The sequence below is a fragment of the Tautonia marina genome, assembly GCF_009177065.1.
Taxonomy (GTDB): Bacteria; Planctomycetota; Planctomycetia; order Isosphaerales; family Isosphaeraceae; genus Tautonia; species Tautonia marina.
On the sequence record NZ_WEZF01000004.1, the window covers coordinates 1 to 57671 of the forward strand.

Here is a 57671-nt window from a genome sequence, read left to right on the forward strand (position 1 = left end):
AACAGACATCCTGCAGAGAGGAACTAAACTCGGGACTGCTTGAACCTGGGTGCTCGATGGTGTCCAATTGAGATACTACACAACGAGTTGCGTTCACCCTCCAGAACGATGCTTGGGGCGAGGCCCTCAATACCACTGGTTGGCAGGCCCTATGACTCGCCTTGCCTCGTCCAGTGACGAAGACGAGGAAGATGTCCGAATGAAACCCTTCATCAATTGGCTGCATGTATTTCTCTTGATTGGTCAAATGTCAGGATTCGCGTCGGGGAACAGCACCGATGGTGAGGGGGTCCAATTCTTTGAGACAAAGATCAGGCCGGTCCTCATCGAGAAGTGTTATCGGTGCCACTCGGTCGAGGCCGATCAAGCAGGAAAACTGAAGGGAGGGCTCCTGCTCGATCATCGGGAAGGGTTGCTGCTGGGAGGGGCAAGTGGTCCGGCAGTGGTGCCCGGAAACGTGGACGAAAGCCTTCTGATCGATGCGTTGCGCTACGATCTGCTTCAGATGCCGCCGGAAGGGAAGCTTCCCGAGACCATCGTCAACGATTTTGTAACGTGGATCGAACAGGGGGCACCCGATCCTCGAACGGGGGATGGAGCGGTTCCCCGAAGCGCTGAGATGGACATTGAGGCGGGTCGAGACCATTGGGCCTATCAGCCCCCTCGGATCGCTCCTGTTCCGGATGTGAACGACTCCACATGGCCTCGGAATGACATCGATCGTTTCATCCTTGCTCGATTGGAAGCCGAAGGATTGCGACCGGTTTCTGATGCCGACCGGATCACGCTGATCCGTCGCCTTTCGTACGACCTGGTTGGCTTGCCACCGTCGCCGGAAGAGATCCAACGCTTTGTTCTGGACCGCTCGCCGACCGCGTATGAAGACCTCGTTGACCGATTCTTGGCGTCTCCTCATTTCGGCGAACGATGGGGACGACACTGGCTTGATGTGGCACGCTTTGGGGAATCCCTCACGCTGAGGGGCCTTGTGTTCAAGGAAGCATGGCGCTATCGGGATTATGTGATCGATGCCTTCAATGAGGATATGCCATTCGATCAGTTCGTTCGAGAGCAAATTGCCGGCGATCTTCTTGACGGAGAAACGATTGAAGATCGTCGCCGTCAAATTGTAGCCACCTCGTTTCTTGTCCTCGGGAATACCAACCTGGAAGAACAGGACAAAGAACAGCTTCGAATGGACATGGTGGACGAGCAGATCGAGACCATCGGAAAAGCACTTCTGGCGCAAACAATTTCCTGCGCGCGATGTCATGATCATAAATTTGATCCCATTCCCACCAGCGACTACTATGCACTCGCAGGAATTTTGAGCAATGCCAAGGCGATGCGCCACGCAAATGTCTCGGCATGGATCGAAGTTCCCTTGCCCATGGAAGCGGATCGGGAAGCAGTCATCGTGGCTCATGAAAAGTCCGTTTCCGCTCTGGAAGCACAGATCAAGGAACTTCGAGCATCGCTTAAGAATTCGGAAGCGGGGAAAGGAATTCTAGAGCCAGAGGATGTCCCGGGAATTGTCGTGGACGACGAACAGGCGGATCGCGTCGGCGAATGGAAATCGTCTACTTACTCAGGGAACTTCATCGGGTCCGGGTATCTGCACGACGACAATCAGGGCAAAGGTGAGAAGACACTGACGTTCCAGCCAGATCTCTCAAAGGCGGGGTTATTCGAGGTCTGGATCGCTTACTCTCCGGGTGCGAGTCGAGCTTCAGCCGTACCCATCACGATTTTGAGTGCGGAGGGGGAGTCGGACCATACCATCGACATGCGGCAGCAGCCACCGATTGAGGGGCGTTATCTCAGGATAGGTGAATTTCGATTCGAAGCAAATGGTCAGGCATATCTTCAGATCTCGAACGAGGGAACTCGGGGGCATGTGACCGCTGATGCCGTGGTCTGGATTCCTGCAGAACAGGTGGCTTCTTCGGCACCATCGAGTTTGACTGAGCAGAATGAGCTGGCGAGGCTTGAATCGGAACTCAAAGCGCTGAGCCAGAATGCTCCACAACGAGACATGGCCATGTCTGTTGTCGAAGAGGATAGCATTCGCGATCTCAAGATTCACATCCGCGGTAGCGTTCACAACCTTGGCCAGGAAGTCCCTCGCGGATTTCTCCGGGTTGCGACCCAGTCAGACAAGGGGCCCCGGTTGCCGGAAGATGAAAGCGGGCGTCGGCAGTTGGCGGATTGGGTTGCTTCGCCACAGAATCCACTCACGGCACGCGTCCTGGTTAACCGAGTCTGGCACTGGCTCATGGGAGAGGGTCTGGTACCGTCCGTGGACAATTTCGGTACGACCGGCGATTCTGCGTCACACCCGGAATTACTGGATACGCTCGCTGTAAGGTTCGTGAACGAAGGCTGGTCGATCAAAACACTCATTCGGAAGATCGTGGTGTCAAGAACATACCAACTTTCGACGGAGCGCGATCCCAGTGCAGAACGCATCGATCCCGAGAATGTGCTGCGATGGCGCATGGATCGGAGGCGGCTGGATGCTGAAAGCATTCGGGATACCATGCTCTGGGCTTCCGGGCAGCTTGACCTTGAAATGAGCGGCCCCTCATTTCCGGAAACCCTTGCTGCGGATTATGGGTTTAAATCAAAACGCACACGACGATCGGTGTATGAACCCGTCTTTAGGAATGCCCTTCCCGAGGTGTTCGAGGCCTTCGATTTTGCGGATCCGAGCCTGGTTGTTGGACGACGAAATACCAGTACCGTTGCCACTCAGGCGCTTTTCCTGATGAATCACCCCTTTGTGATTCAACAGGCGCAGGAAACGGCAGCGCGACTGCTGGAGATGGATTTCAACGCTGTGGACGATCGCATTTCCTACGCGTATCAACTGATTCTGGGTCGTTCACCCACGGAGGAAGAACTCTCGATCGCGTCGCGGTTCGTCAACGACCCCACGCATCCGGAAGAAGGGTCATGGTCGCTCCTGGTGCAATCGATCTTTGCGACGATTGACTTTCGCTCTATTCAGTGAACGTAAAGGCGTTTCCTGCCCTATATTAATCCCCTCAATTGGCTCCACCGTCCGCAGAGTCCCTCATCGCCCCGATCAATCGTGGAGGATACCGTGCCGATTCCTTTGAATCGTCGAGACTTGCTCAGGTCAACTGCATGTGGCTTCGGATCGATCGCTCTGGCTGGGCTCTCGGCATCGCGCTCAAGGGCGGAGTCTCCGGCCAATCGACTCGCGGCACAAGCTCCTCACTTCGCTCCCAGAGCCAAGCGTGTGATCTTTCTGTTCATGCAGGGAGGTGTGAGCCAGGTTGATTCGTTTGACTACAAGCCCCTTTTGTATTCCCAGGATGGCAAGGACATGCCCTTTGACGATGCTCGTGTCATTGCCAATAGCGGGATGAAGGGCTCGGAACAACGAATCATGCGCCCGCTTTGGGATTTCGCCCGCCATGGGGAGTCGGGCCGTTGGGGGTCAGCGTTGTTCCCGGAACTGAATCGGCACGTAGACGATCTTTGCTTTATTCATTCGATGCATACCGAGGGAGTGGCCCACGGTCCGGCAACGCTCTTTCTCCACTGTGGAGCGACGGTGGGGATCCGGCCGTCGATGGGCGCCTGGGTTCAATATGGCCTTGGCACCGAAAATGAAGATCTGCCCGGGTTTGTCACGATTGGACCCTCGGCCGGGAATGGTGGTGCCAGAAATTACGGCCATGCCTTCCTTCCTGCCGTGTATCAAGGGACCGCCATCGGGAAAGCGGGGGCACCTGCTTCTGAAGCAACGATCCGAAACCTCTCGAATCCGTTGCTTTCTCCTGAGGATCAAGCTCGCCAGTTCGAGGTCCTTCGCCGATTGAATTCGGAACAACTTGCGTCGGACACCGACTCGGAGCTGGAGGCAGTGATCTCTTCGTTCGAGTTGGCCTGGCGGATGCAGATGAACGCGCCAGATGTCCTCGATATCTCTGGTGAAAGCCCGGAAACACGGGAGCTTTACGGAATTGACCAGGAACCAACAGACAATTTCGGCCGCCAATGTTTACTGGCTCGACGTCTTTGCGAACGAGGTGTCCGCTTCGTTCAGGTGACCTACGGCGACAGCACCGCGAACCCGGCATGGGACCAGCATTCGAATATGCCTGCGCATGAGCAACATGCTCGTCGGGTGGATCGGCCGATCGCGGGCCTTCTCGCTGATTTAAAACGACGAGGGTTACTTGAGGATACGCTGGTGTGGTGGGGAAGTGAATTTGGCCGAACTCCCTACGCGCAACAAAAAGGAACCGGGCGGGATCATAACCCCGACGGGTTCACCGTTTGGCTTGCTGGAGGAGGGACCAAGGCCGGCCATGCCATTGGGACCACTGATGAGTTCGGTCACAAGGCGGTTGAGAACAAGGTTCACATGCATGACCTGCATGCGACGATCCTTTATCTCCTCGGCCTCGATCATGAACGTCTCACCTATCGGTACAGCGGACGGGACTTCCGATTGACCGATGTCCACGGAAGTGTGATCAAGGATGTTCTCGCCTAAACATTAGCAGAAAGTTTGCCGAGCACTTTACAAGATCATGAAAATGTTCGAAAGTGGAACTTTCGAGCGAGCATGACTCTTGTGAATGCTTCTGGTTCGGGAATTATTCGATCATTGAAAAGTTTGTGCATGCTCAAGACAATAGATTTGTTCGGTTAGTAAAAAAATTCGATCGTTTCTTTCATGAGCTTGTTCGTGAATTGTGTCGGAGTCACTCTTCGGGACATCGTCTTCTTCGAGTGACTCCAAGTACTTCGATTCCTACGGAAGACCGTTGCTGTGAATTCAACTCCCCGCCACAATGTCGAGATGGGGCTCAGCCTACTGATCGCTGCCCAGAGAAATTCTCTAACTGGCCTCCCGGAACCAGTGTTTGTTGGCCTTCCAGGATCCAGAAAGTTTACTTCTCTGCGCAGCGATCAGTAGGCCTGAGGCTCTACCGGGTTTTCTTCTCCTCTTGTCCGTTCGAGATCAAGGTCTTCCCATGTCCAGAACGTCACCGTGGTTGCTCCTTGCAGTGGTGCTCCTGGGGGTGAACAGTCAGGCACGTGGTGTCCAGACTGCCGAGATTATTTATATCAATGGAAATCTCATTACCGTGGATTCTGACTTCGCGCTCGCGACGGGGATGGCCGTCGCGGATGGGCGAATCCTTCGAGTGGGGAGCACAGACGAGGTTCTTGAGACTCAAGGGCCTGAGACTCAGGTGATCGACCTGCGGGGCACCACGGTTGTGCCAGGGCTGATCGATTCGCATACGCACCCCACAGGTGCTTCAATGCACGAGTTCGATCATCCGATTGCGGAAATGGAGACGATTGAAGATGTTTTGAGATACATCAAAGAGCGAGCCGAGCTGCTAGGGGAGGGAAAATGGGTTATCGTACGCCAAGTCTTTATTACGAGGCTTAAGGAACAACGTTATCCCACGAAAGAAGAACTTGATCGAGCCGCGCCCAGGAATCCGGTTCTGTTTGCAACTGGCCCTGACGCTTCGCTGAATTCGCTCGCACTGGACTTGAGTGGAATTGACGAGACATTCGAGCCCGAAGGCCCTGGAAAGGTGGAACGGGATCCGAAGACAGGAATACCTACGGGAATCCTTCGCAACCTGACCCGCTACGTGAAGACCGAATCCCCTGGACGAACGCCCACGAGAGACGAAGAGGACGAACAGTTAACCGAACTTTTTTATGATTACAATTCGGTTGGAATTACTTCGATCATTGATCGAAATGCAAGTTCTTCAGCCGTGGAGCAGTATGCTCGACTCCATGATGCAAACGCATTGACCGTCCGCATCGGGCTCTCGCATGCCGTTGGTTCTTCTGGTCCCTTGGAGGAGATCGAGGCCAACATCCGACAGGTTGCCGAGAAGGCCATCCGCACCAACGATTCCATGCTACGCACGGTTGGAATCAAAATGTTTTTGGATGGGGGTATGCTAACCGGAAGCGCGTACATGCGGGAACCATGGGGTGTGAGCGAAATTTATTCGATTGACGATCCGAAGTATCGAGGAGTCCTCTTCATCCCACCGGAACGACTTCAGCCGTTGGTGCGTGCCACCGTTCGGGCCGGTTTGCAATTCACGGCACACAGCGTTGGAGATGGTGCGGTTCACGCATTGCTTGACGCCTACGAGGCAGTCAACAACGAGTTGCCCGTTGCTCCGACTCGGCCGTGTCTGACGCACTCCAATTTCATGAGCCGAGAATCGATCGAGCAGGCGGCCCGCCTCGGAGTCGTGGTGGACATTCAGCCTGCCTGGCTTTACCTTGATACTCGTACTCTCGTGGCCCAATTCGGCTACGATCGCCTCCGCTATTTTCAACCGCTGCAGAGTCTGTTTCAGGCCGGTGTGACGGTGGGAGGCGGGTCTGATCACATGCAGAAGATCGGTTCGTTCCGATCCATTAATCCTTACAACCCATTTCTGGGAATGTGGGTCGCGACCACGCGACAGGCCAAAGGATACGAAGGATCACTCCATCCCGAAGAGGCGCTGACTCGCGAGCAGGTGATCCAGTTCTACACCATTAATAACGCCAAACTTATGTTTCTTGAGGATGAAATCGGTTCACTGGAAGCCGGCAAACGTGCCGATTTCGTTCTTCTAGATCGAGACATCCTCACATGCTCGGGCGAAGAACTGATCGAGACGAAAGTGCTCGCGACCTATCTTGGCGGAAAACTCATCCATGAACATCAGGATTGAGATTTCGAGTGATTCGGTCCGTGATCTTGCAAGAAAGTCATCAGGGCGGACACACGGCAGTGTGAGTCCGCCCTGGTTTGCTTCAGGATTCGAGATTTTCAGGAAAACGCCCCACGATTATAGACCTGCGGTCGCGTAGGCGTCGCGATACTTCCGGCGAACGAAGCGATTGGCTTCCTCGACGTTAGTCACGCGCATTTCCTCCGCATCCCAGGCGAGTGATGTGGCCGGGAAACGGGTGGCGAGGCAACCAAGAAGGACCATTTCTGTGAGCGGTCCGGCATACGAGAATGGGGTCGACGTCGATCCATTGCCGCGGCATGCCTCCACAAACTGAAGGTAGTGATTGTCGCCAGCGGGTTCAGGCCGCTCATAATCGGCAAAGTCCTCGGCGGGAAGAAGCACCGGAGGAGCGATGTAAGGGGAGTACAGGACACCTTTGGTGCCGATGTAGAGTGAGCCTTGATCGCTGAGCGGGCGATCTCCAATCAGTCTTGCCACGTCTTCAGGAGGACGACGGTCGCCATCGTACCAGGTGAGGGTCAGGGTTTCGGCGGTTTGAGGCGTGGCCGGGAAGGTGTATCGGACCACGGAGTCGAGCCCCCAGCTGTGGTCGTTGGGCGCACCACCTTCCGATCGTACTTCAGTCGGTGCGGTCAGTTCGAGGGCGGCGAAAACCGGGTCGAGGATGTGACATCCCATATCGCCAAACGTTCCGGTACCAAAATCAAGCCGTTTTCGCCAGTTTCCTGGGTGGTACCAGCCAGCGATATACGGGCGCTCGGCGGCGACCCCCAGCCATCCGTTCCAGTCCAGACCGTCGGGGACCGGGTCGGTCCTGTCGGGACGCGGTGATCGATCACCCCACTGCTTCCCGCTCCAGCTGTGAACTTCCTTAACCTTGCCGATCGCTCCATCGTGAATCGTGGCCACGACCGACTTGTGAACCGGATGGGAATGGATCTGGATCCCCATCTGACTCACAATCCCCTTTTCGGCGGCGACCCGAGAAAGCTGACGGGCTTCGTAAATCGTTTGCGTCAGAGGCTTTTGCGTGTACACGTGCAAGCCTTGCTGCATGGCCTGCATGGTGATTGGGGCATGCATGTGGTCAGGGGTCGAAACATTGACCGAGTCGAGATCCTTCTCCTGATCCAGTAATTCGCGGTAGTCCTGATAAACACGGACCTCGGGGAACAGTTTCTTCACTTCGGCCGTGCGGTTGAGGTCAACATCGGCGACGGCGACGAGGCGAAGATGAGGACTGGCGGTCAGCGATCGGATATCCGCCAGTGCCATCCCTGAGGCTCCGAAGCTGGCGTGATTGAGCGTCTCGTTCGGAGATTTGGCGTAACCTCGGGAGACAAACGGGAAGGCAACCGCGCTTCCAATAACCTTGAGCGCGTTGCGGCGGTTCATCTGGGGCATCGACATCTGAGGCGTCCTCAAGGGAGGAAAGGTTCTCTCTGTGGCGAGGCTAACCCCTTCCGGTTGGCAACGCAACCGTCTCCCTTGAATCCGCCGTTGTCGGCCCTGGTTTCCCAGGTTCTCCGCATCAGGAATGGGTCAGGTCTCTTTGAACCGGATGAAGTTGGCGAGAGATCGTTCCTCACGATCCTTCCGCGTGATGGCCGGTGGATTGAATTCGTTCAATCAGAAGGCCGATCGAAGCAAGTGGAATCCTGATCCAGGAAGGGCGATTGTTGAGCTCATATTGAAGTTCATACAGCGATTTATCCAGCATGTAACAGTCGATCAGAAGTGAAAGTTGCTGACGATCACTCGGGACCAGGCCTGCGGGTTCGGCGACTTCCAGATAAGCCCCCAGAAACGATGCTGAGGACCATTGTTCCCAGGTGATCGCCCAGGGGAGCAACCGATCAAAATCAGATGATCGGTCCTGGCTCGCTTCGAACAGCCCTGCGAACGCGGCATAGCTGTAAGAGCGAAGCATGCCGACGACATCTTTGATGGCAGAGTGCTTCGCGCGACGCTGTTCAATCGATTTTGCGGGCTCACCCTCAAAGTCGAGCAGCACATAATCATTTAGCGACCAGAGAACCTGGCCGAGGTGATAATCGCCGTGAACGCGGATGCGCGGTGCGTCGATCTGCGTCTGGGGAAGTGATTCAAGCGGCGAGGTAATGGCATGCTCGGCATCGAGAACACGGCGAGCGAGTGACAGGATCTCAGGCGGAAGTGTCTCGAATCGATCCTTCAGGAGTGTCAGCGCGGATTCGACCTGCGCGCGGATCTCCTGGGCGAGTTGAAGCCGATCGTTCGGCTGCATGGGTTCCGGGGCAAAGTCGGGCTCGCTCGTAAGGCTGGCGAGTGCTCGGTGAAGTTCAGCGGTTCGTTTGCCCAGGGTGGCCGCTGCGGATTGGTAGACCCCCACCGTTTCTCGAACGACTTCCGGAGATTCAGTCCCGACGAGCCCGAGGGGACCGAAAGTCCCGATCGAGGGTGGTTCGAGTTCGGGGCGACTCAAGATCAATTCGTAATAACGTGAGAGTTCGTCGAGCGCGTGTTCCCATCCCACCGATTGGAACGAAACCAACTCCTGGAACACGGCGATCGTTGTCGGGTCCGTATCAGGACGGCGATATTCGATCGATCCGGCGAGTCTCGGGAAATTTTCGAACGACGTTTTTTCCGTCAAGGCTCGGCCGATTTCAAGCTCAGGATTGGTCCCCGACTCAATGCGTCGAAAGAGCTTCATAATCAGGCGCTGACCGAAGATGATACTCGTATTGCTTTGCTCTCCTGTCGTCCGCTTGGGTTTCAGATCGGCGTCAGGACCTCCGAGAGTTTCGGCGAGTGCTGAGGTCGGCTCGGCACGAAATCGGCCGGCGGAGGAACTGAATTCCTTTCGATGCCGGACGGCATCGAGCAGTGCCAGGCAAAAGGAATCATCGGCAATAGCGTCGTGAAGAACGGCCTGACCTTCAGCTCCTTCGAGCATGGCGAGGACGAACTTCGGGACTTGTGCAACCAGATCAAACCCTCCAGCACCGGTCGCGATCCCAAGAGGAAGAGCATACATCTCGACATGACCGTCGTCATACCGGACTTCGACGGTCACAATGGTTGTTCGTTCGGGAAGGTTCCTTGGATGAGTTGCGTCGAGGATCTCCACCGATCGGAATTTTCGTGCCTTCCCGGCGAACCATCGCTGTCGGCGAAGAAAGGCAGGAATCACCTCCGTTTGGAGTCGTTTCCGGGATCGCCCCTTGAGCAATGTGTCCCATCCGCCTTCAAGCTCGATGGTCGGAACAGCGGTTTCCTCGGGGCCGGTCGGAGTCAGATCGAGAATGGTTGGCTCGTTTGAGCGGTGAAGTGTGAACCAGTAGAAGGCATGTGGACCGAGCGTGAGGAAGTACGGAAGTTCGCCGATTTTGGGGAACTCGGTATTGCCGAGCATCTCCATCGGTCGCATTCCCTGAAACTGGGAAAGGTCCAGTTCGCAAGGTTGCACAAATCGAGATAGGTTGGCGATACAGAGAATGATGTCATCCTTGTAGCGCCGGACATACGCGAGTACTTTGCGATTTTCTGGTTTGAGAAATTCCATCGTTCCCCGCCCAAACGCCCGATAGCGTTTGCGCAGGGCGATCATTCGTTTCATCCAGTTGAGCAAGCTGGAAGGGTCGCGTTGCTGAGCCTCAACGTTGATGGCCTGATAGCCGGTGATTGGGTCCATGATTGGCGGAGCAAAGAGCCGGGCAAAGTCGGCGCGAGAGAACCCTGCATTCCGGTCGCCGCTCCATTGCATCGGGGTTCGAACACCGTTGCGATCACCGAGGTAAATGTTATCGCCCATGCCGATCTCGTCACCATAATAGATGACGGGGGTTCCAGGGAATGAGAGCAGAAGGCTGTTCAGCAATTCCAGACGCCTGCGACTGTAATTCACCAGTGGGGCCAGCCGACGCCGAATTCCAAGATTAATACGTGCTTGCGGGTCAGCGGCATATTCGTTGTACATGTAGTCGCGTTCTTCATCGGTCACCATCTCAAGCGTGAGTTCATCATGGTTGCGGAGGAACATTGCCCACTGACAATTCTCGGGAATGTCGGGGGTTCGCTCCATGATCTCGACGATGGGTGTGCGGTCTTCCTGGCGGACGGCCATGAAGATTCGGGGCATGACGGGAAAATGGAAGGCCATGTGGCATTCATCCCCGTCGCCGAAATAGGGGCGAACGTCATCGGGCCACTGGTTCGCCTCGGCCAGGAACATCTTGTCCCGATAATTCGCATCAAGGGCGGCGCGGAGTTTTTTGAGGATTTGATGCGTCTCGGGCAGATTTTCGCAATTCGTGCCGTCTCGTTCGATCAGGTAAGGGATTGCGTCGAGCCGCATCCCATCAACCCCCATATCAAACCAGAATCGCATGATTCGGATGACCGCTTGCAGCACATGGGGATTATCAAAGTTCAGGTCGGGTTGATGGCTGAAGAATCGGTGCCAGTAGTACTGCTGAGCAACCGGATCCCAGGTCCAGTTTGACTTTTCGGTGTCGGTGAAGATGATCCGAGCGTCCTGATAACGCTCGTCCGTATCACTCCAGACGTAGAAGTCGCGCTTCTTCGATCCCTTGGGGGCCTGCCGGGCCGCCTGAAACCAGGAATGCTGGTCGGAGGTGTGGTTGATGACCAGCTCGTTGATGACTCGGAGGCCTCGACGATGCGCCTCCCGAACGAATACCTTGAAGTCTCGCCGCGAGCCATACGACGGATTGATACTGCGATAATTGGCAATATCATAGCCGTCATCCCGGAGCGGAGAGGGGTAGAACGGCAGGATCCAGAGCGAGGTGACTCCCAGATCCTGGAGATAGTCAAGTTTCTCGGTCAGACCCGGAAAATCGCCGATCCCGTCGTGGTTACTGTCGAAAAACGATCGAACATGAAGTTCATAAATGATCGCATCTTTGTACCAGAAGGGGTCGGACGGAATCGCAGAAGCCATGGGGATACCTGGGTGTGCCGAGCCGGAAGATTGAGTCGATGAGGCGTGAATCAGCGGGTCACATGGAAGACATGAGCCGGCATGCGGTGCGGATCCAGCATGACGAAATTTCGAGCCCCGCGCCATTGATACCGAGTGTCGCTAAGCAGGTCATGGACGGTGAGCGTGTCCCCATCAAAGACTCCAAGTTCATCGAGCGAGAGATCGACCCAGCCGGACTGGGTATTGTAGGGGTCGAGGTTGACCACCACCAGGATGACGTCTGATCGGTCGGGGGTCGCCTTGCTGTAGACCAGTAACGATTCGTTATCGACAGGGTGGAATCTGAGATTCCCGTCGGATTGGAGCGCGACGTGGTCCTTCCGGATCCGATTGACGTTCCCGATCAGTTCGCTGAGATTGCCAGGGGCGTTCAGATTCCAGTGCCGTACCTGGAATTTCTCCGAATCCAGGTATTCCTCGGAACCTGGACGTAACGGAGTGCCGAGACACTGCTCGAAGGGAGGACCGTAAATCCCGTAGGCCGAAGTGAGGGTGGCGGCCAGGATGAGCCGGGTTTTGAAGGCGGCAGGCCCCCCCGTTTGCAGGTACTCGTGAAGGATGTCCGGGGTGTTGGCAAAAAAATTGGGTCGCATGTACTCGCGACACTCGGTCGTCGTCAGCTCGGTCAGGTACTCAGTCAAGTCGTCCTTGGAGTTTCGCCAGGTGAAGTAGGTGTAACTCTGCGTGAACCCACCCTTGGCCAACCGTTTCATCATCTTCGGCCGGGTGAAGGCTTCGGACAGAAAGACGGCTTCCGGGCACCGCTCCTTGACCTCGGCGATGCACCAGTCCCAGAAGCGAAACGGCTTGGTGTGCGGGTTGTCCACTCGGAAGATGGTGACTCCATGTTCAACCCAGTAGAGAAAAACATTCCGTAATTCTTCCCAGAGACGCTGCCACTCGGGACCATCAAATTCTAAGGGGTAAATGTCCTGGTACTTTTTCGGTGGGTTTTCCGCGTACTTGATCGTTCCATCCGGGCGATGGCGGAACCATTCGGGATGGTCCCGAACATACGGATGGTCCGGAGAACATTGGAACGCAATGTCGAGCGCGATTTTGATGCCGCGGGCCTCTGCCGCAGCCACGAGGCGATCGAAGTCCTCGATCGTTCCCAGTTCAGGATGAATTGATGTATGGCCACCCTCCGGCGACCCAATCGCCCAGGGACTTCCAGGATCGTCGGGTCCGGCGGTCAGGGTGTTGTTGGGCCCCTTGCGGAAACTGTGGCCAATGGGATGGATGGGAGGAAGATATAAGACGTCAAATCCCATGGATGCCACGTAGGGCAGCCGTGCCTCGACGTCGCGGAAGGTGCCATGGTGCCCAGGTTCCTGGGAGGCAGACCGTGGGAACATCTCGTACCAGGCACCGAACCGGGCGATGGGCGGATCAACCACGACTCCCAGCGTTTTCTCGAAACTCGCACCCCCACTTCGATCGTCGTACCGTTCCATCAACTCGGCAAGCTGAGGATCGAGCGCGAGGGAAGTTCGAGGGACCTGATCACCGGGGGATCGAATGGCCTCGGCCCGTTCCGAGAGCCACTGAATCGCATGCCCCTCGGCGCGTTCGGAGGCGAGCCGGATCAGTTCGGCACCTTCGAGCAATTCACTTCCGATATCCTGACCTGCCGCACTTTTCTTGGAGATCTCATCGCGCCAGGTCGAGAAACGATCAACCCATGCCTCGATCGAATATTCGTATCGGCCAAGCCGATCCACATTGAAGTGGGCTTCCCATCGATCGTTTCCCAGAGCCGTCATGGGACGCTCGGACCACGGCTCTCCTTCGAATCGAAACCGAAGGACGACACGAAGGATGTCGTGTCCCTCGGCGAAGACATCGGCCCCCACGACCACCGATTCCCCTACGGTTCGCTTGATCGGGAACCGTCCGGCATCGATTTGCGGTGTCACGCCTTCGATGATGAGTCTCGAAGGGGCTCGTGTCCGAGAAGCACCGACTGGGGAACTCTGGAGGGTCGCTGTCATCAGTCTCGTGGCTCGAAGGTGAGGGTTTGTCGAAGGAGTCAGGGCACAGCGGAACCGTGACGAAGATTGAGTCGCTATGGAGCGTTGACGTCACGGGTGACGGGCTACGGCACCCGGGCTGGTCTGCGGATCAACGATCGAGCGTTCGACGTCTTCCCGCAGACGCAACAAGGCCACTCGACCACCAATCGAATCTCTATGGCTCAGGAGCCCCTGAACCGAGCAGGCTCGTGCCCTATGTTGAGATCCTCTCGGAGGGTGGTCAATGTCTCTCCTGCCTGATTCGCTGACGGACCTCAACGATCGGTCTCGGGTTTCCCCTGAGATCCCATCGCGAAAGGCCGACAGGATGACATGCTGCCGGTTTCCGCAAGATTCGTGCCACAACACGAGGTATTGGAGAATGCAATCATGGAGTTTTTGGGTGTGTCATGGCGTTTGGAGAGGCCCAGTCCAGGTCCTGGACCGATTCGATGGCCGACGGAAGGTCGTCGGCTTCCACGAACGCAATGACCCCTCGGGCCGTGACGGTTTGGCCTGGAAGGCAGTCGGGAAAGACCGGGTCGGAATGAATGCAGGGACACTCCGGGTTGGCCCAGGCGCGGTGACAATCATCCCAGGCTGTCACAAGCCACTGATTCGGAGTGGTTTGCGATCGACGAGCTGCGTAGGGCGGTTGCAGTGTGGTCCGGTCGTTCGATTGCTCTTGGAATTCCGAGAGCCCGCGAAGCAGGACGCACACCTGAGCCCTCAGCTTGCGCAGGGGCACCTCACCTTCATTGGAGAGGCTCAGCTCCATGAGTACCCCGTGGCGAATGGGACGAATTTTCGAGTCAATCGTGACACCATTGGGCAGGTGCCTCCGATTGCTGAGCGATCCGTCAGAATCGGTGACCCAGGGAACGGGTTCCAACTCGATGCCGGCCCTGGTCCAGAGAGTGGGAATGTGGGTATGGGCCAGGAACAGAAGTTCATCCTCCCACCAGATCGCCTCGGGAAGATCGACCACGGCATATTCCTGCGGAGCCCAGGGGGAGACTAGCGACACCTTGGTATCGGCCCTGGGATCAATCGCCCCGTCAAGGAACCCAAGTCTCGGATGTCGCCCACCGGGGTAGGGAAGGATCAGGAGCGGCCCGTTGTCTGGAGCATTGGGGCGGTCCTCCATCGAAATGCTGAAGTGGTCGAGTGCTCGTTGTACGAAGTCGGTCGAGCGTCCCGTAGCCTTGGCCATTTCTGATTGCGAAAACCCATGATAGAGGAGCATCGATCGGAGTTTCTGTTCCAACGCCGCGTCGAACTCCCCATCGGAGGAATTGGGAACGGGTTCGGGAGTAGGATCCAGATCCTGACGGAGAGCCACGAACAACCACGTTGCGAGAATCAAGGCACTCATGGGACGAGGGTTCCTGAAGGTGATGGATCGAGCAAACCACGGTGTTAAATCAGCTTGTCGGACTCTTCCAGACTCCCCCTTGCAAGCGATGGGAAATGCGCACCGAAGGGAGTTATCGTCCCGGGAACGGGCCATCACGCCAGGACCAGTTGGGCCACCGCGTCGAAGCCGAGGCCATGGTGGTTTCTCCATTGATCCATGTCGCCAGGATGAGAATCAGCGTCATCCCAATCACTCCTGTTGAGACCCAGGCGAGCCAGGGAACTCGGTTACTTCCATCCTCCGGATCAAGCCGACGCTGGGCAGCGGGCCGCGGCCGCACAACGAGGACGTAGATCGTCATCAAGGCCATGAGAGCCCAGAAGACATTATGCATGTTGATGGTATTGGGTTGTGGAGCTTTGAAAAAGTAGAGAGCATTCAGATTCTGGAACAGAAGCATCGTGAGCGAGAGCCAGAGGATCGGAAAGGCGGGCCACCGCTGATTGCCTCGAAAGTGGAGATAGGACCAGAGGGCAACCCCGACGAAACCGAGGACGCACACGCCATCAATCAACCCCAGGACCGTTTGCGCGAGAAGCTCGGGACGCTCCCATCCTTCGGTCGCGAGCGTTGCTGACCAGGCGGGCAGTTTCTCCTCGGGTATGATGCGAGCCAACCGATGCCAGAGTGGAAGAAACCCCAGGACGGTCAAAATTCCGTAAAAAGATGAGAGTTTAATGTTAGGTTCTTTGGGAGGGTCAGGATAGACCCGGTTCACCATTCCGAACGTGAAGATGAACCCGCCGATCATCCCGCAACTGACTTCCATCACATTCCAGTGATTAATACTATAATTATAAACTCCTTGGAAAACGTTGGCCAGATTTCCCAGGAGGCGCCCTCCAGCCATTCCGAGTCCAAACCCGAGATAACCCAGGACGGCACCGCGCAACCCGATCGATTTGTTGTTGTACGCCAGCCAGATCAGCTGGCCGAGCGCGGCCCCCATGAAGGCAACGGAGATGTTGTTTCGAGGGGGATTGATCTGAAACCCGAGAAAATTCACGACAACCAGCGAGACGAGCCATCCGCCGACAAAGAGGCTCCCGAGCAGCCCCAGCCATTCACTCGTTCGGAGTGGCTGACGTTCGAGCATCAACCCGATGAGTGCCCCGCCGAACGTTCCCCAGGCGGAACCTTGAAGGAACAGGGTGAGGAATCCATAGCTGTAGTTGAGAAACGTATCCGACTGGGCGTATCCATGCAGGAGCCCGTAGCTCATGGTCCCACCCGAGCCGATTCCCATGGCCGAGAGGGCCGCCACGATGGGCATCCATCGGTGCAGAGATCGCTGGCCGCTCACCCAGGCGAACGCCAGTCCGAGCGCCGCGCCGGGGTACATGGCACCGATGGAATGGCCGAAGTCGCCTCGGATTCCCCATGCCAGGCCGACCGCGAGGGCGACGAACAGGCTTCGACCAATTCGATCCCAAAGGCTGAGGCTCGTTGCGTCTTGATTGGTACGAGACTCCGACATCGGGCTGAATCCTCCGTCATGGTGAGAGTTTTCTGTGCCGAGGACCGTCGAGAACCCCCTGGTCTCGACGGTGTCGAGGGCGTGTACCCCTTGATCGGGAGAGAAGATTGCGAACGATTCCCGAAGAGTCGGTAAACTCGAAGGAGTGTTGGGCTCGATTCAGGCGCTCCGACCGATCAGGCACCTCAGGAGGAACGACTCATGGGATTGGCACCTTCCCTCGTGCTCAAAGCGGCCTTGCTCCTCGGAGGAGTTCACCCTGCGCCAACGATCGAGCCATCGGAGTTTCAAGACTGGTTTCTCGCATCCTTTGATGGCACCCTGGAGCTCGATGACGATCTCACCGAGCGTGTCCAGGAATTTCGGTACGTTTTCGTGATGGGGTTGATGAATGAACGATCACCGGGGTATCTCGAGCAGAATGTTCGGGAATTGAAACAGTTGGGAGTTCCGTCGAGCAGGATTCACCGCATCGCCCCCAGCTCCGATGCGAGCTTCCGGGAGAACCTTGACGAGATTCGGGCCGCCTTCAAGGAGATCGCCGATCAAGGCCCAGAACCGATGGTCATTATCGGGCACAGTCGAGGGGCTTGCGACGCCTTGGCCTTTGCCCTTCACGAAGCCGAGTTCATTAGCGAGCGAGTGGTAGCCTTGTTCCTGGTTCAAGGCCCATTCGGCGGAAGCGGAGCGGCGGATTACGTGCTCGGGAGCGGTGTTCCCATGGACCGGCAAATTCCGCCTCCGGCGCGAGCGCTGGCAAACCTTTTTCGCAATGCCGAGGCACGGAAGCTGGAACGCGGGAAGCATTCAGGCATTGTCGATTTGACCAGCGACGCTTCGGAACGCTTCTGGAAACGCCTGCTTGATTCCCGACGATCGTCCATTCCGATCGTGGGCCCACGAACCTTCTACATCGAGGCCACGGTCCCTCCTTCCCGACAGCCACCCTTGCGCCGCCCCGTCGCACGCTATCTTGAAACGTATTATGGTCCGAATGACGGGTTGGTGGCCGCCGGTGATCAGTACTTGCCGGAACTGGGGACTCGGCTCGGCATGCTGGAAGTCAGCCACATGGATTTGACGCATCGATTCCCCGCCGCTCGACCTCAGCGTCGGCTCCGAGGCGCTCTGGTCCAGGCGATCGCCGTCTCCGTCGGTCGCGTGAAGAGGGGCAAACACGACCTCAGCGATCGAACCGATCAAGATTCCTCGCCGAGATAACGCTGGATCAATGCCGGTAATTCCGCCGTAAATTTACTGCGAGGAAGGACCGGATCGCAACCGACATCCCGCGCCGCGGAGAGCGCCTGCACGTCAACGTGTGACCCGAAGGCAATGAATCGGGCTTCCGGCGCCAGGTTTCGATACGCCAGGAGGACTTCCGACTGGGCAAAGTGCGGATGAGAGAGGTCGACGAACACAACCCTCGGTTCCCACTGCTGCAACATCGACTCCGCGAGCGGGGCGGTACCGGCCAGCAGGACGCGATACCCCAGCTCGCGGGCCGTCCCGGTGATCTTGCTGGTGAAGATCAGATCCTGACAGAGCAAAATGGCATCAGGACCATCCGAAGCAGGTGATTCACGATCAGTCATGATGTCCGTCTCGGAGAAAAGTTCTGGGAGGTCGGCAGTCGAGGAGTTGCGGCGAGAGGGACCGAGCAACGATGAGGTCAGATCGCCTCGGGGCCACACTCTCCTGTACGAATTCGGATGCAATCCTCAAGCGGAAGGATGAAAATCTTGCCATCACCGATCGCCCCATCCTTGCCGGTTCGGGCCGCGTCGATAATGGCGTTGATGGTCGGCTCCACGAAATCTTCGTTAACGGCAATCTGTAGCTCGATCTTCCGCAGCAAATTCACGGTGAATTCGTGACCCCGGTACACCTCGGTAAAGCCTCGTTGGCGTCCGAATCCCTGAACGTCCATGACCGTCAACCGGTGGACTTCGACCTTCGAGAGCGCGAGTTTCACCGCCTCCAGTTTGGTTGGTTGAATAATCGCGATGATCAGCTTCATGACCGCCCTCATTCTCGAAGACTCAAATCGCTGCCGGCCACGCCGGGCGGAGGTCGTCGTCGCAAGCGTTCCGGTTGGGTTGGCTCGCCGTGACGTGGTGGTGAGGTGTTACTGTACCGAAATCCGGACGATCAACGAAGAACCAGGGTCGAGATCACGCAGATCCCGGCCCTGGGTCGTTGATCGAATTGGCGTCGGACGTGAGTCAAGGAGATCAGCTTGAGGGCGGTGCACTGAACGGAGAATCGGCCGGCGGCAGGGGGATATCGAACGGATCGGTCCCTCGGGGAGGAACCGGAGGGCTATCCGGGGGGCTCGTCGGCTCGGAAGCTGACGACGAGGAACCGCTCGACGGCGCCTGAGCCGGTGCCGGCGAGGGAGGCTGAACGCTTGGGGCTCCGTTCGGAGGGGTGCTGATCACCGATCCGGGAGCCATCTGAGTCGGGGCCAGGACGGTTGTTGGCCCGGTGATGATCGGTTCAATGTGAGTTCCGCCCTCGAACGGATAGGCCGATTGATACGGATAGCCGCAATTCGGTCCGGTACAAGGGGCCGGGAAGTCGTCGCAGGTATCGCAGTGGGCGCACCCGACTGCGAAAGCCGCCAGCGAGGCGGCCAGGACGAGCTGGCGGGGCCGCGGCATCATTGGATTTCCTTTCCTCGATCGGCCAGGGTCTGGCCATCCGGTGAGACCCTCGGAGCGTCGGCCATGCCGGAATCGAACTGCGAGGTTCCGAGAGGAAACCTCAATCCCGAACGTCTTGGCCGCGCCCCGAAGTTCGGAGTCGCTCTACGAGGGGCCGCCGCGCAGGTCCTTCCGGTCCGGCGACTCTCCCATTGACGGTCAAATCGGCAGAAGCCACGACCGAGGATGAACGGAAATCGCTCGAACCGGCCCTGGGCCGGCTCTCCTCGATCGGATCGGATCGACCAGGTAAGGTCCGAGAGGTGACAGGATCCCGCTCCGAAACCGGTTCGTCCGGGACACTCCGGCTCGGCCTGCGACTCCGATTCGACCGACCGGACCTCCTGCACAGTTCGAAGGGGCCTTTTGCGCGATCCGACATGCCTCAGAGCACCGCGAGCTGACCTCGGGTGACGCCGTAGTGGTTGGTGGCCTTCAAGGCCTTCCAGAGCAACCGGGCATCCCGACGGCCGTCGATCGCGTCGCGATAGAGACTCAGCACATGCTCGACCGCCTCCGGGCCGTCGTTCAGAAACTCGACCCTCAGATGTCGGAGCCCTTTACGGATCAATGCTGGCAGGAACTCCGCGGCCGTTTGCGGAACGGCGTTGAACAGCGTGTTCCGGCAACCAATATCGGCAGTCAGGGGATGCTCCTTACCCACGCGATCCCTTAGAGACACCTCATGATGATCGCAGGGACGACCGCAATTGGTCTTATTCGTACCGGGCGAAAGCACGGCGCAAAAAACGCAATGCTCCATGTGGAACATGGGGATTTGCTGATGAATGACGATCTCAAGCCAGGCCGACGGAGTCGCGCGTAGCAGGTCGAACAACTGGTCGGCGCTCAGGTCGTACGAGGCTGTGACCCGAGCCGCTCCTCGAGCTTTCAGCCATTCGACCGTCAGGTCGTTCGCGGCGTTCAGGGAAAAATCCGCGACGAACGGAATCTGTTGATGAGCACAGAAGGCGATCCCCCCTGCGTTTCGCACGAGGAGCCCATCGGCTCCTTGCTTGGCCAGATAGCGAAACAGGTTCGCCTCTCCGGGCTTCTCGATGCGGGTGGTTGCGATCCAGACCTCCGGTGACGCCGCTCCTCGACGGGCGATCCTCACAGCCTCGGCATATCGCTTGATGTCATGGAAATCGAGATAGAGCGTCGAGACCCCGGACGATTGCGCGGCCTCCACTTGCTCGATGGTCCGACAGAGGGCCAACACGTTCGGCTCCTCCGTTGGGATGGATGGAGCCTCCTCGGCCGCGAGCGACTGAAGCGACGCTCTGAGACTTGGCAACACCGAGACTTCGGCGATGGATCGTTCGGGAGCCGTCGCGGCGGCTTCGTCGAGTCGATCGACGAGTGACCTTCTCAGCTCGTTGAGCAGGCTGAGCGGGATCATCGGCTCGCCTTCGAGGATCACCTCCAGCGATCGAAGCTGATAGATCGATCCACCGAGCCGATCAAGCTGCTTCCGAACTGCCACCTCGTCGGTTGCGCGAGTGATCGCCGGTTCGAGCGGAGCGACCGATTCGACCCGTGCATGGTAGCCGGTGATCGTTGTTCCTTCGATGACCAACGCTTCACCGGCGATCGCCCGAACGCGGAGATCGAGGTCCACTCGACGTTTCGACGGACCTTCGAAGGTCTTCTTCAGCCGCTTGCTCAGCTCCGGATCGTCGGTTTTCCAGAGGCGCTGGCCGGGAACGACTCGTCCAAGATTGAGATCATGACGGCCAAAGCCGAGCAATGCCGGTCCAGCCGAGAGCCCTTCCGGACCCGTCGCCGTCACTGTCGTACCGGGCCGACGCCCTTTGCCGGGACGATCGACCACGTAGACTCGCCCCCCCTGCTCCGGCGCTCCGGTCCGGGAGTCGGCGTCGAGGACCACGCCATCACCGGGTTTTACCGGCGAGGCGAGTTCGACCCGAAGCCGATCACCGACGACCTCGACCACCCGTCCCAGGAACACGCCGCGTTTCTTCGCGTAATCGCCTCGAACCAGTCGCTTGTGGTTGTTCCCGTCGAGGAAGCCGTGGCTGAACCCTCGGGAAAAGGACATCTCCATCTCGTAGATGTCGCGGTCACTGATCGGATCGGGCCGACCACTGACGGCCGCGTCAATCGACCGTCGGTAGTTTTTGGTGATATTGGCGACATATTCCGGGCTTTTGAGGCGGCCCTCGATCTTCACGCTGGAAACGCCGAGCGCGACCAGCTCCGGAATCAGGTCGTACGCTGCCAGATCCTGCGGACTGAGGAGGTACGACACATCTCCCAAATCCACCCGCTCTCCATCCCGGATCACCTCATATTCCATTCGGCAGGCCTGGGCACACTCTCCTCGATTGGCCGACCGACCGCCCAGTGCCTCGCTGGTCAGGCACTGTCCGGAATAGGCGACACAGAGCGCCCCGTGAACAAACACCTCGACCGGAAGGCGTGACTGCTCCGTCACCTTCGCGATCTCACGGAGCGACAACTCCCGAGCCAGAATGACCCGCGAACAGCCCAGGTCCTCGGCCATGCGGATCCCCGCCGAGCTGGTGATCGACATCTGGGTCGAGGCGTGGATCTCTAGGTCCGGCGTGATGCTCCGAATCAATCGCGCAAGACCGAGATCCTGGACAATGGCCGCATCGACTCCCGCGGCGGCAACTCGTCGAACGATTTGCTCAACCCGTTCCAGCTCGGCGGGGAAGATCAACGTATTGAGGGTGACATACCCTCGGACCCCCCGGCGATGCAGGATTGCCATGGTCTCCGGCAATTCGTCGAGGTCGAAATTCGTCGCCCTTGCCCGAGCATTGTGCCCTCTGAGTCCGAAATAGACGGCGTCGGCTCCGTTTTCGACCGCCGCGATCAGGCAAGAGCGATCTCCTGCCGGCGCGAGCAGTTCCGGGCGGAGACGAACCGAAGATACTGATGATTGAACCGCGGTTTCGATGGTGGACACAGCAGGATGACAACAGGATGAACAATGGGAACGGGATGCCGATTCCTTCGTGAAATCGACCGCAAGACTCTATCATTCGTCATGGACCAGGGATTCGGCAAGTCGGAACTGAGATCGTCGAGCGAACGCCGTTGCAGGAGTGTTTGACATTGGCTCAGCAAACCGTCACATTTGAGTCCAGTCGCAATGAGTGATCGGCTCGAAGCAACTCGATCGTCTCGGAGGCCTTGCATGAACGGGGACCTCACCCGATCTCCGATGGCAGCGCTGAGGGTTTTCGTCCTCGGAATTGTCCCGCTCGTCTCGATGGCGAAGGCGTTTGAGGAACCGGCCGCAGAGGATGTTCTGCCTCCCCCCGTCAATCGCCCGATCGACTTTCAGGCCGACATTCAACCGATTTTCAGCGCTCGGTGTGTGTCATGTCATGGTCCCGAGGCCCAGAAGTCGGGCCTTCGGCTTGACTCCCGAGAGGCGATGCTCACAGGTGGGGATCTTGGTTCGTCCATCGAGGCGGGAAATAGTGCCGAAAGTCTCCTGATTCACAAGGTCACGGGGTTCGAAGGGGAATCCGTGATGCCCCCGAGCGGCGACCCGCTCTCGGACCTTGAGATTGGTTTGCTCCGAGCCTGGATCGATCAGGGGGCCCCGGGTGAGCGGTCCGAATCCTCGTCACCAACGCTCCGACGCACCAGCAATCACTGGGCCTTTCAACCGATCGAACGCCCCGAGCCTCCCGCGGTTGCGGATAAGTCCTGGGTTCGGAATCCCATCGATGCCTTCATCCTCGATCGTCTGGAGCGCGAGGGAATTGCCCCTTCCCCTGAGGCGGATCGCGCGACCTTGATCCGTCGGCTTTCGCTGGATCTGCTGGGAATCCCGCCGACTCCGGAGGAAGTCGATGCGTTCGTCCAGGACCCGGCGTCGAACGCGGTCGAGACCCTCGTCGATCGCCTTCTGTCCAGCCCTCACTACGGGGAGCGCTGGGGACGCCACTGGCTTGACCTCGCCCGATACGCCGACAGCGACGGCTACGAGAAGGATAACCCCCGGCCCGAGGCCTTCCGATTCCGAGACTGGGTGATCAACGCCCTGAACTCCGACCTTCCCTTCGACCGGTTCACGATCGAGCAACTCGCTGGCGACCTCCTGCCCGACGCCTCGCTCGAGCAACGGACGGCGGCCGGGTTTCATCGGAACACCTTGACGAACACCGAAGGAGGGGTTGACCAGGAAGAATTCCGGATCGCCGCCGTGGTCGATCGCGTCAACACGACCGGCACCGTCTGGCTGGGCCTCACGGTCGGCTGCGCTCAGTGCCACACCCACAAGTACGATCCGATCACGCAACGCGAATACTATCAGTTGTTCGCCTTCTTCAATGCGAGTGACGAGGAGAATCTGCCGCTCGAACCCCCAGCTCCCGACGATTCGTCCGAGGAGACGGACAAGCCCAAGGCAAAAGCCCCCGTCCCCCATATCAGGACGTTCCGGGAACCTCCTCCCGAGTCCCGACGATCGACGCACATCCTCATCCGGGGAGACTTCCTCCGTCCCGGCGAATCGGTCGATCCCGAGACGTTCGAGGTCCTCCCCCCGATGGCTCCCGACGGAGATGACCCCGATCGGCTTGACCTTGCCCAATGGCTCGTCGATCCCGAGAACCCCTTGACGGCCCGAGTCACGGTCAACCGCGTCTGGTTCCATCTGTTCGGTCGAGCGCTCGTGCCGACGATGGATGACTTCGGTATTCAAGGCGAGCCGCCAAGTCACCCGGAACTGCTCGACTGGCTTGCCTCGGAGTTCCAGCGCCTTGGCTGGAGTCAGAAGTCCTTGATTCGAACGATCGTCCTGTCCGCGACCTATCGGCAGGCATCCGCCTCCCGCCCCGAACTCGACGATCGCGACCCTCAGAACGTCTGGCTGGCTCGTCAGAACCGGGTACGGCTGGAAGCTGAGGCAATCCGTGATGCCTCGCTCGCCGTCGCCGGGCTCTTGAGTACGAAGGTCGGCGGCCCGAGCGTCTTTCCTCCTCAGCCGCCGGGGATTTCGGACCTGACCTACGCCCGAAGCGCCCGATGGCAAGAGAGTAGCGGTGAGGATCGCTACCGTCGGGGGCTCTACACCTTCTTCCGACGGACCAGCCCCTACCCGATGCTCACGACATTCGACGCCCCCGATGCCAACGTCTGCGCCGTGGGACGCGAAACGTCGAACACCCCGCTCCAGGCGCTGACGCTTCTCAATGACGCCGTCTTCGTGGAGTGTGCCCGATCGCTGGCCTTGAGGGTCGCCCGGGAATCGGAGGACGAGACCGTTGCCCGAGCTTTTCGGCTGGCGCTTGGTCGCGCTCCCTCCTCAGACGAGCAGCAGATTCTTGAGTCGCTCTACCAGGAGTTTCTTGCGGACTTCCGAGACGATCCGGAAGCCGTTTCGAAGCTGCTCGGGGCCACCTCAGTCCCCGACGACTTGCCCTCTGAGCAGGTTGCCGCCCTGACCGCCACGGCTCGGGTCCTCCTGAACCTCGACGAATTCATGACCAGGGAATGATCGGATCCGCCTCGGCAGCCCCCGTGTTGATCTGCCGATTCGATCGAATCCGGAGCGAGCGATGCATCCGATCCTCGACGCCATCCACCGATCCCGACGCGACTTTCTGACCGGTTCGGCCTCCGGGATCGGCCTGGCCGCTCTGGCCTCGATGCTTGGCGAACAGGGGTTGCTCGCCGCTCCGCTCTCGGATGCAAGGGTTTCCGAGCGGCGGGATGATCCCCTTGCCCCGCGCCCCCCCCACTTCGAGCCACGGGCGAAGGCGTGTATCTGCATCTATCTCGAAGGCGGCCCGAGCCAGATGGATCTGTTTGATCCGAAGCCCGAGCTGAACACGCTCGACGGCCAGCCGTTGCCCGAGTCGTTTACCGAGAACGTCCGGTTCGCCTTCATTCAGAAGGAGTCGGCGACGGTCATGGGCTCTCCCCGAGACTTCCGCCCAAGGGGAGAATGCGGGATGGAGCTGTCCGACCTCTTGCCGCACCTTGGGCAGTGTGCCGACGACCTGGCCCTGATCCGGTCCATGCATACTGACCAGTTCAATCACCACCCCGGCCAGTTGATGATGAATACCGGCTCGCCGATGTTCGGCCGCCCGAGTGTCGGGTCGTGGTTGACGTATGGGCTGGGAAGCGAATCACGGGATCTTCCCGGATACGTCGTACTCACCACCGGCCGAGGCACCAGCGGCGGAACCTCGAACTGGTCGAGTGGCTTCCTTCCGTCAACCTATTCCGGGGTCCTCTTTCGGGATCAAGGCGACCCGGTCTTGCACCTGAGCAATCCCCCGGGCCTCTCCCGTGACCTGCAGCGCGAGTCGATCGACGCCATCTCCGCCCTCAACGCCAGGCGGTTCGACGCCGTCCGGGACCAGGAGATCAACAGCCGGATCGCTTCCTACGAACTGGCCTTTCGAATGCAATCCTCCGCTCCGGAACTAATCAATCTCTCAGGAGAGACCGACGAGACGCTCGAACTCTACGGTGTCGGTCGCGAGGACCCCGAAGGAGGCGGACGGGGGGGCGGAGCCGGCGTTTACAACCAGTTCGCCACCAACTGCCTGCTGGCCCGTCGCCTGGTCGAGCGAGGCGTCCGGTTCGTCAATATCTATCATGCCTCGTGGGATCATCACAGCAATCTCGATGCTGAACTTGCGTTCAATTGCGGGATGGCCGATCGGCCGGTCGCGGCCCTAATTACCGACCTCAAGCGCCGCGGATTGCTCGATTCCACGCTCGTCCTCTGGTGCTCCGAATTTGGCCGCACGCCGCTGGGAGAAAACCGACCGGGCTTCGCGAAGGTCACGGGTCGAGACCATCACCCCTTCGCCTTCTCGCAGTTCCTGGCCGGAGGAGGCATCAAGGGTGGACAGGTCATCGGCAAGACCGACCCGATCGGGTGGAACGTCGTCGAGGACCCAGTCCATGTCCACGACTATCACGCCACGATTCTGAAACTCTTCGGATTCGACCACACCCAACTCACCTATCGCTACCAGGGGCGAGACTTCCGCCTCACCGATGTGGCCGGCCAGGTGGTCGATCGCCTGATCGCCTGACGAGTCGCGATTGATCCCATCTCCAGGGAGTCCACTCCGTCAGACTCCCTGAACACGGGGTCTCAGCCCTCAACCCTTTCCGTCCTGGCAATTACCGGCGGAGATGCTGATGCCGATCCACTCCGCCAAGCGCGAGGCTCAGCTTGGCGAGTGCCTGAGCTTCGAGCTGCCGAACGCGTTCTCGGGTCAGGCCGAGCGATTCTCCTACCTCCCTGAGGGTCATCGGCAGATAGGGATCAAGCCCGAACCGCATCCGAAGGACCGTGCGTTCCCGATCGTCGAGCTGTTCAATCCCGTTGAGCGTGCGTTCCAGGTCGTCGGCCTCGATCAACAGGTCTTCCGGGGCTCGGGCGCGCTCGTCGGTCAAGACGCTATCGATCGCCAGGCCATCGTCTCCCGCGGCCTCCGGCTGCGGGGTCAAGCTGTTGGCGTGGAGCGCCTTCTTCACGATGTTCAGTTTCTTGGTCGAGAGCTTCAGCTCCATCCCGACTTCATCAGGGGTCGGGACTCGACCCATTCGATCTCCCAGGTCCATCGAGGCTCGACGCCATTTGGCCAGCAGGTTGACCATGTAGGCCGGGAGCCGGATGGGTTTCCCGTTGTTCATCACCGCTCGCCGGATCGATTGCTTGATCCAGTAACTGGCATAGGTACTGAATCGCGTGTCCATCGAGCAGTCGAACCCTTCCACCGCTCGGAGCAGGCCGAGGTTCCCCTCTTCGATCAGATCTTCAAGACTCAACCCCTTGCCCAGGTATCCCCGAGCAATGTTGACGACGAGCCGAAGGTTCGCCTTGACCATGTGCTCTCGGGCTTCCCGATCCCCCTCGGCGATCCGGAGCGCAAGCGATCGTTCCTGGTCGGCCGTCAGCAACGCGGTTTCATTGATGTCCTGTAAATAGATTTGTAGCGGGGTCCGGGAGATCACTTCCCGGCGCGCGGAGCGGGTCGACATGGTGAAGTCCTTGAGCTGTGGCGATCGTTCGGAGACCCGGTCCCTGTGCTGGACGCCGTCGTCCAGCGTGTCCGTCTCACGCTCTCAATCAGGACCATAGGACACAAGTACGCTCAGTCAATTCTGAAAACCGAATTGATTGGCCAGGTTTTTTCGCGAGGGTCTTTGCCCTGGTCGTCTTTCGATCACAAAGAGTGTGAGACAGGGCAGACAGTGCCGGTGGGGTTGGCTTGCTTGGAGTCGCATCGAGGATGAGATACACTCGGTTCAACTCGATTCCGGGATGACCCGGATGGCTCGGGAATGAAGGACACGTTGCATGATCTGGCCGACCCGGACCCTGGCCTTGCTTTTCCTGGTTCCGAGCCTTTTGTCGCTCACCTTGCTGCTTCCGGGATCGAGGTTACTCTGGTCGGCTCTGTTCGGCCTCGATGCGATTGTTCTTCTGATCGCGCTGATTGACCTGACCAGCTTGTTCTCGTCACTTCGAATGCGGGCCGCTCGACAATGCGGAATCACGGCGTCGATCGGTGAGGCCCACCCCGTCGAGTTGACCATCATCAACGAGGCGAAACGATCGCGTCTGATGCGCATCAGAGACGACGTACCCGAATCGTTCGACGCCACGCCCGACGAATTCCTGGTCGCCCTTCCCGCCCGTGGGCTCGCGACCCTTGAATACCGGATGACACCAGGACAGCGCGGGGCGTTTGCGTTGCGTCGGGTGTACGCCCTGGAGTTCAGTCGCTGGCGACTTTGGCAACGGTCGAGGCGCATCGCGCTCGAGACCGGAGTGCGGGTCTACCCTGATGTTCGCCAGATCCAACGCTATACACTGCTGGCCCAGAGAGATCGCCTCAGTGTGATGGGCCTTCGGCGATCGCGGCGAGCTGGCACCGACAATGAGTTCGAGCGACTTCGCGACTACGCCGACGGCGACGAACCGCGCCGGATTGACTGGCGAGCCACGGCCCGCCGTCGCAAGGTGACGGTTCGTGATTATCAGGTCAATCAGAGCCAGCGCGTGATTTTCCTGATCGATAGCGGTCGGATGATGGCCGGTGACACCGGTGGAGGCCTCTCACCCCTCGATCATGCGTTCAATGCCATGCTCATGCTCGCTCATGTCGCCCTGGTGCGGGGCGATCAGGTGGGCGTGATGGTCTATGCCGATCGGGTTCGGGCTTACGTGCCTCCCACGGGCGGACCGAAGCGCATCGAACGCCTGGTCCACGCCGTCCACAACCTGTTTCCGATGCTCGTCGAGTCTCGTCACGATCGGGCGTTTGTGGATCTGGAACGTCGATGCCGGAAGCGATCGCTGGTGATTCTGATGACCAACGTCTTTGACGAGGTGGGCGGGCGTCAGGTCCTCGACCACCTCGGCAACATCGTCGGTCGGCACCTTCCCCTCGGGGTCTTTCTTCGCGATGCCGACCTGTTCACTCTGGCGGACGCCGGCCTCGACCCTCTCGATGAGCCGGGAGCCTCGACTGAGCAGCGGCTTTACGCTCCAGCGGCGGCGGCGGCAATGCTCAACTGGCGAGAACGCGTGATTGCCGCCATCCGTCAGCGAGGAGCACTCGCCCTCGACGTGCTCCCCGACGATCTCACCGCCCCGTTAATCAACTCCTATCTTGACGTCAAGGCTCGACATCTGCTCTGACACTGGGAGCGCGGCCTGGACCCTGCCAGTCCAGGTCGAATTGCTCCGATCATTTCCGACCGAACTTGCTGGTCGCTCGCCCATAAACACCGACTCGGAGGAATCCCTGGGCGTCTCCCAACCGTTCCCGAGGTGCCTCGCCGAGATCGGTAACGGGTTCCAGCTCGATCTCCGGCTCGATGCGGGCGACTTCCTCCGGATCCAGGTCGCCGGCATCCCAGACCAGGGCGTTGGCCACGGCACAGGAGATGGCGTGGCGGAGGATCGCTTCCAGGTCGGCACCGGCCAGCCAGCGCTCGACCAATCCCGCCAGCAGGCAATCGCCCGACCCGATCGGGTTGACAACCTCAATTTCCGGAGGATACGCCCGGTAATACTGGCCATCGGCGTGAATCAGCACCGCTTCGGGGCCGTCGGTGACCACCGCGATGCGAACGCCGTGTCCGGCCCATGTCCCCAGGGTCGAGAAGATGTCTTCGTCGGTCAGGGCCTCGCGTCTCAGATGCTGGCTCAGCTCTCGACGGTTGAGTTGGATCACATCGGGCCAGAAGCCCCAGAGCGTTTCGAGCGGGGGGCCGTAGGTGTCAAGAAAGACCGGCAAACGGCGCATCCGGGCCATCGAGATCAGGTCGAGGTAAAGCCCGTGCGTGGCTTCGGAAGGGCTGGAACCGGAGAGCGTGACCGCTTCGATCCCCCCGGCCGCAATCGCCTGATCGACGGCTCGGAGCAGCGCATCGGCTTCATCGGCTGAAATTTCGGGATCGGGATCGAAGAAGGCGGTTTGCTCAGACGACTGTTCCGTTCGAACCGTCAGGATGGTCCGAGTCGGTGCCTTCGAAGAAACGATGAGCGGGTCGAAGCCTTCAGTGTCTCGCAGCAGGGAGGCGCAGCGGTCACCGACCGGACCTCCAAGGAAGGTCGCGGGCCTGGCGTCTCGGCCGAGCCGTTTGAGGGCTCGAGCGACGTTATTTCCTTTGCCTCCAACGACCTCCGACACGGCGGAACCGCGGACCGAATCGCCGGGTTTCCAGGAGGGAACGGTCAGGGTCTTGTCCAGGCAGGGATTCAGGGTAACGCAAAGGATCATCTTCGACCTGGATCACGGCGGGGTTCGGAAGCGGTCGGGGCGACAACCGGCCCGACGCAAGGGGGGGATCGAACGACCTCACGCCACGGTCAATCGGCGTTGAGCGATCGAGGAAGCCGATCGGCCGGGGCGATGCGAGATCGGTGGAGGATCAGGCCGGTCGGTCCAGGGGTTGTGTACCGTGTATTTTCCCCGGATCTCGGTCAAGAGCAACGGCTTGGCCCAAAAAAAGGAGCGAGGTTGGTCCGGACGGGTCGGTTGTTTGCCCAAGCCACGCTGGCATATCCTGGGAAGGTCCCCCGTTTGATTCCATGAAGTGATCGCCCCCCTTCCCTGCCTCGATTTCCGACCGGAGCCCCGCCCGATGTCGATGACCGGCCGACCGCTGGCTCGCTTCCTTCCGTATGCCCTGGCGTTTTTTGCCAGTCTTTGCATCATGACGCTGGAACTGGTCGCCGCCCGACTGGTGGCGCGGCACGTCGGGGCATCGCTCCACGTCTGGACCAGCGTGATCGGGGTGGTCCTCGGGGGCATCTGCCTGGGGAACTTCCTTGGTGGACGACTGGCCGACCGGACCGAGGTCCGCCGCATCGTGGGGCCGCTCTTCGCGATTGGCGCGGCGTTGACGCTCTGGACCTTGTGGATGAACACCATCGTCGGCCGGACACCTGGACTGGAGGTGATGCCCTGGAGTCTCCGGACTTTGGTGGTGGTGTCGCTCAACTTCCTGGTGCCGGCCACCGTGCTTGGCTTGATCGGTCCTGTTGTGGCCAAGGTAGCGGTCGATCAGGCCGATCGCACAGGAAGCGCGATCGGCGACGTCTACTTCTGGGGGGCTGTCGGCTCGATCGTCGGAACGTTTCTGGCCGGGTTCGTACTCATATACGAGTTCCCGACCTCGGTGATCGTGACCGTGGTGGCCGCGGCCTTGCTGATTCCGGCCGTGGGGATGATGGGAGGGAAGCTGGGTGGGCTCGTTGCGCTGCTGGCCACCGGATGCCTGGGGATTGGGTCGGTCGAGCGGATCGGCGCGGCCCTTCCGTCGCTGGACGTGGTCGCAACGACGGTCGCGCCCAATCCCCTAGTCCTCGTCGGGCATGGCCTGGCCCTGGTCGCGGGTGGATTGGGCGTGATCCGATTGCTGGCAGCCAGGCGACCGATCCCACCGAGCACAACCTCCGAAGAGCCGACGACCGGCGAATCGCAGACCTCCCACCGGCCGACCCGACTGGCCGATCTGGCGGCCCTGGCCTTCCTCATCAGCCTGGCGTTCATGAGCCTGGAAATGGTCGCCGGTCGGATGACGACCCGGCATCTCGGGTCGAGTATCTATGGCTGGACCAGCATCATTGGCGTGATGCTCGGTGGGCTCAGTCTGGGCAACCTGATTGGCGGCAAGGTGGCCGACGTTGTTTCGAGCGAGAAGCAGGCGAGCTGGCTGTTTCTGGTTGCCTCGGCGATGGTCCTCCTGATCCTGTTCCTCGAAACGCCGCCGGCCTTCCTCGGACCAGAGCTGGCGGGGTCTTCCTTGTTGACCTACGTCTCGTCGATGGATGGCGTTCCCTGGGCACTTCGGGTGCTGACGGTCGTGGCGGTGATGTTCTTCCTGCCTTCGATCACCATGGGAACGGTCAGCCCGGTCGTGACGAAGCTGGCCATTGATCGCTTGCGGAAGTCGAACCGCACGGGAACGGCGATCGGATCGGTCTACGCCTGGGGGATGGTCGGATCGATTTTGGGAACGTTCCTGGCCGGATTCCTTCTGATCGACCTGCTCGGGACCAAGGGAGTCCTTTTGGCAATCTCGACGGCGATGGCGCTGGTCGCCACGTTGTTGGGAGGGATTGGCCATGCCACTTGGGCAGGCATCCCGCTGGGCCTCACCTTCATTGCCCTGGCCCCGCTGCCGATGCTCCAGCGCCAGGGGGTTGCCTGGGGCATTCGGAACGTCTCAGGAGATCCGGAGGCGGAGAACGGAATCGCGTACCTCGATGAGAGCAATTATTACTACATCAAGGTCGAAAGCGCGGTGGTGCCCCTGTCCAACAGTTCGGAAGCTGAAGCCGAGGATTCGGAGACCACCCCGACTGCGGTTCGCAGAACGTTGGTGCTCGATAACCTGATCCACGGTTACTTCATCCTGGGGCATCCGGAACACATTGAGTATGACTATGAGTTTATTTACGCTCAGGTGACGCGACGGATCGCCGAGGCCAAGGCTGCCAGGCTGGGGCTGGATGATCCCTCGCAGGTGCCTCTGAGGGCACTGTTCCTCGGCGGAGGTTCCTACACCTTTCCAAGATACCTTCAGCACCTCTATCCGAATGCCCATTGCGACGTGGCCGAGATTGACCCGGCCGTGACCCGGGCAAACCACGCGGCGCTCGGATTACCCGAAAACACAACGATTGAGACACACTGGGGAGACGCTCGCCAGTTTGTTGAGCGGTTCGAAGGGAAAGAACCGTACGACCTGATCTTTGGCGACGCCTTCAACGACTTCTCGGTTCCCTGGCACCTGACGACCCGAGAGTTCAACGACCGGCTGGCCGAGTTGCTCGACCCTCATGGGGCGTACATGATCAACATCATTGATGTGTACCGGGCCGACCAGATCGCCGCCGAGCGGGCGCTGGAGCAGGCCCAGATTGATGCGGTCGCCGCCGTGTTCCACGAAGCGGGGAATGTTCAGGACTCGGCCGAAGCATTGTCCCGAGCCATCCGAACCTCGTGGCGAGGCGAACCCCTGGGGAGTCGGTTCGGCCTGATCGGTGAGGCGGTCCAGAACGCACTGGAAGGAGTGGATTCTCGACAACGGAAGGAGATCGAAGCAGCGCTCCGCGATCCCATTGCCGGGCTCGAGACCCCTTTTCGAGGCGATGTGGACCAGTTGGCGGAGGTCGCGCTCGACACGCTGGCCCGAGCCCAGGCACAGCGCGATCAGAACGCCACAGCAGATGCCCTGATCGCCGTGCTGAACCAGAAGAAGGTAGACGCGACGGTCGAGTTGCTCCGCAGGGCCGGGGTCACTCGGCAGCCGGAACAGGTTGCCGAGGCGATCGTCGAGGTCTGGTTTGGCGGAACTCGAACGATTGTCAACCTGCTCGAAGTGATCAACCCCGACACGGACATCGACCGGCTGGCCCAGCAGATTGATTCGGCCTTGCAGGCGGTCGAGGCCGACCTCAAGGAAAGCCCCGCCTTGCTGTCCCATCGGCTCTCGATCCCGGCCGAGCAGCAACGGGAGATGACCTCGGCCCAGCGCGTCGAAGCCCGGCAATCCGACGCGATCTCCCGGAAGCTCCGGGACCTAGGGGTCCGCCGAGGGTCGGAAGACTATGCGAACGCCGTTGCCAAGTCCCTTGCGGAGCGGGCAATCCGAGGAGAACTCGACACCCTGGCACGTCAGGTGGCCGAAGCTGCGCGAGCGGTCGGGAGCGATCCGACTCGGATGACTCGAATTGCGGCCGATGGAGTGACGGAGGCCCGAAACCTCGGGGCCTTTCTGGGGGCATGGACCGAGACGGCCAAGCTGACCTTCTCCGACGTCGAAGTCTTTGGCACCGACACCCCCGGGAATGGATTCCGGGAGACCTTCGTGGTCGTCGCCTCGGAGTCTCCGATTGACCTGAGTGATCTCGGTGATCGGCCGGGAGACCCCAAGTTCGAACAATCGGGTGAGCCGTTTCTGCCTGATCCGTACGGGTTTGAGCATCGCGATGCGCTCCGGATCCGATCGCGGGGGATCATTCTGACCGACGACTACGCTCCGGTTGACAACCTGCTCGCCCCCGTCGCCGCGACCCGAGGTTCGGAGTAATCGATCGCCCGCCTCCGAACCCCGGAGCCTTATGGTTCGTAAAGGGCTCGGAGACGATTCGACGCAACGCAAGACGCTTCCCTCACTCCCGAAAGGTGGGACGCCCATGTCCAAGGACTCCTCCACAGCTCCCGAGATGACCCCCGACGAGTCGGGAGCCCCCTCGGCGACCCAGAAGCTTGAGTCGACCCAGCGCCTGCGAATCCTCTTGATGGCGCTGGCGGTCTTCGCCGGGGGCTTCGTCCTTTACCGGGAGATGGTTGGGACGAACGCCGGAGGCGGCGCTGGAGCCGGCACAACCCAGTACGCCTGGAAGGTCGTGAATCCTGACGGTGCTCCGGTCGACCTGGCCAGCTACAAGGGGAGGCCGGTCCTGCTCAACGTCTGGGCGACCTGGTGCCCTCCGTGCATGATGGAGATGCCGTCGCTCATCGCTCTATCGAAGCGTCCGGAGCTGAAGGATGCCGATGTGGCCGTCGTGCTCGTGTCGGTGGATGACAGCCTCGACCCGGTGCAGCGGTTCCTCAATCGCACGAATATTGGCGAGGCCGAAGTGCTCGTGGCCGCGTCGAACCCTCCCGCCGAGTTCAGCACCAGCGGCATTCCTGCCACCTTCCTGATTGATCCCGATGGCCGGATCGTCCGTCGAGAGGTCGGCGCGATGGATTGGGATACTCCGGAGATTGCCGCCGAACTCGCCTCGTTTGGTCAGGCTCGATAAGCCTCCCATCCTCGGTATTCGGACGATTGGGTTTGTTTGGTCAGAGCAGAGTTCCGAACCCAATGGTGACCCTCGGCCTCCCCAATGAGACCTGGAAGGAGGCCGAGTCTCGCCAAAGGGTCGTTGCTACGCGTCGTGTCGATACGACGATGAACCTGGGCACGGAACGCCCGGGAGCGCGGGTATTGGTGACGAGTAAAGGTTTGCAAGCTCAAGAGTTCCGTCGAACTGCATGGGTTCGTTCCGGGAATTCGCGTTCGGCTCGCAGAGGTTCGATTCGCGTAAAGGGCGGCGACCCATTGGGTGTGTTTGGTTACGCCCTCGATTGAGCAGTTGATGGACGGCTAACGGACTCGGACGCAGGGAACGGCGGGCCAATTAACGCCCTCAAATGAAGCCCGCACGCGGTGAGAGTTACTCGATCATGTTGCCAAAGAAGGGGCGAGGCGAGGTGTGTTCAGGCCCCAGAGAGGGAGCGCAGAGCACCTCAGGCCACGAGGTGGGGAGGTCGGGAATCGATGCCCCACGACCTTGAGTCTCGTGGAAATCGGCAACCTCAGTCACACACTCTGGCGAACGAGGGGAAACTCAGGGAAAGGTGTTTGTTTGGCGGAGGATCTCAACAGGAATGATGGGGGCGAGTTCGGTCAGCGGGGAGGAGACTCGCCGGGCTCGCGGGGGATGGTGAGTTCTCGGGTGAGCTGGCGAACGCCGAGGCCTCGGGAGTTGAGGGAGGGGCGGAGGGTGGTGAAGGCGTTCCAGGCGTCTCGACCGGAGGCATAGCTGAGCCAGGCCTCGAAGCGGCCCAGATCGACTCGGCTGGAGGCATTGAGGACGTTCGGGCGGGAGCGGAGGTGGTCGAACGCGTCGGTGAGCTCGCGGAGGACGGCGTGCAGTTCGACCGGGTCAAGCGGCTGTTCGAGTTGGGTGTCGGGGTCGGGCCAGGTGAGGTGAAGGGAGCCGCTGAACGAACTGGCCTCGGTGCGGTCGAGGAGGGCGTAAATGTCGGCGATCTCCATACGGAACCAGAGAACCTCGACCAGGACCATGCGAGCTGGAGGGAAGTCCTTGTCCCGGACACCGGGGCGAACGCGTTCGGATTCGGCGGCCCAGTCTCGGGAGGGGGCGGCGTGAGGGTCGTGGTCGAGATCGGGGTCGTCGAAGTCGTACGGAGAGGGAGGCGAGACGACCTCGGGAGTGCGCTGGGTCAGCAGTTCGTAGGCTCGGACGACGATCCGAAAGGCCCATTCATCGCCGCCTACATCGGGGTGGTGCTTCTTCGACTTGCGGCGGAAGGCCTCGTGGATGGCCTCGGAGTCGGCGTCGGGAGGGATGCCGAGCACGGTATGAGGGTCGATCGGGAGACCTTCGAGCATCGCACCCGCCACACATCGCCTATTGATCAGAATTCAGAACCAGAGCCGAGCAGCAGCGAACATCTTACGCAACCGATTCGCTCAATAATTCGTGCGGTCGGGAGCCTGCCTTGGGGCGGTTCCCGGACGAGTGCTCGACCACCTCGCGGAAAACCCTGTCAAATTGTTACGTTTTCAGGATGATCCGGTGACAGTCTTCCAAACCAGGACGAGAGGAATCGGGGGGAATCGGCACCCCCCGATGTTCAATCGTCATTCGCGCTCCTCGGCGGCCTGGTTGTCACTGGCGAGGCGGCGGCGGATGTAACCGGCGCGGGCGATGTTGCGTTCGTCAACTTCCAGCGGCTCCCCCTGGATTTTCTGGAGGTGGGCCGGCTGGGTGTGGATGAACAACTCGTTGACGGTCCGGATTTCGAGGTCGTCGATCAGGCCGAGGTTCACCCCCATGCGGACGCTGGAGAGCAGGTGCATGGTCTCGGAGCTGGAGATGGTGTGAGCCGTCTTGAGGACGCCGTAGGCGCGGCTGACCTGGTCGTGCAGGTGCTGGCGGCGCTGGCCGATCCACTCCTGGCGGGCCTGGCGTTCGTAGTTAATGATCTGGGGGACGACCTCGGAGAGGTTGCGGATCAGCTCGCGTTCGCTCTTGCCGAGGGTCTGCTGGTTGGAGATCTGGTAGAAGTCGCCGTCGGCCTGGGTGCCTTCGCCGTAGAGTCCTCGGACGGCGAGGTTGAGCTTGTGGAGGGCGCGGAAGACCTTCTCAATCTGCTTGGTGTTGGCCAGGGCGGGCAGGTGGAGCATAACGCCAACCCGGATACCGGTGCCGACGTTCGTCGGGCAGGCGGTCAGGTAGCCGAGCTGAGGGTTGAAGGCGTAGTGGAGGTACTCCTCGATCTGGTCGTCGAGGGTGTTGATCTGTTCCCAGACGTCGGCCAGGCTGAAGCCCGAGTTCATGACCTGGATGCGCAGGTGGTCTTCCTCGTTGACCATCACCGAGACGTTTTCTCGGGGGCCGATGGCGACCCCTCGGGGGCCTTCACCGGTACTAAGCTCTCGGCTAATGAGCTGGCGTTCGACGAGAAGCTGACGGTCGAGGGCATCGAGGTTGACGACGGATTGGTAGTCGAGTTCCAGGCCGGCCTTGTCCATCGTGGCCCGGCAGATGCGTTCGATCTCGGTCTTTTCGGTGTCGCTGGCGCGATTGGTGAAGGGGAAATCGGCCAGATTGCGGGCGAGCCGGATGCGAGAGCAGATGACGATGTCACTCTCGGGTCCGGTGCCGCGGAGCCACTCGCCGGAGGTGCGAGTCAGGGCGTCAAGGTTCATTGGTCGGCATCCTCCTGGCGGAGCTGGTCCCGGATGGCGGCGGCCAGCTCGTACTCTTCTCGGGAGATGGCCTCCCGGAGCCGGGCGCGGAGCCGGAGTCGAGGAGAGCGGCTCGGCGGGGTTCGTTTGCGGGGAATTTTGCCCACGTGCCGCGAGGCGCCGTGGGCGGCTCGGAGCAAGGGCAGCAGGCCGGGGGTGAAGGCTTCGTAATCGTTCGGGCAGCCGAGGCGACCGCCGGTGCGGAAATCCATGAACTTGAGCCCGCAGAGGGGACAGGAGGTCCTGGCCAGTTCTCCCACGAGTTCCCCGACGTGCTGGACGATCAGGTGATCGACGATGGCTTCGAGGGCGGCGTTGGGAGGAGGGTCGGGCGGGGTCAGACCGGCCTTCCGCGCACAAGGGCCGCACAGATGCAGCTCGCGACGCTGACCATCAACCGTTTCGGAGAGGTGGACCGAAGCCTCCCGGGAGCAGCGCTGGCAGGTCATGGCAGGCAGCTCCTTGGGGGGCAGGAGAGGGTCAGGGGCAGGTTGGCAACGATCCCGAGGAGGCCGATCCGGGTCAACGGCCCTGCTCCTGTTCGAGAGAGCGGATCTCGTCGCGAAGCCGGGCGGCGGCCTCGTAGTCTTCGGCGGCGATGGCGCGCTTCAGATCGTTCCGCAGGCGGATCAGGGTATTTTGCAGTCGGCTGGTCCGAGGGGCTCGCTTGGGAGCCTTGCCCGAGTGGCGGGTTTCACCGTGAATGTTTTCGAGCAAGGGCATCAACTCGTCTCGGAAGACCTCATAATCATAGGGGCAACCGAGGCGGCCGGTACTGCGAAATTCGGCAAAGCTGATCTGACAGTTCGGGCAGCTCAGGGCATCGGCCGGGGAGGATTCGAGGGTGGAACCGGATCCGGACACCAGATCCTTGGCTAGCTGCCCGACCGGAAGACTTTCGGGTTGAGAGGCTGCCGGCGCGAGATGCTGCAAGGCGTGCTCATCGCAAAAATGAAAGACGGCGAACGTTCCCGGTGCCTCGGGGTCGAGGTCGGTAATGTGGTAGGTCGCCGGCTTGGAGCACTTCTGGCATTTCATCGCCGCGGTCCCCGGACCCGATCACAACCGGCGGACCCCGCCGGGAGATCGGCCGGACCCTCCGCGAGACTCCGGCAAAGACGCAGCGCGGGGGGGTCGTGTTTCATCAGCATTGACGATCGCGTTCCATTGTAATGATGCCCCCCGACCTGTCAAGCAACCGGGATCGTCCGCGAGGGGCTGCTCGAAGCGGTTGAGCGAACCTCGGAAGGGATGTTCTGTGTCGGGTGCCATGCTTGCCGGGGGAATCCGGGGGCTGATAAGATCGACCCTCAAGGTCAGGCTGAGGTGCCTTCCCGTCTCGAAGTCTTCGGAATCGATCACCCGCTCATGAGCGACTCGTCACCCGCCCGGCCGATTCTCCATCCCAGTCCCGAGCGCCTTGCCTCACTGATCGGCCAGGGACCGGGCTTTCCGGTGTATCGGGAATTGACCAGCGACGGATTGACCCCCGTTTCGGCGTTTGCGCGGATTGCCCGGCCGGGACCGTCATTCCTGTTTGAGAGTGTCGTCGGAGGAGAAAAAGTCGGTCGCTACAGCTTCCTCGGGACCGAGCCGTTCTTGCGATTCGAGGCCAGAGGGCATCGCGTCTCGATCGTTCCGACCGACGGCAAGGGAGAGCCTCGGCATTTCGAATCGGCCGACCCCTTCGAGAATCTTCGGGAGCTGGTCCACCAGTACGGATCGATTCATCTTCCGGGGCTTCCGCGGTTTTGCGGCGGGGCGGTTGGTTATGCCTCGTACGACGCGGTGCGCTATACCGAACGCTTGCCGAACGCTCCGGTTGACGATCGAGGGTTGCCCGATCTGGCCTTCGCGTTCTTCGACCGGATGGTGATCTTCGACAATATTCGGAAGACCGTGCTGGTGGTCGCCCAGGCGAGGCCCGAGGTCCCGGACGACCCGGCCTCGGTTCAGCATGCGTACGATCGGGCCGCTGCTCGATTGCAGGAACTGGTCGATCGGCTCTCCGGGCCGGGGCCCGACTTGCCTCCGGCCGATCTCGACACGAGGGGAGCCCCGCGCCTGGAACCGGCGTCGAACATGACGCGAGACCAGTTCGAAAACGCGGTCCGACGCTGTCGGGAATACATCAAGGCCGGAGACGTGTTCCAGGTCGTTCCGAGCCAGCGGTTCCGGGTCGAGACGACGGCCGAGCCGTTCGATATTTACCGGGCGTTGCGGGTGGTCAATCCTAGCCCGTTCCTGTTCTACCTGCCGTTTGAGGAGTTCTGCCTGATCGGCTCGTCTCCCGAGATTCTGGTGCGGGTCGAAGATGGCGAGGTGACCATCCGGCCGCTGGCCGGCACTCGCCGCAGGGGCAAGGATGAAGACGAGGATCGCGCCCTGGCCGAGGAACTTCTGGCCGATCCAAAGGAACGGGCCGAGCATGTCATGCTCATCGACCTGGGCCGTAATGACGTCGGCCGCGTGGCCGAGCGATCGAGCGTTCGCTTGACCGAGGTGATGAAGATCGAGCGTTATAGCCACGTCATGCACATTTCTTCAAACGTGGTGGGGAAGCTCGAAGCGGGCAAGGATTGCTTCGATGCCCTGCGGGCCGGGTTGCCGGCCGGGACGGTGAGCGGGGCGCCGAAGGTCAGGGCGATGGAAATTATTGACGAGGTCGAGCCGACTCGTCGCGGACCATACGGTGGGGCGGTCGGCTACATTGACTCGACCGGCAACATGGATACCTGCATCGCCTTGCGGACGCTGGTGGTGCAAGGCAACCTGGCTGATATCCAGGCCGGAGCAGGGATCGTCTTCGACAGCGATCCGGCCACCGAGTACGAGGAGACGGTCAGCAAGGCCCGAGGCATGATCAAGGCCATAGAGCTGGCCCAGGACTGTCTCACTCCGGCTCGATCCGAGCCGGAGTGAGCGACTGCTGGGGCACGCGTTGTGTCTGGGTCGCGGATGTCGGGGGGGGCTTTGGGCGCGAACCTTCGGGATGGAGAAGGTTCGCGCGACGGTGTCGCCCTGTCAGGACGCGAAGCGTTTGATGGATGCCCCCGGTCAAGACCGGATTGGGGCCTCGTATTCCCGGCGATACTCCCCTTCGTCCTTCGGCTTCCAGAACCAGCCGAACAGCAGGCCGTCCAGCGAGAGATAATTGCTGGTGATCGGCGAGAGCCAGAGGATCGCGGCGTTGACGAGCAAGTACGTCATCATGCTGGGATACATGCTCGAATTCTGAAGCACGATCCAGCCGAAGGTGAGGCTCAGCAGGAGCAATCCTGAGAAAAAGGCCGAGAGGGTGGTGAAGAGGCCGGCAATCAGGAGGGCCCCCACGCCGACTTCGGCCAGGGGCAAGAACGCGGTATAGAGATCGAGCGCCGGTTTCAAATCCCGGCCGATCCAGGTGTCGGCGAACATGCCCCGAATGGTCTCGGGATAACGAGGCTCGGCCTCGGCCTCGGGATCAACAGAGGCCGTGGGATCATCGGCGGCGGTCGGCTCGTCGGCCTCGTCGAGCGGTTCGTCGGCCTCGTCGAGTTGATCCACGAGGTCTTCGACCTGGGCCAAAGCGGGTTTCCCGGCCTCGCTCATGTCGTCGAGTTTCTGCAAACCGGCCATCAGGAAAATCAGGCCCAGACCCAGACGAAGCAAGAGGGCGACCAGGCTCCGAATGATGTGGCCGGGTTCCCGGCGGAGGGCGATCGTCTCGGTGGGTCGCATCGGAGAGAATGTCCTTTTCGAAAGGGGAGGATCGCGGGAGTTGGGGAGCGTCAGACGAGCGCGTTGCGGACCTTCTCCAGGATTGGAGTGACCAGGGCCTTGGGCACGAACCGCCCGAGGGCCTCGGGACCGCCGTAGCGGGCGACTTGTTTGATCAAGGAACTGGAGACGTGAGCATATTCGCCGTCTGCCATCAGGAAGACGGTTTCGATGCCGGGGTCGAGCCGGTGGTTGGTCAGGGTCATACTGAATTCATATTCCATGTCGGAAAGGGTGCGCAAGCCCCGCAAGATGACCCGAGCACCGATGCTCCGCACAAAATCGACGGTGAGTCCCTCGAAGGCCCGGACCTCGACGTTTTCGAATTGACCGAGGACGCGCTGGGCCAGATCGACCCGTTCTTCGATCGGGAAGAGGACCTGCTTGGTCGGATTGACACCGATGGCCACGACCAGGTGTTCGAACAGCAATCGTCCTCGGGAGATGACATCGAGGTGCCCGAGCGTGATCGGGTCGAACGTTCCGGTGAAGACGGCCGTTCGGGACGACAATTCCATGAGCGTAGCCTCCCGGCGGAGAGTCTTGTGAGCAAGGCGCCGGAATTCAAGGGGCATCGGAAGAAGTCAGGAGGACGCGCGCAGCCCCTCGGCCAGGCGGTCGAGATCGTCGTCGGAGTTGTAGAGATGGGGGCTGATTCGCAGCTTGCCGCGCCTCGCACTGATGGAGACCCCCGAGGCGCGGAGGGCGCGGACGATGGCGTCGGGGTCGGTCCCCGGGCGGTCGAGGACGACGATTCCCGAGCGATCCGAGGGCCGGTCGGACCCGAGGACCGTCCAGCCGGCAGAGCGGGCACGGTCGCGGACCCCCTCGGCCCGATCGAGGATACGATCGGAGACCCGATCGGGCCCGAGTTCGAGGAACAGTTCGAGGCTATTCCCGAAGCCGAGCAAGCCGGCCATATTGTAGCAGCCCCCTTCCCATCGTCCGGCATCGGGCTTCAAATCGAAGGCGGGTTCGGGATCGTTGTAGGAGCTGGTGACGCTGTTCGAGCCGACAAGGATCGGCCGAAGTCGGTCGATCCAGTCGGATCGGATGAACAGAAGGCCGGCTCCCTCGGGGCCGAGGAGCCACTTGTGCCCATCAGCCGCGAGGAAGTCGATCGGGGTCCGGCGGACGTCGATTGTCAGGGGGCCGAGCCCCTGAATGGCATCGACAAACAGGGCGACGCCGCGCTGGTGGCAGACTTCGGCCAGGGCGTCGAGGTCGTTGCGAAATCCGGAGGCAAACTCGACGTGGCTGATGGCGAGCAATCGGGTGCGGTCGTCCATGACGGCCAGGAGGTCGTCGATCCAGATCCGACCGTCGCGGCTCCGAACGGGCCGGGTTTCCACGCCTCGGGAGGCCAGGTTCATCCAGGGGAACAGGTTCGACGGGTACTCCTCGGCCGGGGTGACGAGGTTATCCCCCTCCTTCCAGGGGAAGCCTTCGGCCACCAGACCGATGCCCATGGTCGTGCTGGTGATGAAGGCAATTTCAGCGGGTTCGGCGTGAATCAGGCGAGCGGCCCGCTGGCGGACCACTTCCAGTTCGTTCCGCCAGGTCATCCAGTGGATGCAACCATTGGTTTCCTGTTCCGTGACCCAGGCCCGCATGGCGTCGCCGGCCCGCCGAGGAATGGGGGCGATGGCGGCGTGGTCGAGGTAGGCCCAGCGCTCGGTCACGGGGAACTCGGCGTCTCGGATCGCCTTCCAGTCCATCTCGCGTCTCGCTTCCATGTACGATGTCGTCAGTCATCGAGAGCCTACCCGCTCTCTGGTCTCAGGGCCAATTCCCTTTGCGAAAAGGACCGGCCATCGGACCGAGCCAGACGCCTTTCGAGAACAGCTCCGGCTCAATGGGTTGGGCTTTCATCGGCGGCGACGACTCAGAGGTCGGACGGACCGTCGGCAGTGGGATCGTCCGGATTGCCTGGTTCCTCGATGGGATCGGACGAGGACGCCGGCTGTCGAGCGATCCATTGGGCGTACTGAGGCGAGGCGACGAAGGAAGCGTATTCGGGAACCTCGGTGAGGTCGGTAAACTCGATGTCGAAGGTCTCGGAGATCAGATCGAGCATCCGGGCCGTTTCATCAAAATCTTCCTGTGTAAGCGAGAGGCCAAGTAAGGCCCAGTACGCCTCGATGAGCGAGGGCTCGGCCTCGATCGCCTTTTCGATCGCGTCGCGAGCCGCGGCGAACCGGTTCTGTTCGATGTGGACACTCGACCGAAGGACCTGCAGGTAGGGGTCGCCGCCGATGGAACGGTCGAGGCGATCGATGGTGGCCAGCGCTGCGTCGAAATCGCGCTGGAGGAAATGGGCGTCGATCATCAAGAGATCGGCGCTGGGGTCGTTGGGGTAGTACTTGCGAAAGTCGGCCAGGGCAGCCTCGTACTCGGCATCATCGACCTGTGAGGCCGCCGTGTAGCGCGGCACAAGGAACAGTCGGTCTTGTTGCAAGGATTCGGGCAAGCCTCGATAGGCCGTGAGCACGGCCTCGAACTGCCCGTTCCGAAGATTCTCGTTCATCTGCAAGAGGGTCGGCAGATGAGTGAGAAGAACCTGTTCCTTCCCGGTGAGCCGATCAATGAGGTTGCGCTGCGACTCGGCCACGGCGGAGAGATAAAAGTGTCGCGTGCTTTGGGCAATCGACTCTCCGACGGCGTAGGGGAAGACATCGACGGCCTTGATTGAGCCATCGGCCCGACGGGCGAGATAGAAATCAAGGTAATTGAGCGCGCCCTCGACGGTGAGCAATCGGAACCGAACCCCGCGTTGAGCTTTGCCCCCGATCAGGTGAAGCGGGGAGCAGGTCCCCCCTTGATTGATGGTTTCGACCAAGGTGGAAACCAGACCGCTTTGGCCTCCCCGACTGGCCTGCACAAAGCTCTGGGAGAAGTCGCGTTTCACATCAGCCGGGGCGTCGATGTCTCGGGTGGCCTCGTCGACCACGGCCTGCCAGTCGATCATCTGAGACAGGGCTTCGGCATCGACCAGGAGCGTGGCGTCCTCAAACGACGCGCCATACTCCCAGCATTCGTCATTGGAGGGAGGGGTTCCGACCGAGGTGCTGACCAGGGGCTTGCCCGGCTCGCCGCTCCCCTTCGCCTCGGTGTTGACCGGTTTCTTGGCGCAACCGATCAGGACCAGGGCGCACAGCATTGCAGCACAGACTTGGAACGTCGAGCGACTCATGGCAGCAGTCTCGTCATGAAAATTCCATGAATCCATGGGGGGATCTCACGCGTCCTGAGCCTATCAGAACCAATCAGCTAATGCGAGTCTTTGGACCTGCAACCTCGGACAGAACCGATCTTGAGCGGTTCGTGGATCCCTGGATTCGGGAATGTCGTTCCTCACAAAGGGGGCGGCGACGCCTGGACCGTGGAGGTGGAGGTATTCAGAGGTTCCAGGATCCGTCGGGGGAGGTCATATATATAATGAGTGGGACGGGTCTCGGGATGGAACGCCGTTGCCCGATCGAGCGGGAAGTCCTGGCTGCGAGGAGGGCTTGAGCCTGTTGACGTGGGGATGGGGACGGCTGATCGGAGTTCTTAAAAGGGGGACAAGGTCTGAATGGATGCTTGCTCGGATTCGTCGTCACCGGGCTTCTTGTTTGCGTACGGCACGCTTGGGCCGAACGATGCGGGGGCAGCCCGTCGGGGAGGCTGGAACGCCGACGCCGTTCGGGGACGTTTGTACGACCTGGGGCCGTATCCGGCGCTGATCGACTGGGACGATCCAGAGGCGGGATGGGTCGAAGGGCACGTGCGATCGGTCGAGCCGATCGAACTGCTTGAGGTGTTGGATCCGTATGAAGGAGTGGCGGAAGGGGAATTTCTCCGGATTGTGGTTCGGACCCGGATGGGTCGAGAAGTGTGGGTCTATGTCTTTCCGCACCCCGTTCCCGAAGGGGCAGTGGGCCCGCTTCCTCGTTGGGAAGGGCCTCGGGTCGATTTGAGTCGGGGAGACGGCCGCTGACGCGATCAACCATCACGAGAGAGGGACGACCATGGCCAGCAACATCGCCGCTCCGTCGCGAGACGGATTGCCACCGTCGCAGCAGCCGACGACGGTTGGCCGCTACCTGATCGACCGGCTTCAGGCGCTCGGGGTCGAACACCTGTTCGGAATCCCTGGCGATTATATCTTGAATCTTTACAAGATGCTCGACGACAGCCCGATTCAGGTCGTCGGCATGACGCGAGAGGATTCCGCCGGTTTCGCGGCCGATGCTTACGCCAGGGTTCGAGGACTCGGCTGCATGGCGGTGACCTATTGCGTCGGCGGCCTGAGCGCCTGCAACAGTATCGCGGGGGCCTATGCCGAGAAGTCGCCGGTGGTCGTGCTGACGGGATCGCCGGGTCTCTCGGAACGGGAGCGGAACCCCCTCTTGCATCACAAGGTCAAGGAGTTCGATACGCAGTATCAGGTGTTCAAGCAATTCACGGCCGCGGCGACGGTGCTGGACGACCCGTTGACGGCCTTCTCGGAGATTGACCGCGTCCTGGCGGCGGCCTTGCGATACAAGCGGCCGGTCTACATTGAAGTGCCGCGCGACATGCTGCTCGCCGAGCAGGTTTATCCGCACGCGGTTCCCGGACCCTTGCCGCCAAGTGATCCCGACGCGCTTCGCGAGGCGCTCGACGAAACCGAGGCGATGCTCCGACAGGCAAAGCGGCCGATGATTCTGGCCGACGTTGAGATTCATCGCTTCGGGCTTCAGAGTGAGTTGCTCGCACTGGCTGAGCAGTCGGGGCTGCCGATCGCCACGACCTTGCTGGGCAAAAGTGTCATCAGTGAGGAGCACCCTTTGTTTGCCGGAATCTATGAAGGGGCGATGGGTCGGGCGGAGGTGACCGACTATGTGGAAGCGTCGGATTGTCTCCTGATGCTGGGTTGCTTCCTGACGGATATCAATCTGGGAATCTTCACGGCCAAGCTCGATTCGTCGCGATGCATCGACGCGACGAGTGAGGATCTTCGGATTCGGCATCATCATTACCGCGATGTTCGGCTCGACGACTTCCTGAAAGGATTGCGTGCGCGGCGTCTTGCGCTAAATGTTCCCGCCCCCCCTTCCCGACCGTTGCCGATTCCGCCGTGGTCGGCACGACCGGGAGAGCCGATGACCTCGGCCCGCCTGTTCGCCCGGCTCAATCATCTGGTGGACGAGAACGTGATGGTGATTGCCGACATCGGCGATTCGCTGTTCGGTTCGGCAGAGCTGCGGATCAGTCGAAGCACCGAGTTCCTTAGCCCCGCCTACTACACGTCGATGGGATTCGCAGTTCCGGCGTCGGTGGGTGCCGGCCTGGCCAACAGGGCCTTGCGTCCGCTGGTTATTGTAGGGGATGGTGCGTTTCAGATGACCGGGATGGAACTGTCAACGGTGATCCGCAACGGCCTGGCGCCAATCGTCGTGGTGCTGAACAACAAGGGATACACGACCGAACGGTATATTCTCGACGGGCCATTCAACGACATTTTGAACTGGTCGTACCACCGGGTTCCTGAATTGCTCGGGGCCGGGCTGGGACTGGAGGCCCGGACCGAGGACGAGCTGGATGTCGCGTTGACCCGAGCCTGGGAGAACCGCGAGAGCTACACCTTGATCAACGTTCATCTCGACGCGATGGACCGGAGCCCGGCCCTGGAGCGACTGGCCGAACGGCTTGCCGGGAAACTCTGAGCGACGGGAGTGTTCGGGAGGAGCGAGTTTGAGCCGATCCTCCAAACCGAAGACGGCCGGCCCATGCTCCGAGTGGGGAGCATGAGCCGGCCGGGTTTGAACTCGGTGCAGATCACCAGCGAGCGATCACCAGCGAGTGCTTAGCGGAGGCCGCCTCGGTTGAGAAGCAACGCCCGGTTTGGAACGAGTCCCGGCGTTGCGGTTCGGAACTGCTGAAGCGGAATGGTCCGGACGCCGTGGTTGATCGGGCCGACGATCTGGCCCGGCTTGAAGCGTCCTCGGGTGAAGACGTTCTTCGGGAGCGTGTAGATGCCGTCGGGCCGGTTCGAGTGAGGCGAGGAGACCGGACGACTGACGGCCGATTCCGGGTGGAAGTAGTTCGTGAACCGCTGGGCGAAGCCCGGCCGAGCGTAGAACTGCCGGAAGGTCGCAGGTCCGAACGGCAAAGGACGGTAGAACGAGAGGCCCGCGGAGAGCGTCTCGGGAGTCGGCACCAACGCCTCGCCGTACTGCGGAGCGGCGGCATTGACCCCGGGGAACTCGAACCGGACGGTTGGCAGGATGGGACCGGGGATCGGCCCGGGTCCAGGGCCAGGTCCGGGTCCAGGGCCAGGTCCGGGAGCAGGAGTGGCCAGCGGGACGAGCCCCCCCTCCAGCAGGAACGCGCTCCCAAATCCGGGGAACGGAAGGGCGTCGAGCGGGGCTCCGATCAGGAAGTCGCCGCGACGATCGGCGTCAACCGTGGCGTTCCGGGTGCTGAACGGGGATACCCCGGAGACGGACCATCCCAGTCGCCCCTCTCCTCGGGGAAGGGTGAACTGAATCCCGGGAGGCAGGTCGGTCGCTCCGGCGGCAATCGAGACCAGGCCGACGGTTGCCGGAAGCGGCTGGGACGTGCCGGCGACCAGATAGGCCGCACCGGCATTGTTCCCGAATCCGGGAGCACCGATCAGGATTTCGGAAAGGCTGTCGTCATTCAGTGAGCGAACGCCGGCCACCGAGAACCCGGTCCCGTCGCCCGGATTGATGCCGTTGAAGTTGCTCGAAACGAAGACGGCGGGATTCAGGCCGGTGAGCGGGAGGTTGCGGTTCGCCAGAGCGGGGCGAGGGCCTCCCATGACCAGAGACGCTCGTCCGGTATCGGGTCCGAATCCGGGAGAGCCGATGAGGATGTCATCGGGAGCGGCACCGTTATAGTTGCCCACGCCCGCAACCGAGAATCCGGTCAGATCGCCCGGGGCCTCTCCCTCGAAGGCAACGCCCTCAACGGTCGTGTTGTTGACCGTGACGTTCAACGCACCGAGCGAGACGGTGGGCGCGACGCCGTTGGTGATGAACTGGCTCAGCAGGTTCGGAGCCCCGTAGACCACGTAAGCGCGGCCTTCGTTCAGATCGAGGGCGCCGGGCGAAGACGGGGCACCGATGAGCAGCTCGCCCCCGGGGTTGCCGTCGAAGTTGCCGCCGCGGCCCACCGAGAATCCGGCTCGGCTTCCGGTCGCGGCCCCTGCGAACAGGATGCCCCGGCTATTTCCGACCGAACCGAAGTTGTCGAGGTTGATCTGCGCCGGGGGATTCGCCGTGCGGAAGGTTTGACCGTTAAACAGATAAACCGCACCGTTATCGACCAATCCGACCCCGACGTCGGCCCGAGGTGCACCCACGGCGAAGTCGGCGAAGGTGTTGTTGATCACATCACCAACGCCGGCCACCGAGGCGCCAAAGCGAGCGCCCGGGAACTGGTTGTTTTCGATGACCGTGACGCGGACGGCGGGGTTGATGTCGGCGGGGCGGTCGAAGTCGACCGTGTTCAGACCGTCGGGAATCTGGTCGAACTGGCGAGAGCCATAGACGACGTAGACCCGGCCCGCATTGTTGTTGAAACCAGGAGCCGAGATGGCGAAATCGGCCAGCCCGTCACCATTCACGTCACCAAGGGCTGCGACGGCGTAGCCGAGGTCGTCGTTCGGAGTCAGGCTGGTGGTAAAGGTCAGCCCATCGAACGGGAAGGTCGGTCCCCCGGTTGCGGGAGAACTTTGGATCGGATTCCCGAGTTGGGTCAGGTCTGCAACCCGTTCGTTTCGGGGCAGGATGGGCGGGTTGACCGTGTCATCGCCGCGAGCATTGATGAGCGACAGGAAGTTCGTCGGCGAAACGTTCGGGTCCGCGGCCCGAGAGCCGAAGACCAGCGAGACGATCCCCGTGATCTGTTCCGCTTCGGGATCACTGAGGATGCTCGTCAACTGGCGGGTGACGAGGAAATCGTCAAATCCATCGCCATTGACGTCACCGGCCACCGCCACGCTGTAACCGGCGCGGGTCTGGTTGGTCGTTGAGGTGAACTGAACGCCGAGCGCCGTCGAGGGGACAACTCGGGGGGGCGGTGGTGCCGTGGGAAAGCCGTCAATGCTGAGGGCATTCGGGCCGGCCTGAACCCCGTTGATCAAGCTGATCACGGTGAGCAGGTCTCGGCGTTCGAGAGACAGCGGGCCGCCAATGTGAGCGCGGTGCCGACGTCGGCGCCAGGCCGGTGGGCGGCTGTTGGGCAAGCCGAAAGGCATCTGGAGACTCCTTCCTCAACCTCCAAGACCGATCGCGTCCATGCCACGGCCCCAGGCGGCGGCAAGCAAGGTACCGACCGGGACCATAACGCGCCGCGGACCCGCCGGATCGTTCGGACACCCGAGGAAAAATCCCGAGGAGATCGATCAATCCAGTTCCGCCAAGCCGGCGCAATGGCCCCGCGCGGTCCTTTGATTCTGCAATGGTTTTTCGGTCCCGGCTGGGCGGCTGCTGAATGGGCCAATCGAGGGGAAGCCGAGTTCGGCTGTCGTAATCGGCTCATCCTGAACAACCGGAGCGACCGATACCCAGAACCGAGATACGACCAAGGAGTCGGGGGGTCGGTCCGTCGGGACCACTCTCGGATTTCAAGTCGAGGGGGCTTCCGGGTCTGGCGAAGGGCTGGACCGTGAGGCTCGCCGGGCCTTACAGAGCGCGGAGGATCAGGATCGTGAACACGTCCAAGACGCGGAGGACGACCGGAGGCTGGAGCGCTCGGCTCGCGATGGTCATCGCGGCGTTGGCGGCCTCGACGGGTTGCACTCGGGAATTCTTCCGCAACTGGGCGGATCAGGATGTGACCGAGGCGGTGTTCGAGAAAAGCCGCGATCCGAGATTTCGGATCGATTTGTTCACGAAAACCCCACCGGCCATGTCACGGTTCGCCGACCCTTATGATCCGGATCGTCCCCCTGCTCCGCCCGATGACTTTGCGGCGCAAGAGCTTTCGCCACAGCCCCAGAAGCCCACGCACCGACTGATTAGCCCCGCCGAGGGAACCGGTTACCTGGACTTACTGGAGCAGTGGCGCCGCGAGGAAGGCCCAAGACGCCTCGTCGATATGACCATCGACACGGGGCCGACGGTCCGAGAGGAGGCCCCTCCGCCGCCCGAATCTCCCTCTCCGTTCCCACTTGATCCGAATGCGGGGCCGAGCGACCCCAGAATGTCGCCTATTCCAGGAGGAGAGTCGGAGGACGCCGCTCCTCCTGACCCGCGACGCCCATCCATCGAATCCACTCCGCTGCCCGACGACCTTTCTATCGAATCAACGCCGTTACCGGACGACCTTTCCCTTCAGCCCAGGCGGGATGACGCTGTGCAGGCCGTAGCCTTGCAGATTCCTGATCCGCTTCAACCCGGCGGGGACATCGACCCTCGGGATCCGTTCGGCCAGGGGCTGACTCCGGAAGAAGCGTCGGGAATCGTTGACGTCCCCCCCGATACCGGCCGCGACCTGATCGACATTCTCAAGCCCGAGGCGATCGTCTTTGACGAGGCCGCTGCCTACGGCTACGGCAAGGACGTTGAACCCTACATTGTCGACGGCCGCAAAATTTTGACCCTGGCCCTTCAGAACAGTCGCGCCTATCAATTTCAGCTGGAGAATCTTTACCTTCAGGGCCTGGCCGTGACGCTCCAGCGGTTCCAGTTCATGCCTCAGTTCGCGGCGGGGATGTCTCCCGGAGGCCCGAGCTTCGGCGGATTCGCCGGCCCGAACCCTGGCAACTCGTATCTCTACCGCACGCAAGAAACCGGCACGCCGGCGTCGTTGATGAACATCGGTACGCTGGCCGGAGTCGGCAAGCTCTTGTCGTTCGGCACGTCGGTGACGGGGAACTTTGCCAATCAGACGGTGATCAATTTCGGGGGTCCGAATGCGGTCTCGACGACCTCGCAATCGTTCCTTCCCCTGAACCTGGTGATCCGATTCCTGCGAGGCGGTGGTCGGGCCTTCGTGCTGGAGCCCTTGACGCAGGCCGAGCGAAACCTGCTCTACGCGATTCGAGACTTCGGGCGCTTCCGCCAGGAGTTCTTCGTCAGCGTGCTGGCCGGCGGTGGTCTCTCGGGTGGCGGCGGCGGCGACCCCCTGACGGGTTACCTCTCGGTTCTCGGTGTGCTGCAGGCGGTCGAGAACAATACGAAGAACGTCGCGGCCTACGAACGGGTGCTCGAGGTCTTCCAGGAGCTGTCCCGAGGTGCCGCCTCGACGGTCGCCCCGCTTGACCTTGTGAACGTCGAGATCGACTTGCAGAGCCAGCGGCTGAGCCTCTTGCAGTCGAGCGTGACCTACCGGAACCAACTCGACAACTTCAAGCAACAGCTTGGTTTGCCGCCGGACCTGCCGCTCTTGCCTGACAGCAACTTGCTGGAAGGCTTCCGAGAGGTCTTCGACGAGATCGACAGTCTGGAAACCAAGCCCAGGCCCGTGCTCGAAGAACTGGTGCAGAAGCTGCCACCGCTGGAAGACGTGGTCATTGACGGCCGTCCGGTCATCGCCCTGTACCGACAGGCCGCCGAGGTCGCCCGCCAGCGACGCCCGATTCAGCAGCGGGTTGCGGATCGTCAGCTCGCCCGATCGACGGCCGAGCAGAAGCGAACGCTCCTACTCGACGCCATGCGGCAGGGACTGCTCGGTCCGGAGCAAGAGGAGGAATTGCGACGCGATCTTGAAGCGACCGAACGGGAAATTGCCTTGCTGAATCCGGCGCTTGACGTCGAAGACCGCGAGGAGATCAATCGCCTCATCGCTCAGGAGCGGGAAATCTTCGTGCTGGCCAACGAGCGGCTGGAAGATTTGCTGCGATCGGCACAACGCGTTGCCCTGGAAAACCGACTCGACTTGATGAATGCCCGGGCACAGCTTTATGATGCATGGCGACAACTGGCCGTGACGGCCAATCAGTTGCTCGGTGTCTTCAACACGACACTGTCCAACCAGTTCCTCACCCCGCCAACCACGAACAACCCGTTTGGCTTCGATCAGCAGAGCAAGCAGTTCTCGCTGACCCTGCAAGCCGAACTGCCCTTGATTCGCGTTGCCGAACGGAATCAGTTCGTCACTGCTCAAATTGCCTACCAACGAGCCCGCCGAGGTCTGATGCAGATTGAGGACTCCTTGAAGAACTCACTCCGCCAGACCATCCGCAATCTGCAGCTCCAGTATCAGCAATACGAAATTAGCAAGACGCAATATGTTGTCGCTCTTGTTACGCTGGACCAGTCGTTCCAGCGGTTCCTGGAGCCGCCTCGTAGCGGGGGTGGTTCTTCTGCCGGTAGCCAGCTCGTGCTGACCTTGCTTCGAGGACTGAACAGCGTGAACTCGGCCCAGAACGGCTTGATCCAACGCTGGGTCCAGTTCCAGACGACTCGCCTGAATCTTTATCGCGATCTCGGCATCATGCCCTACGAGGAGTGGGAGGCATTCTATGAACTTTTCCCTTCAGCAAGCCCCTCAGCCGCCGGCCTCGGGGTCGGAACACGATCTGCCCCCGCTCCAGAACTCGAACCAGCCGCCGTCTTCGGCCAGCCGGGTGCCGGCGCCGAAGAAGCGGGGGTCGGGTTCTAAGCTCGGCCGTCGCCTGGCGGTGCTGACCATGGCCGCGGCGGTGGTCGGCACCGGAGGGTACTTCGCTCTCACGTCCACGGACGAGGTCGGCGGCTCGACACTGTCGACCTTGCCCGGCCTCTCGAAGTGGCTTGCCCCGGCGGCGCCGTCGGTCCTGACCTACGAGGCGAAAAAAGGCCCGCTGATCGTGACCGTCCGGGAACGGGGCAACCTGGAAAGTACCAACAACCTGGAAGCCAAGAGCGAGGTGGAAGGGCAGACGACGATCATCATGATCCTGCCCGAAGGCACTCGGGTCGTGAAGGATCAGCTCGTCTGCGAGCTCGACTCGGCCGCCCTGAAAGACAATCTGGCGAACCAGCAGATTGCGACCGAGCGAGCCGACGCCGACTATCAGAACGCGATCAAGACGCGCGAAGTCGCTGAGATTAATGTTCGCGAGTACATCGAGGGCGTCTTCCCGCAGGAAGAAAAGACGATCATGGGCGAGATCAAGCTCGCCCAGTCCGAGTTGGAACGCTCGAAAGACCGGCTCAACTGGTCGGAAGACATGCTGAAGCTCGGCTACATCAGCCAGGCCCAGAACCTCAGCGACAAGTACGACCTGCAGCGGGCCGAGTTCAATCTGGACCAGGCCGAGAAGCGTCTCGAAGTGCTCAAGCAGTACACCTACGAGAAACAGATCAAGTCGCTCGAAGGGGACGTGGAGAAGGCTCGGGCCGATGAGCTGGCCAAGCAATCGACGTTCGAACTGGAGAAGGAAAAGGAAGAGCGCCTTCGCCGGATGATCGAGAAGTGCAAGATTTACGCTCCCGGCAACGGCATCGTCGTCTACCACCAGGAAGAAGGGCGATGGGGCAGCCAGGATGGCCCCTCGATCATGGAAGGGGCCACCGTCCGCGAGCGGCAGACCATCTTCAAGCTGCCCGACATCGACAACATGCAGGTCAACACCAAGGTCCATGAGTCGATGATCGACAAGGTCAAGCCGGGCATGAGCTCCCGGATTCGAGTCGACGCGTTCCCGAACAACGAGCTGGTGGGCTCGGTCATGGAGGTCAAGCCGCTGCCCGACCCGACCAGCTTCTTCAGCTCCGACGTGAAGGTGTACACCACCCTCGTCAAGATTGAAAACGCCAACGAGGGACTTCGCCCCGGGATGACCGCCGAGGTGACGATTCTGATCGCCCGGCTCGAAGACGTTCTAAGCGTCCCCGTCCAGGCGATCATCGAATACGGCGGCGAACATCACGTCTGGGTCTACCAGGGGGACGGCAAGTGGGACAACCGGGTGGTGAAGGTCGGCATGACCAACACCAAGTATGTCGAGGTCACCGAAGGGCTTGAGGAAGGCGAACGCGTCGCGCTCAATCCTCGGGCGATCATGACCGAAGCCGAGAACCGTGAGGCCTTCGGCGCCGGTGGCGAACGCAAGGGCTCCGAAGAACTCGGCAACTGGAGCGATGATGAGGCCGCCAAGGCCAAGGCCGCAGGCGAGCAGCCTTCGGCCCGCGAAGCGGCCAAGGCCGAGGGTGGCCCCGGCGGCGAGGGGGCTCGGCCGAACCCGGCCATGTTCCAGAAGTTCCAGAACATCAGCCCCGAAGATCGCCAGAAACTCCGCGATGCCTCCGACGAGGAACGCAAGGCCATCATGAAGAAGGCCGGCTTCACCGATGCCGAGATCCAGCAAATGGATCAGATGCGGCAGAGCATGGGAGCCGGTGGAGGTGGTGGCTTCGGCGCGGGCGGCCCCGGGGGTGGACGTCCTGGTGGGGGTGGCCCCGGGGGTCCTGGTGGTGGAGGTCCTCGACCGTGACCCAGATGCAAAACTTCCCGCTCATGGGGGATCAGCTGGACTCTTCCGGAGTCCAGCCGATCGTCCGGCTCAGGGACATTCGCAAGCAGTATGTCATGGGGAAGGCCTCCAGTCGTCAGGAGGCCATCGTCGTGCACGCCCTCCGCGGCGTCTCGGTCGACTTCTACCCGGGCGAGTACGTGGCCATCATGGGGGCGTCGGGCTCGGGCAAGAGTACGATGCTCAACCTGCTCGGTTGCCTCGACCGTCCGACCAGCGGCCAGTACCTGCTCGGCAACCAGGATGTCGCCAACCTCAGTGACGACGATCTCTCGGAAGTCCGGAGCCGGTTTATCGGCTTCATCTTCCAGGCGTATAATTTGATTCAGCAGTACACGGTTCACGAGAATATTCAGTTGCCACTGACGTACCAGGGTTCGGGGAAGCTCACTGAGGAAGATGAGGAGCGAACCCTGGAACTGGCCGAGATGGTGGGGCTGGGGACTCGAATGGACCACCGGCCGAATCAACTCTCCGGCGGTCAGCAGCAGCGCGTGGCGATTGCCCGTTCGCTGATCAACGATCCGTATATCATCCTGGCAGACGAGGCAACCGGGAACCTCGACAGCGCGACCAGCGACGAGATCATGGCGATGCTCGAACGGCTCAATCAGGCCGGCAAGACCATCATCATGGTCACTCACGAAGACGACATCGCCGAGCATGCCCGGCGCGTCATCCGGATGAGGGATGGTCAGATCATTTCCGACGCCCCGAGCGATCGGATGAAAGACGCGCCACCAGAGGTCGTCGGCCTCGGACTCGGCACCGGTTTGCCGGGTTCGCAACTCGCCCCTGTCTGATCGATCCCCCCGAGCTGAGAGAACCGACCGATGGGACGCGTTTGGCGAAGCGTGAATCTGGGGGTCAAAAGCCTCCTCCTGCACAAACTCCGATCGTCGTTGACGATTCTGGGCGTCGTCTTCGGCGTGGCCGCCGTCATCATGATGCTGGCCGTCGGTGAAGGGGCCGCGCGTGACGCCCAGGAGCAAATCGCACAGCTTGGTGCGACGAATATCATCTATCGATCGGTCAAGCCGAGCCAGGACGCCCAGAGCCAGAAGTCGGGGGGGCGTCCGTCTCGCGTCTTGAATTACGGCCTGAAATATGAAGATTTCGACCGGATCCTTGCCACGGTGCCCACGATCACCAAGGCCTTGCCGATCCGGGAAATCAAGCGCGAGGTGCGTCGGTCGAATCAATCGATGGAGGCACGGGTGGTCGGCACGACACACGACTACCAGGAGTTCAATCGCCTCCAAATCGAGCGAGGCCGCTTCCTGCTGCCTTCGGATAATGAGCACTACGAGAATTACTGCGTGCTCGCCGCCGAGACGGCTCGGACCTTGTTTCCGTTTGAGAACCCGCTGCGTCAGTCGATCAAGATCGGGAGCGATTATTACACGGTCGTGGGGGTCACCAAGCCCCGAGGTTCGACGGCGGCGATCGGCGGGAGCATGGCGGCCCAGGAGTACGACAAGGACGTCTACATTCCGCTGAACACCTGCCGGGCCCGGTTCGGTGAGCGCATTCTCTCCAGCCGAGCCGGTTCTCAGGAAGCCGAGGAGACGCAGCTCTCTCAGATCACCCTCCAGGTCAAGGAGATCGACGAGGTCCCGATGACCGCTCCGGTGATCGAGGCCGCGGTTCAGCCGTTCCACGAGGAGAAGAAGGACGTCGATATGGTCGTCCCTTACGAACTCCTGGAACAGGCCAAGCGTCAGGCGGCGATCTTCAGTCTCGTCTTGGGGTCGATCGCGGCCATCTCCTTGATCGTCGGTGGCATTGGCATCATGAACATCATGCTGGCGACGGTGACCGAACGGACCCGAGAGATCGGCATCCGCCGCGCTCTGGGGGCCAAGCGTCGGGATATTACCCAGCAGTTTTTGATCGAGACGGTGGTACTTTCGGGCATTGGTGGGCTGATTGGGGTCGCCATCGGCGTCTTCGTGCCTCCCTTGATCACGCAGTTCTCGGAGATCAAGGCGGTGGTCACGCCCAGCTCGGTCATGCTCTCGTTCGGGGTCTCGGTGCTCGTCGGCATCGTTGCCGGGCTGTACCCGGCCAACCGAGCGGCCAAGATGGATCCGATCGAGGCCCTTCGGCATGAGTAATGGGGCCGGAGCCTGCTCATGCCCCAAAGACTGCTTGGCCTTGCGTTGGGAAGGGCCAAGGACTAGTCTTATTTGAGGATTGATTCGCCCTGAGCCGCGCCCCGGATGATTCGTCCGGGCGCGGTCTTTTGCATTACGTTGCCTCTTGAGCCCCTGAGCCGTCGCTCATTGGGCTCGTTTTTTTACGGCGGCAGAGGCCGCTCCGATTCGACTTTCGTTGACGGTCCCTCCTGCTTGACGGGATCGCATCGCACCAGGAGATTCGCGGCATGTCCACGGACCGCATCCCCATCTCGAAAGAAGGGTACGAGAAGAAGAAGGCCGAGCTCGATCATCTCAAGAACGTTGAGATGTCTAAAATTACCGAGCAGGTGGCCGAGGCCCGGGCCTTTGGGGACCTGTCCGAGAACGCCGAGTATCACGCGGCCCGTGAGAAGCAAGGTGAACTTCAGGCCAAGATCGCCCTGCTTGAAGACCAGCTCGGACGCGCTTACATCGTCGATCGAAGCAATTTGCCGACTGATCGTGTCGTGTTCGGTTCGAAGGTCAAGGTGATCGACCTGGACCTGGACGATGAGGAAGAATTCACGCTGGTCGGTCCCGGCGACGAAGATTACGACCGCAACCGGATTCTGACCAGCAGCCCCATCGGCGAAGGGCTGATCGGCAAAAAAGTGGGCGAGGTCGCCGAGATTCAGGTCCCCCAGGGGATGATCAAGTTCAGGGTCGTCGAGATTGCCATCGCCGAAGACTGATCGGTACTCGGCGATCGCAGACCGCTTCCACACTTATTCCATCGCTCACTCTTCCGGCAGGATGATTCCCGACATTCGCCAGTGTTCCGGAGTGGGGGCCTCGAAATGCATTGGGGTCCGGAGGATGGGATGGTGGATTGTCAGCGATCGGGCATGCAGGGC

General features: G+C 60.9%; 38 protein-coding genes (1 of these 38 running past the window's edge). 17 read left to right on the plus strand and 21 right to left on the minus strand.

Translation table 11 applies throughout. The features are described 5' to 3' along the window. The first annotated feature begins 199 nt into the window (after window positions 1–199). The 3 genes from GA615_RS06130 to GA615_RS06140 all read left to right on the plus strand — a co-directional run bounded on the left by GA615_RS06130 (window position 200) and on the right by GA615_RS06140 (window position 6749). Window positions 200–3013 carry a DUF1553 domain-containing protein gene (locus tag GA615_RS06130; RefSeq protein WP_152050402.1) on the plus strand — a complete coding sequence of 938 codons (2814 nt, stop codon included), beginning with the start codon at window positions 200–202 and terminating at the stop codon, window positions 3011–3013. Window positions 3014–3112: 99 nt separating this feature from the next. Continuing rightward, window positions 3113–4531 carry a DUF1501 domain-containing protein gene (locus GA615_RS06135; RefSeq protein ID WP_390622218.1) on the plus strand — a complete coding sequence of 473 codons (1419 nt, stop codon included), beginning with the start codon at window positions 3113–3115 and terminating at the stop codon, window positions 4529–4531. A 484-nt stretch (window positions 4532–5015) separates the two neighbouring features. Then, the gene (locus GA615_RS06140) at window positions 5016–6749 is read left to right on the plus strand and encodes an amidohydrolase (protein ID WP_152050404.1); all 1734 of its coding nucleotides are present in this window, start codon (window positions 5016–5018) and stop codon (window positions 6747–6749) included. Window positions 6750–6866: 117 nt separating this feature from the next. Here GA615_RS06140 and GA615_RS06145 read toward each other — a convergent pair whose 3' ends face one another. The 5 genes from GA615_RS06145 to GA615_RS06165 all read right to left on the minus strand — a co-directional run bounded on the left by GA615_RS06145 (window position 6867) and on the right by GA615_RS06165 (window position 16672). Then, a complete protein-coding gene (locus tag GA615_RS06145; protein WP_201750119.1) occupies window positions 6867–8183 on the minus strand; it encodes a Gfo/Idh/MocA family protein in 1317 nt (438 codons plus the stop codon). A gap of 175 nt (window positions 8184–8358) precedes the next feature. Continuing rightward, window positions 8359–11721, minus strand: a complete 3363-nt coding sequence (treS, locus tag GA615_RS06150; RefSeq protein ID WP_152050405.1) for a maltose alpha-D-glucosyltransferase — start codon at window positions 11719–11721, stop codon at window positions 8359–8361. Between the two features lie 50 nt (window positions 11722–11771). After that, window positions 11772–13757: an alpha-1,4-glucan--maltose-1-phosphate maltosyltransferase gene (locus GA615_RS06155; protein WP_152050406.1), complete on the minus strand. Its 1986-nt coding sequence runs from the start codon at window positions 13755–13757 to the stop codon at window positions 11772–11774. A gap of 409 nt (window positions 13758–14166) precedes the next feature. Further along, the gene (locus tag GA615_RS06160) at window positions 14167–15153 is read right to left on the minus strand and encodes a hypothetical protein (RefSeq protein WP_152050407.1); all 987 of its coding nucleotides are present in this window, start codon (window positions 15151–15153) and stop codon (window positions 14167–14169) included. 112 nt (window positions 15154–15265) lie between these two features. Beyond that, entirely contained in the window at window positions 15266–16672 is a 1407-nt protein-coding gene (locus GA615_RS06165) for a hypothetical protein (RefSeq protein WP_152050408.1), read from the minus strand. Between the two features lie 201 nt (window positions 16673–16873). Here GA615_RS06165 and GA615_RS06170 point away from each other — a divergent pair, with 201 nt between their 5' ends. Further along, the gene (locus tag GA615_RS06170; protein ID WP_152050409.1) at window positions 16874–17893 is read left to right on the plus strand and encodes an alpha/beta fold hydrolase; all 1020 of its coding nucleotides are present in this window, start codon (window positions 16874–16876) and stop codon (window positions 17891–17893) included. On the opposite strand, the gene GA615_RS06175 is transcribed toward GA615_RS06170, so the two are convergent. The 4 genes from GA615_RS06175 to GA615_RS06190 all read right to left on the minus strand — a co-directional run bounded on the left by GA615_RS06175 (window position 17872) and on the right by GA615_RS06190 (window position 22135). Beyond that, window positions 17872–18267, minus strand: a complete 396-nt coding sequence (locus tag GA615_RS06175) for a response regulator (protein ID WP_152050410.1) — start codon at window positions 18265–18267, stop codon at window positions 17872–17874. The genes GA615_RS06170 and GA615_RS06175 overlap by 22 nt on opposite strands. Window positions 18268–18344: 77 nt before the next feature. Further along, window positions 18345–18692 (minus strand): P-II family nitrogen regulator, encoded by a 348-nt coding sequence (locus GA615_RS06180; RefSeq protein WP_152050411.1) that lies wholly within the window; start codon window positions 18690–18692, stop codon window positions 18345–18347. A gap of 214 nt (window positions 18693–18906) precedes the next feature. Further along, window positions 18907–19338, minus strand: coding sequence for a hypothetical protein (locus GA615_RS06185; RefSeq protein ID WP_152050412.1), 432 nt, complete (start codon window positions 19336–19338; stop codon window positions 18907–18909). A gap of 424 nt (window positions 19339–19762) precedes the next feature. Beyond that, on the minus strand, window positions 19763–22135 hold the full coding sequence (locus GA615_RS06190; RefSeq protein WP_235905145.1) for a DUF3656 domain-containing U32 family peptidase: 2373 nt from the start codon (window positions 22133–22135) through the stop codon (window positions 19763–19765). Between the two features lie 429 nt (window positions 22136–22564). On the opposite strand from GA615_RS06190, the gene GA615_RS06195 reads away from it, so the two are divergent. After that, window positions 22565–24880: a DUF1553 domain-containing protein gene (locus tag GA615_RS06195; RefSeq protein WP_235905148.1), complete on the plus strand. Its 2316-nt coding sequence runs from the start codon at window positions 22565–22567 to the stop codon at window positions 24878–24880. Between the two features lie 61 nt (window positions 24881–24941). Next, complete coding sequence (locus GA615_RS06200; protein WP_152050414.1) at window positions 24942–26438, plus strand: DUF1501 domain-containing protein; 1497 nt, start codon at window positions 24942–24944, stop codon at window positions 26436–26438. Window positions 26439–26529: 91 nt separating this feature from the next. Here GA615_RS06200 and GA615_RS06205 read toward each other — a convergent pair whose 3' ends face one another. Beyond that, window positions 26530–27393, minus strand: coding sequence for a sigma-70 family RNA polymerase sigma factor (locus tag GA615_RS06205; protein WP_152050415.1), 864 nt, complete (start codon window positions 27391–27393; stop codon window positions 26530–26532). A gap of 319 nt (window positions 27394–27712) precedes the next feature. On the opposite strand from GA615_RS06205, the gene GA615_RS06210 reads away from it, so the two are divergent. After that, window positions 27713–29059, plus strand: a complete 1347-nt coding sequence (locus GA615_RS06210) for a DUF58 domain-containing protein (RefSeq protein ID WP_152050416.1) — start codon at window positions 27713–27715, stop codon at window positions 29057–29059. Window positions 29060–29108: 49 nt separating this feature from the next. On the opposite strand, the gene GA615_RS06215 is transcribed toward GA615_RS06210, so the two are convergent. Beyond that, window positions 29109–30146 carry a 1-phosphofructokinase family hexose kinase gene (locus GA615_RS06215; protein ID WP_152050417.1) on the minus strand — a complete coding sequence of 346 codons (1038 nt, stop codon included), beginning with the start codon at window positions 30144–30146 and terminating at the stop codon, window positions 29109–29111. A 364-nt stretch (window positions 30147–30510) separates the two neighbouring features. Between GA615_RS06215 and GA615_RS06220 the strand changes: the two genes are divergently transcribed. Both GA615_RS06220 and GA615_RS06225 read left to right on the plus strand, forming a co-directional pair. Further along, window positions 30511–33966: a fused MFS/spermidine synthase gene (locus tag GA615_RS06220; protein WP_152050418.1), complete on the plus strand. Its 3456-nt coding sequence runs from the start codon at window positions 30511–30513 to the stop codon at window positions 33964–33966. 106 nt (window positions 33967–34072) lie between these two features. Beyond that, on the plus strand, window positions 34073–34687 hold the full coding sequence (locus GA615_RS06225) for a TlpA family protein disulfide reductase (RefSeq protein WP_161602200.1): 615 nt from the start codon (window positions 34073–34075) through the stop codon (window positions 34685–34687). A gap of 647 nt (window positions 34688–35334) precedes the next feature. On the opposite strand, the gene GA615_RS06230 is transcribed toward GA615_RS06225, so the two are convergent. The 4 genes from GA615_RS06230 to GA615_RS06245 form a co-directional block, all read right to left on the minus strand. Beyond that, a complete protein-coding gene (locus tag GA615_RS06230; protein WP_152050420.1) occupies window positions 35335–36063 on the minus strand; it encodes a J domain-containing protein in 729 nt (242 codons plus the stop codon). 252 nt (window positions 36064–36315) lie between these two features. Continuing rightward, the gene (locus tag GA615_RS06235; protein WP_152050421.1) at window positions 36316–37386 is read right to left on the minus strand and encodes a protein arginine kinase; all 1071 of its coding nucleotides are present in this window, start codon (window positions 37384–37386) and stop codon (window positions 36316–36318) included. Next, complete coding sequence (locus GA615_RS06240) at window positions 37383–37874, minus strand: UvrB/UvrC motif-containing protein (RefSeq protein WP_152050422.1); 492 nt, start codon at window positions 37872–37874, stop codon at window positions 37383–37385. The genes GA615_RS06235 and GA615_RS06240 overlap by 4 nt, the downstream gene beginning before the upstream one ends. 73 nt (window positions 37875–37947) lie before the next feature. After that, window positions 37948–38463 carry a UvrB/UvrC motif-containing protein gene (locus tag GA615_RS06245; protein ID WP_152050423.1) on the minus strand — a complete coding sequence of 172 codons (516 nt, stop codon included), beginning with the start codon at window positions 38461–38463 and terminating at the stop codon, window positions 37948–37950. 330 nt (window positions 38464–38793) lie between these two features. Between GA615_RS06245 and trpE the strand changes: the two genes are divergently transcribed. Continuing rightward, window positions 38794–40347 carry an anthranilate synthase component I gene (gene trpE / locus GA615_RS06250; RefSeq protein WP_152050424.1) on the plus strand — a complete coding sequence of 518 codons (1554 nt, stop codon included), beginning with the start codon at window positions 38794–38796 and terminating at the stop codon, window positions 40345–40347. Window positions 40348–40482: 135 nt separating this feature from the next. On the opposite strand, the gene GA615_RS06255 is transcribed toward trpE, so the two are convergent. From GA615_RS06255 to GA615_RS06270, 4 genes are all read right to left on the minus strand, one after another. Then, entirely contained in the window at window positions 40483–41145 is a 663-nt protein-coding gene (locus GA615_RS06255; RefSeq protein ID WP_152050425.1) for a hypothetical protein, read from the minus strand. A 50-nt stretch (window positions 41146–41195) separates the two neighbouring features. Further along, window positions 41196–41702, minus strand: a complete 507-nt coding sequence (gene coaD / locus GA615_RS06260; RefSeq protein ID WP_152050426.1) for a pantetheine-phosphate adenylyltransferase — start codon at window positions 41700–41702, stop codon at window positions 41196–41198. A gap of 66 nt (window positions 41703–41768) precedes the next feature. Beyond that, window positions 41769–42902, minus strand: a complete 1134-nt coding sequence (locus GA615_RS06265; protein ID WP_152050427.1) for an aminotransferase class V-fold PLP-dependent enzyme — start codon at window positions 42900–42902, stop codon at window positions 41769–41771. A 167-nt stretch (window positions 42903–43069) separates the two neighbouring features. Then, window positions 43070–44377 (minus strand): tetratricopeptide repeat protein, encoded by a 1308-nt coding sequence (locus GA615_RS06270; protein WP_152050428.1) that lies wholly within the window; start codon window positions 44375–44377, stop codon window positions 43070–43072. Between the two features lie 381 nt (window positions 44378–44758). On the opposite strand from GA615_RS06270, the gene GA615_RS06275 reads away from it, so the two are divergent. Both GA615_RS06275 and GA615_RS06280 read left to right on the plus strand, forming a co-directional pair. Next, the gene (locus GA615_RS06275) at window positions 44759–45163 is read left to right on the plus strand and encodes a gamma-glutamylcyclotransferase family protein (RefSeq protein WP_152050429.1); all 405 of its coding nucleotides are present in this window, start codon (window positions 44759–44761) and stop codon (window positions 45161–45163) included. A gap of 31 nt (window positions 45164–45194) precedes the next feature. Next, complete coding sequence (locus tag GA615_RS06280) at window positions 45195–46874, plus strand: alpha-keto acid decarboxylase family protein (RefSeq protein WP_152050430.1); 1680 nt, start codon at window positions 45195–45197, stop codon at window positions 46872–46874. 140 nt (window positions 46875–47014) lie between these two features. Here the strand turns inward: GA615_RS06280 and GA615_RS06285 are convergent, their stop codons facing one another. Beyond that, a complete protein-coding gene (locus GA615_RS06285) occupies window positions 47015–49432 on the minus strand; it encodes an integrin alpha (RefSeq protein WP_152050431.1) in 2418 nt (805 codons plus the stop codon). A 452-nt stretch (window positions 49433–49884) separates the two neighbouring features. On the opposite strand from GA615_RS06285, the gene GA615_RS28035 reads away from it, so the two are divergent. The 5 genes from GA615_RS28035 to greA all read left to right on the plus strand — a co-directional run bounded on the left by GA615_RS28035 (window position 49885) and on the right by greA (window position 57509). Beyond that, window positions 49885–52782, plus strand: a complete 2898-nt coding sequence (locus GA615_RS28035; RefSeq protein WP_152050432.1) for a TolC family protein — start codon at window positions 49885–49887, stop codon at window positions 52780–52782. A gap of 28 nt (window positions 52783–52810) precedes the next feature. Next, window positions 52811–54598, plus strand: a complete 1788-nt coding sequence (locus GA615_RS06295) for an efflux RND transporter periplasmic adaptor subunit (RefSeq protein ID WP_390622219.1) — start codon at window positions 52811–52813, stop codon at window positions 54596–54598. A 23-nt stretch (window positions 54599–54621) separates the two neighbouring features. After that, window positions 54622–55440 (plus strand): ABC transporter ATP-binding protein, encoded by an 819-nt coding sequence (locus tag GA615_RS06300; protein WP_152050644.1) that lies wholly within the window; start codon window positions 54622–54624, stop codon window positions 55438–55440. A 30-nt stretch (window positions 55441–55470) separates the two neighbouring features. Beyond that, window positions 55471–56754: an ABC transporter permease gene (locus tag GA615_RS06305; RefSeq protein ID WP_152050434.1), complete on the plus strand. Its 1284-nt coding sequence runs from the start codon at window positions 55471–55473 to the stop codon at window positions 56752–56754. Window positions 56755–57023: 269 nt separating this feature from the next. Then, window positions 57024–57509 carry a transcription elongation factor GreA gene (gene greA / locus GA615_RS06310; RefSeq protein ID WP_152050435.1) on the plus strand — a complete coding sequence of 162 codons (486 nt, stop codon included), beginning with the start codon at window positions 57024–57026 and terminating at the stop codon, window positions 57507–57509. A gap of 45 nt (window positions 57510–57554) precedes the next feature. Here the strand turns inward: greA and GA615_RS06315 are convergent, their stop codons facing one another. Beyond that, window positions 57555–57671, minus strand: partial view of an RluA family pseudouridine synthase gene (locus tag GA615_RS06315; protein WP_152050436.1) — the 3' portion only. It continues 591 nt past the right edge of the window; 117 of the gene's 708 nt are visible here — the last part of the coding sequence; its start codon lies beyond the right edge, outside the window — the gene reads right to left on this strand; its stop codon occupies window positions 57555–57557.

Bases quoted from the DNA above. Each gene is read 5' to 3' on its own strand.
- GA615_RS06240 (WP_152050422.1), bottom strand. From the start codon at position 37,874: ATGACCTGCCAGCGCTGCTCCCGGGAGGCTTCGGTCCACCTCTCCGAA.
- GA615_RS06225 (WP_161602200.1), top strand. From the start codon at position 34,073: ATGTCCAAGGACTCCTCCACAGCTCCCGAGATGACCCCCGACGAGTCG.
- trpE (WP_152050424.1), top strand. From the start codon at position 38,794: ATGAGCGACTCGTCACCCGCCCGGCCGATTCTCCATCCCAGTCCCGAG.
- GA615_RS06175 (WP_152050410.1), bottom strand. From the start codon at position 18,267: ATGACTGATCGTGAATCACCTGCTTCGGATGGTCCTGATGCCATTTTG.
- GA615_RS06200 (WP_152050414.1), top strand. From the start codon at position 24,942: ATGCATCCGATCCTCGACGCCATCCACCGATCCCGACGCGACTTTCTG.
- GA615_RS06180 (WP_152050411.1), bottom strand. From the start codon at position 18,692: ATGAAGCTGATCATCGCGATTATTCAACCAACCAAACTGGAGGCGGTG.
- GA615_RS06145 (WP_201750119.1), bottom strand. From the start codon at position 8,183: ATGTCGATGCCCCAGATGAACCGCCGCAACGCGCTCAAGGTTATTGGA.
- GA615_RS06130 (WP_152050402.1), top strand. From the start codon at position 200: ATGAAACCCTTCATCAATTGGCTGCATGTATTTCTCTTGATTGGTCAA.
- GA615_RS06185 (WP_152050412.1), bottom strand. From the start codon at position 19,338: ATGATGCCGCGGCCCCGCCAGCTCGTCCTGGCCGCCTCGCTGGCGGCT.
- GA615_RS06215 (WP_152050417.1), bottom strand. From the start codon at position 30,146: ATGATCCTTTGCGTTACCCTGAATCCCTGCCTGGACAAGACCCTGACC.
- GA615_RS06220 (WP_152050418.1), top strand. From the start codon at position 30,511: ATGTCGATGACCGGCCGACCGCTGGCTCGCTTCCTTCCGTATGCCCTG.
- GA615_RS06305 (WP_152050434.1), top strand. From the start codon at position 55,471: ATGGGACGCGTTTGGCGAAGCGTGAATCTGGGGGTCAAAAGCCTCCTC.
- treS (WP_152050405.1), bottom strand. From the start codon at position 11,721: ATGGCTTCTGCGATTCCGTCCGACCCCTTCTGGTACAAAGATGCGATC.
- GA615_RS06190 (WP_235905145.1), bottom strand. From the start codon at position 22,135: ATGGCAATCCTGCATCGCCGGGGGGTCCGAGGGTATGTCACCCTCAAT.
- GA615_RS06235 (WP_152050421.1), bottom strand. From the start codon at position 37,386: ATGAACCTTGACGCCCTGACTCGCACCTCCGGCGAGTGGCTCCGCGGC.
- GA615_RS06170 (WP_152050409.1), top strand. From the start codon at position 16,874: ATGGGATTGGCACCTTCCCTCGTGCTCAAAGCGGCCTTGCTCCTCGGA.
- GA615_RS06265 (WP_152050427.1), bottom strand. From the start codon at position 42,902: ATGGACTGGAAGGCGATCCGAGACGCCGAGTTCCCCGTGACCGAGCGC.
- GA615_RS06210 (WP_152050416.1), top strand. From the start codon at position 27,713: ATGATCTGGCCGACCCGGACCCTGGCCTTGCTTTTCCTGGTTCCGAGC.
- GA615_RS06285 (WP_152050431.1), bottom strand. From the start codon at position 49,432: ATGCCTTTCGGCTTGCCCAACAGCCGCCCACCGGCCTGGCGCCGACGT.
- GA615_RS06280 (WP_152050430.1), top strand. From the start codon at position 45,195: ATGGCCAGCAACATCGCCGCTCCGTCGCGAGACGGATTGCCACCGTCG.
- GA615_RS06155 (WP_152050406.1), bottom strand. From the start codon at position 13,757: ATGACAGCGACCCTCCAGAGTTCCCCAGTCGGTGCTTCTCGGACACGA.
- GA615_RS06140 (WP_152050404.1), top strand. From the start codon at position 5,016: ATGTCCAGAACGTCACCGTGGTTGCTCCTTGCAGTGGTGCTCCTGGGG.
- GA615_RS06195 (WP_235905148.1), top strand. From the start codon at position 22,565: ATGAACGGGGACCTCACCCGATCTCCGATGGCAGCGCTGAGGGTTTTC.
- greA (WP_152050435.1), top strand. From the start codon at position 57,024: ATGTCCACGGACCGCATCCCCATCTCGAAAGAAGGGTACGAGAAGAAG.
- GA615_RS06165 (WP_152050408.1), bottom strand. From the start codon at position 16,672: ATGTCGGAGTCTCGTACCAATCAAGACGCAACGAGCCTCAGCCTTTGG.
- GA615_RS06245 (WP_152050423.1), bottom strand. From the start codon at position 38,463: ATGAAATGCCAGAAGTGCTCCAAGCCGGCGACCTACCACATTACCGAC.
- GA615_RS06205 (WP_152050415.1), bottom strand. From the start codon at position 27,393: ATGTCGACCCGCTCCGCGCGCCGGGAAGTGATCTCCCGGACCCCGCTA.
- GA615_RS06295 (WP_390622219.1), top strand. From the start codon at position 52,811: ATGGCCGCGGCGGTGGTCGGCACCGGAGGGTACTTCGCTCTCACGTCC.
- GA615_RS06230 (WP_152050420.1), bottom strand. From the start codon at position 36,063: ATGCTCGAAGGTCTCCCGATCGACCCTCATACCGTGCTCGGCATCCCT.
- GA615_RS06255 (WP_152050425.1), bottom strand. From the start codon at position 41,145: ATGCGACCCACCGAGACGATCGCCCTCCGCCGGGAACCCGGCCACATC.
- GA615_RS06275 (WP_152050429.1), top strand. From the start codon at position 44,759: ATGGATGCTTGCTCGGATTCGTCGTCACCGGGCTTCTTGTTTGCGTAC.
- GA615_RS06270 (WP_152050428.1), bottom strand. From the start codon at position 44,377: ATGAGTCGCTCGACGTTCCAAGTCTGTGCTGCAATGCTGTGCGCCCTG.
- coaD (WP_152050426.1), bottom strand. From the start codon at position 41,702: ATGGAATTGTCGTCCCGAACGGCCGTCTTCACCGGAACGTTCGACCCG.
- GA615_RS06300 (WP_152050644.1), top strand. From the start codon at position 54,622: ATGGGGGATCAGCTGGACTCTTCCGGAGTCCAGCCGATCGTCCGGCTC.
- GA615_RS06160 (WP_152050407.1), bottom strand. From the start codon at position 15,153: ATGAGTGCCTTGATTCTCGCAACGTGGTTGTTCGTGGCTCTCCGTCAG.